This is a genomic window from Pseudarthrobacter sp. NPDC092419 (assembly GCF_044755045.1).
In the GTDB taxonomy this organism is placed as follows: domain Bacteria; phylum Actinomycetota; class Actinomycetes; order Actinomycetales; family Micrococcaceae; genus Arthrobacter.
This window is the reverse complement of the sequence record NZ_JBIVQF010000003.1, coordinates 1-57,056: the sequence shown is the minus strand read 5'-3', so window position 1 is coordinate 57,056 and position 57,056 is coordinate 1. Positions and strand designations below refer to the sequence as shown.

At 66.2% G+C, this 57,056-nt stretch carries 50 protein-coding genes and 1 tRNA gene (1 of these 51 running past the window's edge); 16 read left to right on the top strand and 35 right to left on the bottom strand.

Translation table 11 applies throughout. The features are described from left to right. The 15 genes from ftsZ to dinB form a co-directional block, all read right to left on the bottom strand. A protein-coding gene (ftsZ, locus tag ACIQC0_RS06050) for a cell division protein FtsZ (protein WP_377217041.1) crosses the window boundary here: on the bottom strand, positions 1–1,199 show its 5' portion. It extends 40 nt beyond the left edge of the window; only the first 1,199 of its 1,239 coding nucleotides appear in the window; the start codon lies at positions 1,197–1,199; the stop codon falls past the left edge of the window. Between the two features lie 184 nt (positions 1,200–1,383). Then, the gene (locus ACIQC0_RS06045; RefSeq protein ID WP_377217040.1) at positions 1,384–2,283 is read right to left on the bottom strand and encodes a cell division protein FtsQ/DivIB; all 900 of its coding nucleotides are present in this window, start codon (positions 2,281–2,283) and stop codon (positions 1,384–1,386) included. Continuing rightward, positions 2,273–3,655 (bottom strand): UDP-N-acetylmuramate--L-alanine ligase, encoded by a 1,383-nt coding sequence (murC, locus tag ACIQC0_RS06040; protein WP_400533342.1) that lies wholly within the window; start codon positions 3,653–3,655, stop codon positions 2,273–2,275. The genes ACIQC0_RS06045 and murC overlap by 11 nt, the downstream gene beginning before the upstream one ends. Beyond that, positions 3,652–4,752 carry an undecaprenyldiphospho-muramoylpentapeptide beta-N-acetylglucosaminyltransferase gene (gene murG / locus ACIQC0_RS06035; protein WP_377217038.1) on the bottom strand — a complete coding sequence of 367 codons (1,101 nt, stop codon included), beginning with the start codon at positions 4,750–4,752 and terminating at the stop codon, positions 3,652–3,654. Before murG ends, murC begins: the two co-directional genes overlap by 4 nt. 6 nt (positions 4,753–4,758) lie before the next feature. Continuing rightward, positions 4,759–6,045 (bottom strand): putative lipid II flippase FtsW, encoded by a 1,287-nt coding sequence (ftsW, locus tag ACIQC0_RS06030; RefSeq protein WP_377217037.1) that lies wholly within the window; start codon positions 6,043–6,045, stop codon positions 4,759–4,761. Positions 6,046–6,047: 2 nt separating this feature from the next. Further along, positions 6,048–7,568 carry a UDP-N-acetylmuramoyl-L-alanine--D-glutamate ligase gene (murD, locus tag ACIQC0_RS06025; RefSeq protein ID WP_377217036.1) on the bottom strand — a complete coding sequence of 507 codons (1,521 nt, stop codon included), beginning with the start codon at positions 7,566–7,568 and terminating at the stop codon, positions 6,048–6,050. Continuing rightward, positions 7,550–8,659, bottom strand: a complete 1,110-nt coding sequence (gene mraY / locus ACIQC0_RS06020) for a phospho-N-acetylmuramoyl-pentapeptide-transferase (protein ID WP_377217035.1) — start codon at positions 8,657–8,659, stop codon at positions 7,550–7,552. Before mraY ends, murD begins: the two co-directional genes overlap by 19 nt. After that, positions 8,656–10,119, bottom strand: a complete 1,464-nt coding sequence (gene murF / locus ACIQC0_RS06015; protein ID WP_377217034.1) for a UDP-N-acetylmuramoyl-tripeptide--D-alanyl-D-alanine ligase — start codon at positions 10,117–10,119, stop codon at positions 8,656–8,658. The genes mraY and murF overlap by 4 nt, the downstream gene beginning before the upstream one ends. A 6-nt stretch (positions 10,120–10,125) precedes the next feature. Then, a complete protein-coding gene (locus ACIQC0_RS06010) occupies positions 10,126–11,757 on the bottom strand; it encodes a UDP-N-acetylmuramoyl-L-alanyl-D-glutamate--2,6-diaminopimelate ligase (protein ID WP_377217033.1) in 1,632 nt (543 codons plus the stop codon). Positions 11,758–11,839: 82 nt separating this feature from the next. Further along, positions 11,840–13,642, bottom strand: a complete 1,803-nt coding sequence (locus ACIQC0_RS06005) for a peptidoglycan D,D-transpeptidase FtsI family protein (RefSeq protein ID WP_400533338.1) — start codon at positions 13,640–13,642, stop codon at positions 11,840–11,842. 42 nt (positions 13,643–13,684) lie between these two features. Beyond that, positions 13,685–14,338: a hypothetical protein gene (locus tag ACIQC0_RS06000; RefSeq protein ID WP_377217031.1), complete on the bottom strand. Its 654-nt coding sequence runs from the start codon at positions 14,336–14,338 to the stop codon at positions 13,685–13,687. Further along, a complete protein-coding gene (rsmH, locus tag ACIQC0_RS05995) occupies positions 14,335–15,324 on the bottom strand; it encodes a 16S rRNA (cytosine(1402)-N(4))-methyltransferase RsmH (RefSeq protein WP_377217065.1) in 990 nt (329 codons plus the stop codon). Before rsmH ends, ACIQC0_RS06000 begins: the two co-directional genes overlap by 4 nt. A gap of 163 nt (positions 15,325–15,487) precedes the next feature. Beyond that, a complete protein-coding gene (gene mraZ, locus ACIQC0_RS05990; protein ID WP_009358613.1) occupies positions 15,488–15,916 on the bottom strand; it encodes a division/cell wall cluster transcriptional repressor MraZ in 429 nt (142 codons plus the stop codon). Positions 15,917–16,295: 379 nt separating this feature from the next. Next, a complete protein-coding gene (locus tag ACIQC0_RS05985; RefSeq protein ID WP_377217030.1) occupies positions 16,296–16,670 on the bottom strand; it encodes a DUF3040 domain-containing protein in 375 nt (124 codons plus the stop codon). 267 nt (positions 16,671–16,937) lie between these two features. Then, entirely contained in the window at positions 16,938–18,116 is a 1,179-nt protein-coding gene (dinB, locus tag ACIQC0_RS05980) for a DNA polymerase IV (RefSeq protein ID WP_377217064.1), read from the bottom strand. A 140-nt stretch (positions 18,117–18,256) separates the two neighbouring features. Here dinB and ACIQC0_RS05975 point away from each other — a divergent pair, with 140 nt between their 5' ends. Next, positions 18,257–18,778: a hypothetical protein gene (locus ACIQC0_RS05975; protein WP_377217029.1), complete on the top strand. Its 522-nt coding sequence runs from the start codon at positions 18,257–18,259 to the stop codon at positions 18,776–18,778. Continuing rightward, positions 18,775–19,869 carry a polyprenyl synthetase family protein gene (locus ACIQC0_RS05970; protein ID WP_377217028.1) on the top strand — a complete coding sequence of 365 codons (1,095 nt, stop codon included), beginning with the start codon at positions 18,775–18,777 and terminating at the stop codon, positions 19,867–19,869. The genes ACIQC0_RS05975 and ACIQC0_RS05970 overlap by 4 nt, the downstream gene beginning before the upstream one ends. Before the next feature lie 76 nt (positions 19,870–19,945). Here ACIQC0_RS05970 and ACIQC0_RS05965 read toward each other — a convergent pair whose 3' ends face one another. Then, on the bottom strand, positions 19,946–20,299 hold the full coding sequence (locus tag ACIQC0_RS05965; protein ID WP_400533334.1) for an Rv2175c family DNA-binding protein: 354 nt from the start codon (positions 20,297–20,299) through the stop codon (positions 19,946–19,948). 244 nt (positions 20,300–20,543) lie between these two features. On the opposite strand from ACIQC0_RS05965, the gene ACIQC0_RS05960 reads away from it, so the two are divergent. Both ACIQC0_RS05960 and pknB read left to right on the top strand, forming a co-directional pair. Beyond that, the gene (locus tag ACIQC0_RS05960) at positions 20,544–21,914 is read left to right on the top strand and encodes a LysM peptidoglycan-binding domain-containing protein (RefSeq protein WP_377217026.1); all 1,371 of its coding nucleotides are present in this window, start codon (positions 20,544–20,546) and stop codon (positions 21,912–21,914) included. Between the two features lie 92 nt (positions 21,915–22,006). Then, on the top strand, positions 22,007–23,995 hold the full coding sequence (gene pknB / locus ACIQC0_RS05955; protein WP_377217025.1) for a Stk1 family PASTA domain-containing Ser/Thr kinase: 1,989 nt from the start codon (positions 22,007–22,009) through the stop codon (positions 23,993–23,995). A gap of 45 nt (positions 23,996–24,040) precedes the next feature. Here pknB and ACIQC0_RS05950 read toward each other — a convergent pair whose 3' ends face one another. Beyond that, positions 24,041–25,435, bottom strand: coding sequence for a class II 3-deoxy-7-phosphoheptulonate synthase (locus ACIQC0_RS05950; RefSeq protein WP_377217024.1), 1,395 nt, complete (start codon positions 25,433–25,435; stop codon positions 24,041–24,043). Positions 25,436–25,497: 62 nt separating this feature from the next. Further along, entirely contained in the window at positions 25,498–26,226 is a 729-nt protein-coding gene (locus ACIQC0_RS05945) for a lysophospholipid acyltransferase family protein (RefSeq protein WP_377217023.1), read from the bottom strand. 112 nt (positions 26,227–26,338) lie between these two features. Here ACIQC0_RS05945 and ACIQC0_RS05940 point away from each other — a divergent pair, with 112 nt between their 5' ends. Genes ACIQC0_RS05940 through ACIQC0_RS05930 form a run of 3 tightly spaced genes read left to right on the top strand, consistent with a single transcriptional unit; the run spans position 26,339 to position 28,387 of the window. Next, entirely contained in the window at positions 26,339–27,127 is a 789-nt protein-coding gene (locus ACIQC0_RS05940) for an alpha/beta hydrolase (RefSeq protein ID WP_400533331.1), read from the top strand. Next, on the top strand, positions 27,124–27,912 hold the full coding sequence (locus ACIQC0_RS05935) for an alpha/beta hydrolase (RefSeq protein WP_377217021.1): 789 nt from the start codon (positions 27,124–27,126) through the stop codon (positions 27,910–27,912). The genes ACIQC0_RS05940 and ACIQC0_RS05935 overlap by 4 nt, the downstream gene beginning before the upstream one ends. Continuing rightward, positions 27,899–28,387 carry a hypothetical protein gene (locus ACIQC0_RS05930; protein ID WP_377217020.1) on the top strand — a complete coding sequence of 163 codons (489 nt, stop codon included), beginning with the start codon at positions 27,899–27,901 and terminating at the stop codon, positions 28,385–28,387. Before ACIQC0_RS05935 ends, ACIQC0_RS05930 begins: the two co-directional genes overlap by 14 nt. Positions 28,388–28,399: 12 nt before the next feature. Here ACIQC0_RS05930 and ACIQC0_RS05925 read toward each other — a convergent pair whose 3' ends face one another. Continuing rightward, complete coding sequence (locus tag ACIQC0_RS05925) at positions 28,400–29,473, bottom strand: ROK family glucokinase (protein WP_400533328.1); 1,074 nt, start codon at positions 29,471–29,473, stop codon at positions 28,400–28,402. A gap of 178 nt (positions 29,474–29,651) precedes the next feature. Between ACIQC0_RS05925 and ACIQC0_RS05920 the strand changes: the two genes are divergently transcribed. Further along, entirely contained in the window at positions 29,652–31,469 is a 1,818-nt protein-coding gene (locus ACIQC0_RS05920; protein ID WP_400533326.1) for an AMP-dependent synthetase/ligase, read from the top strand. Positions 31,470–31,547: 78 nt separating this feature from the next. Here the strand turns inward: ACIQC0_RS05920 and ACIQC0_RS05915 are convergent, their stop codons facing one another. After that, the gene (locus ACIQC0_RS05915) at positions 31,548–34,943 is read right to left on the bottom strand and encodes a pyruvate carboxylase (RefSeq protein WP_377217017.1); all 3,396 of its coding nucleotides are present in this window, start codon (positions 34,941–34,943) and stop codon (positions 31,548–31,550) included. 315 nt (positions 34,944–35,258) lie between these two features. On the opposite strand from ACIQC0_RS05915, the gene ACIQC0_RS05910 reads away from it, so the two are divergent. Next, positions 35,259–36,068, top strand: a complete 810-nt coding sequence (locus ACIQC0_RS05910) for a ParA family protein (RefSeq protein WP_377217016.1) — start codon at positions 35,259–35,261, stop codon at positions 36,066–36,068. 95 nt (positions 36,069–36,163) lie between these two features. On the opposite strand, the gene ACIQC0_RS05905 is transcribed toward ACIQC0_RS05910, so the two are convergent. From ACIQC0_RS05905 to gcvH, 5 genes are all read right to left on the bottom strand, one after another. Continuing rightward, complete coding sequence (locus ACIQC0_RS05905; protein ID WP_400533323.1) at positions 36,164–36,757, bottom strand: MerR family transcriptional regulator; 594 nt, start codon at positions 36,755–36,757, stop codon at positions 36,164–36,166. Between the two features lie 235 nt (positions 36,758–36,992). Beyond that, positions 36,993–37,496, bottom strand: coding sequence for a bifunctional nuclease family protein (locus ACIQC0_RS05900; protein WP_377217014.1), 504 nt, complete (start codon positions 37,494–37,496; stop codon positions 36,993–36,995). Next, positions 37,496–38,212 carry a MerR family transcriptional regulator gene (locus tag ACIQC0_RS05895; RefSeq protein WP_400533320.1) on the bottom strand — a complete coding sequence of 239 codons (717 nt, stop codon included), beginning with the start codon at positions 38,210–38,212 and terminating at the stop codon, positions 37,496–37,498. Before ACIQC0_RS05895 ends, ACIQC0_RS05900 begins: the two co-directional genes overlap by 1 nt. Before the next feature lie 23 nt (positions 38,213–38,235). After that, positions 38,236–38,709 carry an FHA domain-containing protein gene (locus ACIQC0_RS05890; RefSeq protein ID WP_377217012.1) on the bottom strand — a complete coding sequence of 158 codons (474 nt, stop codon included), beginning with the start codon at positions 38,707–38,709 and terminating at the stop codon, positions 38,236–38,238. 152 nt (positions 38,710–38,861) lie between these two features. Continuing rightward, positions 38,862–39,248, bottom strand: coding sequence for a glycine cleavage system protein GcvH (gcvH, locus tag ACIQC0_RS05885; RefSeq protein ID WP_377217011.1), 387 nt, complete (start codon positions 39,246–39,248; stop codon positions 38,862–38,864). Positions 39,249–39,417: 169 nt separating this feature from the next. On the opposite strand from gcvH, the gene ACIQC0_RS05880 reads away from it, so the two are divergent. Then, positions 39,418–40,287, top strand: a complete 870-nt coding sequence (locus ACIQC0_RS05880) for an Fpg/Nei family DNA glycosylase (RefSeq protein WP_377217010.1) — start codon at positions 39,418–39,420, stop codon at positions 40,285–40,287. Between the two features lie 83 nt (positions 40,288–40,370). Here the strand turns inward: ACIQC0_RS05880 and ACIQC0_RS05875 are convergent. The 10 genes from ACIQC0_RS05875 to ACIQC0_RS05830 all read right to left on the bottom strand — a co-directional run bounded on the left by ACIQC0_RS05875 (position 40,371) and on the right by ACIQC0_RS05830 (position 49,959). After that, positions 40,371–40,444 (bottom strand) — tRNA-Pro (locus ACIQC0_RS05875). A gap of 146 nt (positions 40,445–40,590) precedes the next feature. After that, a complete protein-coding gene (der, locus tag ACIQC0_RS05870; protein ID WP_377217009.1) occupies positions 40,591–42,141 on the bottom strand; it encodes a ribosome biogenesis GTPase Der in 1,551 nt (516 codons plus the stop codon). Between the two features lie 10 nt (positions 42,142–42,151). Continuing rightward, positions 42,152–42,832 (bottom strand): lysophospholipid acyltransferase family protein, encoded by a 681-nt coding sequence (locus tag ACIQC0_RS05865; protein ID WP_400533902.1) that lies wholly within the window; start codon positions 42,830–42,832, stop codon positions 42,152–42,154. 31 nt (positions 42,833–42,863) lie between these two features. Further along, complete coding sequence (gene cmk, locus ACIQC0_RS05860) at positions 42,864–43,577, bottom strand: (d)CMP kinase (protein ID WP_377217008.1); 714 nt, start codon at positions 43,575–43,577, stop codon at positions 42,864–42,866. Next, positions 43,577–44,686, bottom strand: a complete 1,110-nt coding sequence (locus ACIQC0_RS05855) for a prephenate dehydrogenase (RefSeq protein ID WP_400533317.1) — start codon at positions 44,684–44,686, stop codon at positions 43,577–43,579. Before ACIQC0_RS05855 ends, cmk begins: the two co-directional genes overlap by 1 nt. A 3-nt stretch (positions 44,687–44,689) precedes the next feature. Continuing rightward, positions 44,690–45,874, bottom strand: a complete 1,185-nt coding sequence (locus ACIQC0_RS05850; RefSeq protein ID WP_377217006.1) for a pseudouridine synthase — start codon at positions 45,872–45,874, stop codon at positions 44,690–44,692. A 110-nt stretch (positions 45,875–45,984) separates the two neighbouring features. After that, on the bottom strand, positions 45,985–46,644 hold the full coding sequence (locus ACIQC0_RS05845; RefSeq protein WP_377217005.1) for an SMC-Scp complex subunit ScpB: 660 nt from the start codon (positions 46,642–46,644) through the stop codon (positions 45,985–45,987). Continuing rightward, positions 46,641–47,465, bottom strand: coding sequence for a segregation and condensation protein A (locus ACIQC0_RS05840; protein WP_400533314.1), 825 nt, complete (start codon positions 47,463–47,465; stop codon positions 46,641–46,643). Before ACIQC0_RS05840 ends, ACIQC0_RS05845 begins: the two co-directional genes overlap by 4 nt. Before the next feature lie 7 nt (positions 47,466–47,472). Beyond that, positions 47,473–48,372 (bottom strand): ParA family protein, encoded by a 900-nt coding sequence (locus ACIQC0_RS05835; RefSeq protein ID WP_400533312.1) that lies wholly within the window; start codon positions 48,370–48,372, stop codon positions 47,473–47,475. 240 nt (positions 48,373–48,612) lie between these two features. Continuing rightward, the gene (locus ACIQC0_RS05830) at positions 48,613–49,959 is read right to left on the bottom strand and encodes a cation:dicarboxylate symporter family transporter (protein WP_377217002.1); all 1,347 of its coding nucleotides are present in this window, start codon (positions 49,957–49,959) and stop codon (positions 48,613–48,615) included. Positions 49,960–50,111: 152 nt separating this feature from the next. On the opposite strand from ACIQC0_RS05830, the gene ACIQC0_RS05825 reads away from it, so the two are divergent. The 6 genes from ACIQC0_RS05825 to ACIQC0_RS05800 all read left to right on the top strand — a co-directional run bounded on the left by ACIQC0_RS05825 (position 50,112) and on the right by ACIQC0_RS05800 (position 56,912). Next, positions 50,112–51,737: an ATP-binding protein gene (locus ACIQC0_RS05825; protein ID WP_400533310.1), complete on the top strand. Its 1,626-nt coding sequence runs from the start codon at positions 50,112–50,114 to the stop codon at positions 51,735–51,737. After that, positions 51,734–52,450 (top strand): response regulator, encoded by a 717-nt coding sequence (locus ACIQC0_RS05820; RefSeq protein ID WP_400533308.1) that lies wholly within the window; start codon positions 51,734–51,736, stop codon positions 52,448–52,450. The genes ACIQC0_RS05825 and ACIQC0_RS05820 overlap by 4 nt, the downstream gene beginning before the upstream one ends. Before the next feature lie 186 nt (positions 52,451–52,636). Further along, complete coding sequence (locus ACIQC0_RS05815) at positions 52,637–53,275, top strand: GntR family transcriptional regulator (RefSeq protein WP_377216999.1); 639 nt, start codon at positions 52,637–52,639, stop codon at positions 53,273–53,275. Between the two features lie 10 nt (positions 53,276–53,285). Beyond that, entirely contained in the window at positions 53,286–54,806 is a 1,521-nt protein-coding gene (locus tag ACIQC0_RS05810; protein WP_400533306.1) for an MmgE/PrpD family protein, read from the top strand. Continuing rightward, entirely contained in the window at positions 54,807–55,709 is a 903-nt protein-coding gene (prpB, locus tag ACIQC0_RS05805; protein WP_400533304.1) for a methylisocitrate lyase, read from the top strand. A gap of 63 nt (positions 55,710–55,772) precedes the next feature. After that, on the top strand, positions 55,773–56,912 hold the full coding sequence (locus tag ACIQC0_RS05800) for a bifunctional 2-methylcitrate synthase/citrate synthase (protein WP_400533302.1): 1,140 nt from the start codon (positions 55,773–55,775) through the stop codon (positions 56,910–56,912). Positions 56,913–57,056 lie beyond the last annotated feature (144 nt).

The following is a 57,056-nucleotide window of genomic DNA, read 5'->3' as shown; positions in this document are numbered from 1 at the left end:
TTACCGGTCAGGTCCGGCTCCACAACGGAGGGAAGGTCTACGTCGAAACCTGAGTCAGCGGGGATCGAAGCCGGGTGCTGCTGCCCCCAGTTGCTCAGCCCGGCTGCACCAACAGTGGCGGGCACGGGCCGGGCATTGACCTGCTGGCTCCCACCGGCAGGCGGCTGGGCGGGTGCGGACGCCGGCGCGGCGGAAGGGGCCGCCGGGGCTGCGGCGGCCGGCTGGGACTGGTCCATCGACGGCGAGGTGGCCTTGACGTCGTCGAACCCCGCAGCGATGACCGTAACGCGCGCTTCGTCGCCCAGCGCGTCATCGATCACAGCACCGAAAATGATGTTCGCCTCGGGATGGGCCACTTCCTGCACCAGGCGCGCGGCTTCGTTGATTTCGAACAGTCCGAGGTCGGACCCGCCCTGGATGGAGAGCAGGACGCCATGGGCGCCGTCAATCGAGGCTTCCAGCAGCGGGGAGGCGATGGCAAGTTCCGCGGCCTTGACGGCACGGTCTTCGCCCCTGGCCGAACCGATACCCATGAGGGCCGACCCCGCACCCTGCATGACGGACTTCACGTCCGCGAAGTCGAGGTTGATCAGGCCGGGGGTGGTGATGAGATCCGTGATGCCCTGCACGCCGGAGAGAAGGACCTGGTCCGCGGAGCGGAAGGCGTCCAGGACCGAGACGTTGCGGTCGCTGATGGACAGCAGCCGGTCGTTCGGGATGACGATCAGGGTGTCGACTTCGTCGCGCAGCGCGTCGATGCCGGCCTCGGCCGATCCGGCACGGCGGCGGCCTTCGAACGTGAAGGGCCGGGTGACGACGCCGATGGTGAGCGCCCCAAGGGACCGGGCGATGCGTGCCACCACAGGGGCCCCGCCTGTGCCGGTGCCGCCGCCTTCACCCGCAGTCACGAAGACCATGTCGGCGCCGCGGAGGACCTCTTCGATTTCGTCTGCGTGGTCCTCGGCGGCTTGCTTGCCAACCTCGGGGTTGGCGCCGGCACCAAGGCCACGGGTCAGTTCACGCCCGACATCGAGCTTAACGTCAGCATCGCTCATCAGCAGGGCCTGGGCATCGGTATTGATGGCGATGAATTCAACGCCTCGGAGACCAACCTCGATCATGCGGTTGACTGCGTTCACGCCACCGCCGCCGATGCCGACGACTTTGATGACGGCCAAGTAATTCTGCGGAGCTGCCACGTTACGTGTCCCTTGTTCGTGTTTATTGCGAAAACTGATGGAGAGCTTGAAGCTTATAACCTTAACCTTCAAGTTGAAGGTTAGAGTTATGTCAAGTAACTCATGTCTGTGACGGTATTTCCTCTGGTACCCACATTCAATAACCGGGTCCGCGTGTCGGATTAATACCGCGAAAGAATGCCGCTCACCGGGTTACCGGATGGCGCGGGACGCTGACGTCATATACCCGGACCGGGTTCTTGGGATCCGCCGGCGCCTTCAGCAGTGCGGCCAGCACCTTTGCTTTGAGTTCCCTGTCCGAGGCGTTACCCCAGATGATGGTCTGGCCGTCCACCAGCTTGAGCTGCACTGCATCCACGGACTGGGCCGAGGCGTTGGACAGCCTGGCAAGCACGTCGGCGGGCAGGGCGCCCAGCACTGCTGCCGTGGCGCGGAAGAGGTCCTTGCCGATGGTTCCGGCACCGCCGTCGATCACGGGAAGTTTGACCGTTGCGGGATCGGCAGTGACGGCCAGGCGCACCCCTTCAACGTCCACCAACTGGTACTGCTTTCCCTGCTTTACCAGTGCCACGGGTACGCGTTCGCGCACCATCACGGCCAGGCCCGACGGCGGCCTGGCCTGTACGGACACAGACCTCACCTGGACCAGCGGCCCGAGCAGGGTGGCTACATCCTCATCCGAGATCTGCGGAAGCGGCTTCCCTTTGAGCGGTTCAAGCGCCGCCTCGACCTGGGCCGGCGTCAGGAGCCGGGTTCCGCTGACTGAAACGCTGTTCATGGCCAGCCATGGCGAATAGACAGCGGCAGCGAGCAGCGCAGCCACAGCAGCCACCACCGATCCCATGGCCACCAGCACGTTCCGCCGGATCCGCCTGGACCTGGGCTCGGGGAACGCCACCACGTTCGGTGCCTCGGAGGCGGCCAACTCCGTGTGCCCCTTCCTGCGGAACGCGGGCAGCCGGCGCGGCGCCGCAGGCGCGGGAGCCTCCGGTTCCGGGGCCTCGCGCGAGGCGGAAATGACGTCGTCGCCCGTGCCTGGACGGCTTCCCGCGGGTGTATAGGTGGGGCGCCGGTTACCTGCCATGCAGGGCCTCGACTATCCGCGGTCCAAAGGAGGTAACGTCGCCGGCTCCGGCGGTAAGGACGACGTCGCCGTCTCCGGCAGCCGCCACCATTTCGGCCACGGCGTCGTCCCCCGCCACAAGGCGCCCGCCGTGGTGCAGGTGGTCAGCGATGAGTTTGCTGGTAACCCCGGGAATCGGGTCCTCCCGCGCCGGGTAGATGTCCAGCACCAGTGCCGTGTCCGCGAGGTTAAGGGCGTCGGCGAAGTCGTGGGCAAATTCCCGCGTCCGCGAGAACAGGTGGGGCTGGAACAGGACGTGGACCTTGTGTCCGGCGGCCACGGTGCGGGCGGCAGACAGGGCCGCGCGGACTTCCGTGGGGTGGTGGGCGTAGTCGTCAAAGACCCGCACGCCGCGTGCCGCGCCCTTGAACTCGAACCGGCGGGAGGCACCGGAAAAATGTCCCAGGGCGGCGGCGGCTGCGGCAGGCTCCACACCGAGTTCAAGCGCGACGGCGAACGCCGCCGCGGCGTTCAGCGCGTTGTGCCGCCCGGGCACCTGGAGGGCAAGGCTGAAGCTCCCCTCCGGTGTGGAGACGGCGACGTCGCCGGGGCCGCCGTCGTGCAGCCGCAAGTCATTCCCCTCCCCCGTCCCGTACAGGACCACCCGGGTGTTGCCCCGCCCACGGGTGCGTTCAGCGAGGGCCAGTGCACCGGGGTCGTCAGCGCACGCAACGAGCACGCCGTCCGCGGGCAGCAGCGCGGTGAACCGGTCGAAGGATTCATAGACGGCCTCGGCAGTGCCGTAGTGGTCGAGGTGGTCCGGCTCCACGTTGGTGACCACCGCTATCCGCGGCCGGTAGTTGAGGAACGAGCCGTCCGATTCGTCCGCCTCGGCCACAAAGACGGGAGAACTGCCGTGGGCGGCATTAACGCCGAGCGCCGGGACGTTGGCGCCAATTGCGAAGGACGGATCCAGCCCCGCGCCCTTCAGCAGGACGGCCACCATGGCGGTGGTGGTGGACTTGCCGTGCGTGCCGGCCACCGTAACCACGGTGTCCTCCCCCATCGTCGCGGCCAGCGCCTCGGAGCGGTGCAGGATCGGCAGCCCTGCGGCGCGGGCTGCCGCAAGTTCGGGGTTGTCCGGACGGATGGCGGAGCCGGCCACGACTGTCTGGGCGTCCCCGAGGTTGCCGGGCCCGTATCCGACGGCGATCCGCGCGCCGGCGGCCGCCAGTTCGGCCATCACCGGAAGGTCCTTGGCGTCGGAGCCGCTGACCGGGACACCGCGCGCCACCATGATCCGTGCCACGGCGGACATACCCACGCCGCCGATGCCGATGAAGTGGACCTTGCCGAGGCTGCTGAGGCCTGCGGGGGTTTCGTAGTGGTTCATGCGCCTACCGCTTCCAGGACAAGACCAGCCATCTGCTGGTCGGCGTTCCGGATGCCAAGCCGGTATGAGTTTGCCGCCATGGCGGCCAGGCGTGTTTCGTCGGTGACCAGCGGGATCAGCTGGTCCGCCACCCACCCTGCGGTGAAGTCGCGGTCCGCCACCAGCAGCGCACCGCCGGCCGCCACGAGGCCGGCGGCGTTCAGCGCCTGCTCGCCGTTGCCAATGGGCAGTGGCACCAGGACGGCGGGGACGCCGACGGCGGCAGCCTCGGACACGGTCGCCGCACCGGCGCGCGCCAGCAGGACGTCCGCGGCGGCATAAACGGTTTCCATGCCATCGACGTACTCCACCTGGCGGTAGCCTTCGGCAGCCAGGGGCTCTCCTGATGCGTCGGTGACTGCCTTGCCGCGGCCGGTGATGTGCAGTGTCTGGATGCCTGCGCCTGCAAGCAGCTGCACGGAGGCCGCGACGGTCCGGTTGATGCTCAGAGCCCCCGAGGACCCGCCGGTCACGATCAGCGTGGGCCGGTTTTCCTCCAGCCCCAGTGACCGGCGTGCCCCTGCACGTGCCGCGGCCCGGTCCAGCTGCGATATCCCCGGGCGCATGGGCATGCCCACGTGCCGGGCGTGCCGGAGCGGCGTTCCCGCGAACGCGACGGCGACGCGGTCGGTAAACATTGCGCCGACCCTGTTGGCCAGTCCCGGCCGCGCGTTGGCCTCATGGACAACAATGGGGATCCGGCGCTTGCGGGCAGCAAGGTACATGGGAGTGCAGACGTAGCCGCCCACGCCCACCAGGACGTCCGCTGCCGCGCCGTCGAGAATCGCGCCGGCCTGCTTGACAGCTCCGGCCAGGCGTCCCGGAAGGCGAAGCAGGTCCAAGGATGGCTTGCGGGGTAACGGCACCCTGTCAATGGTGGCCAGCTCCACACCGGCGGCAGGGACCAGCCGGGTTTCCATCCCGGCGGACGTGCCGACTGCCAGGATGGATGCTTCCGGGGCGGCTTCGCGGACCGCGGCGGCAATGGCCAGCAGCGGGCTGATATGCCCGGCGGTGCCGCCTCCAGCGAGGACAATGGACGGATTCTGGGAGATCATTTTGGGTCAGGCACGCTTTCTGGCAGTTTTCTTCTTGCGGCCGGCGGCCCCCGCGGGCGCGGCCTTGAATTTCAGGATCCGTTGGGGCCGGATGGCCGGCGCCATTTGTTCCCTGGCCAGGGAGAGCACCACGCCGATGGCGCATAGTGACATCAGCAGCGCGGACCCCCCGTAGGAAATGAACGGCAGGGGGACGCCGATGACGGGCATCAGGCCGGTGACCACGGACATGTTCACCGTTGCCTGGCCGAGCAGCCACACCATGATGGTTCCGGCCAGCACCCGATGGAACATATCCTCCTGCGCCACGACCACGCGGTAGATCGCAGCTCCCAGGATGGCAAAGAGAATGAGTACGACGACGGAACCCACCAGGCCGAGTTCCTCGCCGATGATGGCGAATATGAAGTCGTTGTGGGCTTCCGGGATCCAGTTGTATTTAAGCCGGCTTTGCCCCAGTCCCACGCCGAACCAGCCACCGGAGGCCAGCCCGTAGAGGCCGTTGGTTGCCTGGTAGTTCACGTCCATGCCGCCTGCGCAGCTTTCGCCGCTCCACCATGAGGTGATGCGGCACATCCGGTTGGGGCTGGCCATGGCCATGGCCGCGGTTCCCGCCGCGGCAACCAGCCCGGCAATGCCAAAAAAATAGAGCGGAACACCGGCAAAGAACAGTGCGGCGGCTGCGAGCATCATGATGATCATTGCGGTGCCCAGGTCGTTTCCCCAGAGCACCAGGCCGATGATGATGGCCGCCATCGGCACCACTGGCACTGCGATGTGCTGCCACTGCCGCAACAGCCTGCCCTTCCGGGCCAGGACGGTAGCCATCCACAGTGCCAGGGCAAGCTTGGAGGCCTCGGACGGCTGGAACGTGAAGCCGCCGAGGTTGATCCAGTTCCGGTTGCCGTTGACATCGTCGCCCACCAGCTGGACGAGCACCAGGAGCACCAGCGCCACGCCGATTCCCAGCCAGGCAAGCCGTTTGAGCCACACCACATTCACGCGGGAAAGCACGAACATGAGGAAGATCCCCAGGGCGGCGAAGATGCCCTGCTTCATGGCGTCACCGTACGGAGACTTGCCAGCGGCGATCGACTCCACGCTCGAGGCCGAGAGGACCATCATGATCCCGATGGCAGTCAGCGCCAAGGTGGACCCGAGGATGAGGTAGTAGGTGGATCCGTTCCGTGATGTGCCTGTTCCTTCAAGGGCGGACCAGAATTTCCGGTAGGCGGAGCGGAGTCGGGTGCCGCCCGCACTGACAGGCGGTCGGCGCGTTGCCGTGTTGGCCATCTCTACTCCTCGGCGGTCTCGTCCTGCCCTTCCACCAGCCCGCGGACGGCCTCGATGAAAGCGTCGCCGCGGTGTGCGTAGGACGTGAACTGATCCATGGATGCGGCTGCGGGTGCCATGAGCACGGTGTCGCCCGAAACGGCCACGCCGGCCGCAGCCGCCACCGCCTGCGCCATGACATCTCCAGTCTGGTCCTGTTCCGGCCTGATGACCGGGACGTCGGGAGCGTGTCGCGCCAGGGCTCCGGCAAGCTCCGAAGTGTCCTTGCCGATCACTACCACGGCCTTCAGCCGGTGTGCGTGGCCGCTGACCAGGTCGTCGTAGGAAACGCCCTTGGAGAGGCCGCCGGCGATCCAGACCACGTTGGTGAAGGCTGCCAGCGATGCCGCGGCGGCGTGCGGGTTCGTCGCCTTGGAGTCATTGATCCACAGCACTCCTTTCCAGCGGGCCACGGGCTGGATGCGGTGGTCGCCCGGCAGGTAGTCCTTGATGCCCTGCTTTACCGCCGCGGCTTCAACACCGTAGGCCCTGGCCAGGCCGGCCGCGGCGAGGGCGTTGGCCACCATGTGCCGCGGAGCGATGGGGCCGAGGTCTGACATCGCGGCGAGTTCGGCCGCGCTGTCCCGCCGTTCTTCTATGAAGGCCCGGTCCACCAGGAGCCCTTCCACCACGCCGAGCATGCTGACGGCCGGCGTCAGCGTGGTAAAGCCAACAGCCCGGCAGCCTTCCACCACGTCGGCGTTTTCCACCATGCGTTCGGTTTCGATCTGTTCGGCGTTGTAGATGCACGCCTTTTGGGTGCGTTCGTAGACCTTGGCTTTGTCTGCAACGTAGGAGTCATAAGAGCCGTGCCAGTCCACATGGTCCTCGGCGACATTCAGGCACACACTGGCGACGGGTGAGAGGGATGAGGACCAGTGCAGCTGGAAGCTGGACAGCTCCACGGCCAGGACGTCGTACTCCACGGGATCACGGAGCGCGTCCAGGATGGGCGTTCCCACGTTTCCTACGGCAATGGCCTTGAGACCGGCGGCGCGGAGGATCGATTCGGTCAGGCCGACCGTGGTGGTCTTGCCGTTGGTGCCCGTGATGGCCAGCCAGTCGGCCGTCTTGCGGCCGGCCCGTTCGCGGACGCGCCAGGCGAGTTCCACGTCGCCCCACACAGGAATGTGTGCTCGTGCTGCGGCCGCCAGGAGGGCCTGGTCAGGACGCCATCCGGGGGATGTGACGATGAGTTCGGGAATTTCACCGTCAATGAGGGGGACGGCCGTCACCGCCTGCTGGCCCAGGAGGACGTCAGCTGCACCGACGATCCGCAGTGTGTCCGCGTGTGCGCGCGCCGTTTCGGTTTCGGCAGCGTCCACCACCACCACTCTAGCGCCCAGTTCAATGAGAGTGTCCGCGGCGGCGAAACCGGACAGTCCGATGCCAGTGACCACGACGCGCAGTCCCGACCAGTCGGAGTCCCAGCTGACAAGGTTTTCCAAGCGGGGCGATGTAACGGTCACAGCAGCACAACCCATTCAGCGTAGAAAATTCCGAGGCCCACGGCGACAAAGAGTCCGCACAGGATCCAGAACCGGACCACCACAGTCACCTCTGCCCAGCCCTTGAGCTCGAAGTGGTGCTGCAGCGGCGCCATCTTGAACACGCGCTTGCCCCCGGACAGTTTGAAGTAACCCACCTGGATGATCACCGACAGCGTGATCAGGACGAACAGGCCGCCGATGATGCCGAGCAGGAGTTCCGTGCGGGACAGGATGGCAAAACCGGCAATGGCACCACCAATGGCCAGGGAGCCGGTGTCCCCCATGAAGATCTTCGCAGGTGAAGTGTTCCACCACAGGAAGCCCACCAGCGCAGCGCTCAGGATGGCCGCGAGAAGCGCCAGGTCGAGGGGGTCGCGGACTGAGTAGCAGCCGCTGCCCGCCTCCCGCGGGGAGCCGCAGGCCTGGTTGCTTTGCCAGATGCCCATGAGCGTATAGGCGCCGAACACCATGACTGCTGCTCCGGCCGCAAGGCCGTCCAGTCCGTCGGTGAGGTTGACGCCGTTGGTGGCGGCGGTGACGATCAGGTTGGACCACAGGACGAACAGAATAGCGCCGAGCACAGTGCCGCCAAAGGCGAGATCGAGCCACGGCAAGTCGCGCACAAGGGAGATCCTGGTGGAGGCCGGGGTGATGCCCCGGTGGTCCGGGAAGTTCAGGGCCAGCACGGCGAAGGCGATGCCAACGGCGGCCTGCAGGATCAATTTGGCCTTGGCATTGAGCCCCAGGCTTCGCTGCCGTGAAATCTTGATGAAGTCGTCGAGGAAGCCCACCAGGCCCATACCCACCATCAGGAAGAGCAGGATCAGCGCGGACGCGGACGGCCCCGGCGAATTGGGGTTCACCATCATCATGATGAGGTGGGTCAGCCCATAGCTCAGCAGGACCGCCCCTACCACCACCGTGCCGCCCATGGTGGGTGTGCCGCGCTTGGTGTGGTGCGAGGTTGGTCCGTCGTCACGGATGAACTGGCCGTAGCCCCGGCGCACCAGGAGCCGGATGAAGAGGGGCGTGCCCACCAGTGCGAACAAGAGGGCCAGGCCGGCACCGATCAACAGTGCAATCACGGCAGAGTGCTCCCTTCTTCGGCGCTATGCGGGGTTTGTGGCAATGCTATCCGATCGCCCAGGTGCCTCAGCCCGACGCTGTTGGAGGACTTGAAAAGGACGAGGTCTCCGGGCAGAAGTTCGGCGTCGAGCAGGTCAAACGCCTCGTCCGCCGTTTCCACAAAGACACATTCGTCACCCCACGAGCCTTCCTGCACGGCTGACACATAGAGCGACCGGGCTTCCCGTCCCACGACCACCAGCCGTGAAATGTTGAGGCGGACCACCTGCGTACCAACGGCTGTGTGCTCCCGGATCGAGTCGTCCCCGAGTTCCAGCATGGCTCCCAGGACAGCCCAGGTCCGGCGGCCGCGGCCCATGTCAGCAAGCGTGCGCAGGGCAGCCCGCATGGATTCTGGGTTGGCGTTATAAGCGTCGTTGATGATGGTGACGCCGTCTGCACGCTCCGTCCGTTCCATCCGCCAGCGGCTGGCGGCACCCTGGTTGGCCAGGGAAGAGGCAATGGCGTCACCGGGGATTCCCACGGACCATGCCGCGGCCGCGGCCGCAAGCAGGTTGCCGATGTTGTGGCCACCGATGAGGCGGCTGCTGACATGACGGGACGGACTGCCGTCCGGCAGGACGAGGTCGAATTCGGGGCAGCCTTCAGCATTGGTGTCGACATTCAGCGCCTGGACCGCGGCGTCATCCCGTCCTTCGGCGGAGAATCCGACCACGGATGCAACGGTCCGTCCCCTCATGGCGGCGACCCGTGCATCGTCGAGGTTGATGATCGCGGTGCCGGTTTCGGCAAGGGCTTCAACCATCTCGCCCTTGGCAACGGCAATATTGTCCACGCCGCCGAACTCTCCGGCGTGGGCTGTCCCCACAGCGAGCACAATGCCGACGTCCGGTTCCACCATCTTCGCCAGGTACCGGATATGCCCGATGCCGGTGGCACCCATCTCAATGACGAGATAGCGCGTCTCCGCGTCGGCCCGAAACACCGTGAGTGGTACGCCGATCTCGCCGTTGTAGGACCCCTGCGGGGCAACGGTCGGCCCCTGGGCGCCAAGGAGTCCGGCCAGGAGGTCCTTGGTGGTGGTCTTACCGGCGGAGCCAGTAATGCCGATGACAGTCAGTTCCAGTCCCGCAGCGGCGCGAACGGCGCGGATCCGGCGTACTGCCTCGGCAGCCAGCGCTCCCATGGCCAGCACCGCATCAGGGACGACGACGGCCGGGTACGGTGTGCCGTCGGCTCGGCTCACGGGGCGCTCCACGATGGCCAGGACGGCACCCGCCTCGAACGCCGCGGGAAGGAAGTCGTGCCCGTCGGCGTTCTCGCCGGGCTTGGCCACGTAGAGCGAACCGGGCGTGGCCTCGCGCGAATCCGTGACCACCGACAGGGGCGTCACTCCAGGATCGGCGTCCAGGCGCCCACTAGTGATGTCGGCGATCTCCGCCGCGGTAAATGCAATCATGTCGGTCTAGGACTCTATCCGCTCGTCCGGGAGAACGTTGAATCCCCGGGCTGTCAAGGCACTGCGCAGTTCCACCCTGTCGTCAAGGGCGATGTTCACGCCCTTGACCTCCTGCCACACCTCATGTCCTCGGCCGGCCACGAGGATGGTGTCCTGGGGCCGGGCCAATGCTGCGGCCCTGCGGATCGCCTCATCGCGCGGAAAGACTTCCAGTAGCTCCACCGCAAGGGTTTCCGCTTCCATAGCTTCCCTCGCCCCGCCCAGGACATCGGCCCTGATGGCGGCGGCGTCCTCGTCGTGCGGGTCGTCGTCAGTGACGATCACGGTATCAGCGAGGCGGACGGCCGTGGCTCCCATGGCGGGACGCTTGCCCTGGTCCCGCTGTCCGGTGGCCCCGAAAACAAGGATGGTGCGTGCGCTTTCCGCTGCCGGCCGGACAGCTTCCAGGGCGCGGGCCAGCGCGTCCGTGTTGTGGGCAAAATCAACCACTGCAGCGGGTTCCCGACAGATCAGCTCCATCCGGCCCGGCACGGCCACGGCAAAGGGGTCCGCCCGGTCCAGGGCTTCCTGGAGGGATGCCGGGTCCACGCCCGAAGCAATGACCATTACGGCAGCCAGAGCGGCGTTGGCCACATTAAAGGCTCCCGGCAGGCCCGTGCGCACAGAGAGCATCGCGCCTTTGGGCCCGGCGAGGGTGAACCGGGTTCCCATACCGTCCAGGGCGGTTGCCGTCACGGTCCAGTCCGCCGCGGGCCCAGGGGCCGTTGCCAGCGTGGTGACCGGCACCGTCGCAGAACCGGCAAGCCGCAGGCCCCATTCGTCGTCGACCGTCACCACCGCGCGGCGTGCGCGCGCCTGCGTGAAGAGCTGCGCTTTGGTGGCGAAGTAATCCTCCATGGTGCCGTGGAGGTCCAGGTGGTCCTGGGTGAGGTTGGTAAAGCCCGCCACGTCAAACACCACGCCGTCCACCCGCTGGAACTCGATCGCGTGGGACGAAACCTCCATCGCTGCTGCATTCAGGCCCCGCTCCCCCATGAGCGCCAGGAGCCCGTGGACGTCCGGCGATTCCGGCGTGGTAAGGAGGCTCGGAACGGGATCGCCACCGGCGAGGATTTCAATGGTGCCGATCAGGCCCGTACGGTTTCCCAGCGCACGCAGGAGCGAGGTCAGGAAGTAGGTAGTCGTAGTCTTGCCGTTGGTTCCAGTCACTCCGAACAGCCGCAGCCCGCTTCCCGGCGCAGGCTGGCTCCGGTAGATCATCGCTGCCAGCGCTCCCACCGCGTTGCGCGGGTTGCCCGTAATCAGCACCGGGACGGGGATGTCCGAAGACAAAGCCAGCATGCGGGCTCCAACTTCATCGGTCAGCACCGCAACGGCGCCGGACTCGACGGCGTCCGCCACGAAGTCCGCCCCGTGGCGGGAGGCCCCCGGAAGAGCAGCGTAGAGATCACCGGGCTCCACGGTGCGGGAGTTCAGCGAGATGCCGCTGACCAGAATGTCGGCCGACGCGCCGGGAACAGGGATTCCCAGGGATTCCGCAATGGCCTCAAGCCGGAACGGTTCAACCACCGACGGGCGGAACCGGACCGTGCCGGCGTCCGCGGCTGCAGTGTTGTCGGGCAAATCGATCTCAGACAAGGGGTCTCCGATGGTGCTAGTGAATCGTGCCCGGCGAACCGGGCAGTGCCAGCGGGGCTGGCGTGGCCTGCTGCGGCCAGGTTTACTTCGCGAACTGGGGCAGCCTTGCCGGCTGGCCGGTGGACGGCTGGACGTTGTAGGTACGCAACGCCTGGCTCATGACCGACCGGAAGACCGGCCCCTGCGTAATTCCGTAAATGCTGCCCTTGGGCCGCTGGAGTACAACCTCAACAATAAACCGCGGATCGTCCATCGGTGCCATGCCCACGATGGATGCTGTGTATCCGCAGAAGCCCGCGGTTCCGTTGTCGCAGGGCGATTCCGAGGTGCCCGTCTTGGCGCCCACCCGGTAACCGTCAATGGCAGCATCCTTGATCTGCCCCTCCGTTACGGCGCTCTCAAGAATGTCCTGGACCTGCTCGGCGGTCTTCTCTGACACGATCCGGCGGGCTTCGGCCTCTGGGGCCTTCTCTTCGGTGCCGTCCGGCGCTATATAGCTGTCGATCAGGCGGGGCTGGAGCATGACGCCGTCGTTGGCGATGGACTGGAAGGCGCGCACCGTCTGGAGCGTGGACTGGGAAACGCCCTGTCCGAAAAGCACGGTGTATTCCTGCCGACCATCCCACTGTTGGTACGGGGTGAGGATCCCGCTTGCCGTGGCAGGCAGGCCGATATCGGGCGCGTCGCCGATGCCGAACTTCTTCAGCCAGTCATACCGCTGCTTCTTATTCAGCCGTTGGCCGGCCATGACGGTGCCCGTGTTCATCGAGTACCCCAGGATTCCGGCCAGCGTCCGCTTCTCCGTGCCGTGGGTAAACGAATCGTTGAACGTCTGCCCGTTAAGCGTGTACGACGGCGGGAGGGTGAACTCGGACAGCGGTGAGGCCTTGCCCTCCTCAATGAGTGCCGCTGCGGTCATGACCTTTTCAACAGATCCCGGTTCGTAGGCCGCCGTTACGGCCCGCACCCCCCGGTCCTGCGGTGCCACGAGTCCGGGGTTGTTCGGATCCGGCGCATTGGTGTCCGCCATGGCGACCAGGTTTCCGGTCTTAACGTCCATGACGATAATCACCCCCCACTCAGCACCCAGTTTCTCCGACTGGCTCTGGATGGCCTGCTGGGCGAAATACTGGAGGTCGGAATTGATGGTGAGCTTCACGTCCTTGCCGTCTTCCGGCGGCGTCAGCTCATCCACGCCTACCGGAATGCGGAGTCCATCCGCCCCGATTTCGAAGCGCCGTTCGCCGTCCCTGCCCCGTAGCAGCCCGTCCTGCGTCTGCTCGATCCCGGCCTGGCCGGTGTTGCCGTCCTCCAGGAAGCCAATAATGCCCCCGGCGATGGAGCCGTTGGGGTAGACGCGTTTGCTCACGCCCTGCGTGACGATGCCGGGTATCTGCAGCTTGGCGATCCGGTCTTCGACATCGGGCTTGACGTTCTTGGCCACCACGTAATAGGGCTGCTCCCCGGTGAGCGCATCCCGGATGGTTTCCCGGTCCATGCCTAACACGTTCGCCAGATCGGCATGTCCCTGGTCGCGGCTGACGTCCACCAGTTGGTCCTGCCCGTCCACGGTCTCAAGCCGCTTGAAGGTGTCCGTCTTGGTATTGACGCGCTGGTCCACCACCACGTTGTACCGGATCACGCTGTTGGCCAGCACCGTTCCGCGGCTGTCCAGGATACTGCCCCGCTCAGCCGGCAGGGCCGTCTGCATCATGCGTTTGTTGAGCGCCGCCTCAGCCATGCCGCCGACGTCGAGGCCCTGGACGAGGAAGAGCTTGCCGCCCACCACCAGCAGCAGGGTGAGCATGATGCCGAGGCCCAAGCGGAGCCGTTTGGTGGCGTCAGGTTCTTTCGCGTTCCGCGGCTTGCCGGTCTTCTGCGCCACCGTGATATTCCTTGCTGCTCGGTTGTCCTGCTTCAGTCCGTACTACTGCTCCGGGGTCCTCTGCTCCGGAACGGGAACAGATCCACCGTGGAGCTCCACCGCCGGCTTTTTCGGCGCGGCGGCAACCTTTTTCCTGGCCGGCGCTGCGGTAGTGGCTTTCGCGGCTTTCCGTCCTGCCAGGGGTTCGCCCTTGGTTGCCGGCGGCACCACGATCAGCTGGCCGGGGACGGCCGGTGCGGGAATAACCGAGCCAACTGCCCCGCCTTCGACAGCCGGGACCGCCTTGCCTGTCACGGAGAGGTTGGACAGGTCAATCTGGCCTTTAACGGTTGAGGCAACCATGCCAAGTTCCGTGGCCTTGGCGGCCAGGTTCTGCGGCGCTTCGAAATTCTGCACCTGCTGCGTCAGGTCCTGGTTTTGCTTGGTAAGGGTACTCTGCCGCGCTTTAAGGGTGACGAGTTCGTACTGGGCCGTTGACACCGAGATGTTCAGGACCAGCACGGTCACCAGAGCCACAGCCAGCATGGCGAAACACAGGACAACGAAGGGAGCGCGGCGCTTCCTGGGGGCAGTGCGGACCACAGACAGCGGGGTGCGCGCCTTCCTTGCCGCTCCCGGCGCGCCGGCGGGAACGTTGACGTCAGTGGCCGAGGTGCCCGGGACGACCGGAAACGTCTTGGCGGCTGCTGTGCTCATTCGGCTCTCCTGGCTCTGATTCGTTCCACAGCGCGCAGCCTGGCTGACGCAGCGCGGGGGTTTTCGGCAATTTCGACGGCGGTTGGCACCTCGGTGCCTTTAGTGAGGGTCTTCAATTCCGGCTTGTGTTCTTCAAGCTCCACGGGGAACCCGAGCGGCGCGGATGACTTGGAGCGGGCCTGGAAAACGCCCTTCACGATCTTGTCTTCGAGGGAGTGGTATGACATGACGACGATCCGCCCACCCAGCCCAATGGCGTCCACGGCCGCCGGAACGGCACGCTCCAGCACGTCGAGCTCCTCGTTGACTTCGATGCGAAGGGCCTGGAAAGTCCGTTTGGCCGGATGGCCACCGGACTTGGCGGCACCGGCCGGGACCACTGCACGGATTTGCTCCACCAGTTCACCTGTGGTGGTGAATGGCTTGGTGGCCCGGGCAGTGACGATCCGGTTGGCGATGCGGCCGGCGAACTTCTCCTCGCCCCATTTCCGGATGATCCGGACCAGCTCTTCTTCGGTATAGCCGTTGACAACGTCTGCTGCGGTCTGGCCGCGGCTGGTGTCCATCCGCATGTCCAGCGGAGCGTCGAAGGAGTAGGCGAAGCCGCGTGCCCTTTCGTCCAGCTGGAGGGAAGAAACACCCAGGTCCATCAGGATGCCGTGCACCTCGGAGACTCCCAGGTCTTCGAGGACATCGGGGATTTCTTCGTAGACGGCGTGAACCAGGTCGGTACGGGCGGCGAATGGAGCAAGCCGTTCCCCGGCCAGGGCCAACGCTTCTTCGTCCCGGTCGATACCGATCAGGTGCAGGTCCGGGAACCGCTGCAGCATGGCCTCCGAATGGCCACCCATACCCAAGGTGGCGTCGATGGCAATCGGAGTTTCGCCCCGGCGCCTCGCCGCCTCAAATCCGGGCGCCAACAAATTGATGCACCGGTCACGGAGGACCGGCACATGGCGTTCAGACGTGGGCTTGCGCTCCTCCATGCCGTGGTCCTTTCCGCCGTTGCTGGTGCCTGTCCTGTTCTTGGACCAGATCCCCATCCGCGCCTACCGGGCCCGCCTGGCTCCGGGGAAGTGAGCCAGGTTGGCCGGCCGGTGGGCCGGCTGGAGATCTCATCCAAGAAACTGCCGCTGTCCCGTCCGCCATTCAGAGAATGCCGGGGATGGGATCGTCCGTCTCGGAGAAGGCTGTTTCCTTCTCCGCCAGATACTCGTTCCAAGCCTGGGCGTCCCAGATCTCCGCCCGGGAACCTGCGCCAATGACGGCCAGCTCCCTGCCGAGACCTGCATACTCCCGGAGCGCCGGTGGTATGGTCACGCGCCCCTGCTTGTCAGGTACCTCGTCCGAGGCTCCAGAGAGAAAGACGCGGATGTAGTCACGTGCCTGTTTGGAGGAGATTGGTGCCTCCCGCATTTGCTCGTGGACCCGCGCAAATTCCTTCTCGCTGAAGACGTAGATGCAACGTTCCTGGCCCCTCGTGAGCACCAGCCCGCTGGCAAGTTCCTCCCGGAACTTCGCGGGGAGGATGATCCGCCCCTTTTCATCCAGACGCGGCGAGTGGGTCCCCAGAAACACTGGCCCACCGCCCGTCTGCTGTCAGGAACTGCACATCCCCTGTGTTGCAACCACCCTCTTATGTCCTCCACATTACTCCACTTTCCACCACAGTCAACGCAAACGCGCCTTCGGGATGGTGATTTTCACCAAAGTCGGGCGCAGAATTGCGCGGTTTTTCGCCGGTGGTGGAAAGTGGAGGGAAAAGCCCGAAGGCCGGGCGGCTGGGTACACCGGCAGCCCGGAATAGCGAAGCCACACCTTGTAGGCCCAGGGGCAAACCCGGGCCCCGAGGAGCAGCCGCACCGGGCGCAAAAAAAAAGACCCGCCGAAGCGGGTCCTTCAGTGTTGCCCTGCTCCCCGAAGCTGCTTCGGGGAGCGGAGTGGAGGAAGAACAGGTTTAGGGTTCTCCGCGGCGGCGTTCGTCCCACCGCTCTTCAAGATTGCTCATAAACGATCCACGCTGTTTACCGGGCTTTCCTTTTCGGGATTTTCCGGACTTGGCCGCGGCCGCACTGCTTCGCATTGTGGCAAAATACACGCCGCCGCCCATGACGATAAAGCCCAGGACGCCTACGAATATGTTTTGGAACGTCACCCCAACCAGGAGCAGGAACACGCCGGCCAGGGCGCACAGGACGCCAATCACTACATGCCTGGTGGACCACGAGCGCCCTGGGTCGGAACCCATCGAATTCGCAAACTTCGGGTCGTCCTCGTGAAGCTGCTTTTCCAGCTGCTCCAACAGCTTCTGTTCGTGCTCCGACAGCGGCATCACGACCTCCTTTGGTAGGCCAACGTCCGGGCTGGTCCCAGCCACGACTTCTGCACCATTAACGGCTGTGATACCTAAGAGGTTCCCGCAGTGCCGGTTCTGGCAAAAACGGAAACCAGGCACGCAGCCGCGGGAGCGGGAGCATGTCCAAGAGGGTCCGGCAGTAAGTCCATTCGCTCATAAACTATGTACCTCTAAGGATAGTTTGTCGCGGGCCGTTCTGAAAGACGCCAATGGCTTTGGCAATAGCCGCCGGCGACCCGGAATTCAGCCACCTGCCGGGCTGCCGTCGCCGCCGCGGCCCGGCTCCATCAGCCGTGCAGGAAGTACCGATTTGCTGCCGAATTTCCGTGTCACCTGGTCAAGCGCCTTCTCCGCCGCCCGCCAGTTTTCGTCGCGTCGGTCGAAACTCAGCTGCAGCGACGTGGTGGCCGACTCCTCGAGCTGTTCCGCCCGGACTCCCACCAACCGCACGGTCTGGCTCCGCTCCCCCACTGAGCCAAGGAGCTGCACGGCCACAGCATAGATCAACTGCGCGCTGTCGACGGGGGTCTGGACGGTCCTGCTGCGGGTGATGGTGGAAAAGTCTGCGAACCGCAGCTTCAGGGCAATCGTCCGGGCCACCATCCCCGCCGCACGAAGGCGGCCGGCGGTCCGGTGCGACAACCGGAGCAATTCGCGATGCAGGAGGGCGTCATCGGCAGTGTCCACCGAAAAGGTTTCCTCCGCTCCAATGCTTTTCTCCGTCCGGACGGGAGTCACTGCCCGGGGATCGATGCCCCAGGACAGGTTATGTACATGCTCGCCGGCAGCGCCCAGGATTTTCCTAAGGGTGGACACCGGAGTAGCAGCAACATCAGCCACCGTGCGGATACCCATCCGGGCGAGCACTTCGCCTGTCCTGGCCCCGACACCCCATAGCGCCCCGACGGGGAGGCTGTGGAGATAGGGCACCGTTTCGTCCGGCGTGATCATCAGCAGGCCGTCCGGCTTGCAGCGGGTGGAAGCGATCTTGGCCACGAATTTACTTTCTGCGATCCCCACGGATGCCGTGATATCCAGTTCCGAAGCCACGCGCCGCCGGATCAACTCCCCTATCGCCTGCGGCGGCCCCAGCCGGCGAAGAGCTCCGCTGACATCAAGGAAGGCCTCGTCCACGCTCAGCGGTTCGACCAATTCGGTTACTGATTCGAAAATCTTCATGAGCTGCCGGGAGACGTCGTAATAGAGGGAGTGGCGCGGTTCGATAACCACCGCCTGCGGGCAGAGCCTGTAGGCGACGGCCATGGGCATGGCCGATTTGACCCCGAATGCCCTGGCCTCATACGACGCAGAAAGCACGACCGAGCGGTCCGCAGGAAAGCCGACAATGACCGGCCTACCCCGGAGCTCGGGGCGGGTGCGGAGCTCCACGGAGACGAAAAAGGCGTCCATGTCCACGTGCATGATGCACTTGGGCCGGCGGCGGGATGGCCGTGCCGGCACCGGCTGGTTTATTCCTTCTGGCCCCACGGCTGCAATCCTATCGGCAGCTACTGACTAAACTGGAGGCTGAATCCGGCATCAACCCCAGGAGGAATGTCCCTGTGACGGTCTTTGGAAATCCCAGGCAGGCTGGCCTGGCGGCCCTCGCAGCGGCGGCTGTCGTCGCCCTGGCGGCATGCAGCAACCCTGCCCCTTCCGCCTCGCCGGAATCCACGTCGCCGGCAGCCGCCACCGCTTCCGCGGCCCCGGCCGGCCCTAGCCCGTCTGCTTCACCGGGGACGACCGCCACCGTGGGCGGTCTTGTGCCGGGGTTTCCGCAAAAGCTGTTGCCCCTGATGCCGGGCGCCACGGTGGTTTCCAGCAGCTTCGACAAGACCACCTCGCCGGCGACGGCCGCCCTGGTCGCCACTACCAACGCCACACCGGCCGCGGTCCTGGCCTTCTACACCAAGTCCCTCACCGGACAGGGGTTCAAGGCTGTTCCCGGAGACGCCGTCGGAAGCGTTGCGTCCAAGGACTTCGTACGGGGGGACAGCGAAACAGTCAATGTCTCCGTCGTCACGTCCGGTGGCGTGGCCACATTCACCATAGGCGCCAACGTGGCAGCGAAGTCTGCCAAGTGACGGCGGCGGAGCAGTTAAGGAATGAACAGGCCGGCTTCGTCGCGGCCGTCGCCGGGGAGCTGAACGGGTTCCTCGCCCAGAGGCAGGCCGTCATGGCGTCCATCTCGCCCGACATCGAACCGATCATGGGGTCCATTGCCAACCTCGTAACCGGCGGGAAACGCCTCCGGGCCCTCATGTGCTACTGGGGCTGGCGCGGTGCAGGCGGGGAATCCGGCGCCCCGGAAGTGATCACCGCCGGAGCCGCGCTGGAGCTGTTCCAGGCTGCAGCGCTCATCCACGATGACATCATCGACCGGTCTGACACGCGCCGCGGCGGGCCCAGTGTCCACCGCCGGTTCACGCAACTCCATGAGGCGCAGGGGTGGGCACTCGACAGCGAACGTTTCGGCCATGCCGCCGCCATCCTGGCCGGAGACCTCTGCCTGTCCTTCAGCGAGGAAGCGTTTACCGACATCGGCGAGCGGGCTGCTGCCGGCGGCCCCGCCCGCCTCATTTTCAATCTGATGCGTGCCGAAGTGATGGCAGGGCAGTACCTGGACATCCTTGAGGAAGTGGCCGGTCCGGTACGCGACCGCGCCGGCGCCGTGGACCGGGCGCATTCCATCATCAGGTTCAAGAGCGCCAAGTATTCCACTGAGCATCCACTTGCCTTGGGCGGGGCACTCGCAGGGGCGCCTGACGACCTGCTGCGGGGTTATTCGGCCTTCGCGCTGCCGCTGGGCGAGGCGTTCCAGCTGCGGGATGACGTCCTGGGCGTTTTCGGCGATCCGATGACCACCGGCAAGCCGGCCGGCGATGACCTCCGTGAAGGAAAGCGCACGGTTCTCGTGGCACTTGCCCTGGACCATGCGTCACCCGCGGAGTCCGCCTTCATCGATGCCAGGCTGGGCAGTCCGGACCTATCGGCCGGGGACATCGTCGAAATTCGGCGGATCATCGAGGATTCAGGAGCGCTTCAGGCCACGGAGGTACTCATCTCCGAATTCGGCGCACGCGCCTTCGACGCTTTGGAAGCGTTGCCGCTGGAGGATCTTCCGAAGACGGCCCTGCACCGGCTCGCGGAGGCAGCAGTCAGCCGGGCCGCCTGACGGCGGCAGGCACAAAGAGCGGAATGGCCAGGCCTCTTTCGGGTTCCGGCCTTTCCGCTCCTCTGCATTTATGGCCTTACCAGGCCAAAGTCTGCGCCCTGCGGCGGATCTCAGTCTTCCGCCCTTCACGAAGGGCGTCGATGGGCCGTCCCCGCAGGGATGGATCCTCCGTGAACAACCAAACAATCAGGTCCTCGTCAGAATAGCCCGCATCGGCAAGGACAATAATGGTGCCTTTAAGGCTGTCGACCACGTGGCCGTCCTGGATGAATTCCGCCGGGACGCACCGGATTTTGCGTTCGCCCACGCGGACGGCGGCCAGCGCTCTTTCGTCGATCAGGCTATGCACCCGGGTAATGGAAACATCCAGCAGCCGGGCGACATCGGGCAGGGGCAGCCATTCGCCCACAAGGTTCTCAACATTGCTCACTGACCAAGGTTGCCACGCCGCCCGGCCTGCCGCCTAGTCGACGGTGTCTGGAGGACGGTGCCGCCGTTTGATGGACACTCCGCACAATTCCTATTGCCGTCAATGCGGGAATTCTTGTGCTATTTGCAAATTCATGAGAGATTCACAATGATCACAGTCATAACACTATTCACTTAAGTCACACTAGTATCGGACAAGCACCCCGATGCCGGACCGCTCCGCAGTTGAGAAGAGGATTCCTTCCATGACGACGTCCCACTCGCCTAAGCAGTACCCCAGGCCGAGTCTGCCGATGATCGCCGCAACCACGGCGGCGCTGCCGGCAGTCGTGTTGTCTTCCCTGGCCCTCGCCGAGCCTGCCGCGGCGGAGAAGCCCACCCGGGCCGTACCCGCGACCCTAACGGCAGCCATGAAGGCACAGGCAGCACAGGCAGCTGCGCCGGTCATTCCCGCCGCCGCGGTGTCCGCCGCCATCCCCTCTGCGCTGCAGCCCGCACGGCCTTCAGCGCCCGCTAGCTACACCATCGCCCGCGGAGACACCGTCAGCGCTGTCGCCAGGCGGTTCGGGCTGAACACAGGTGAGATCCTCAGGCTGAACGGCTTAAAGGCCAGTACGATCATCTACCCCGGGCAGAAGATCAAGTTGTCCGGAAAGGCAGCTGCCGCCCCGGCGCCACGCAAGGCGGCCGCAGCTCCGGCGGCCCGCCCTTCGGTCGCAGCGCCCGGGGCCAAGTACACCGTCAGGGCCGGCGATACCCTGGGTGCCATCGCTGCCCGGCATGGCGTGAGGCTTACCGACGTGTTCGCCTGGAACAACCTGTCGGCCCGTTCGATCATTTACCCGGGCCAGAAGATCAAGATCGGTACCGGCAAAGCTGCGCCTGCCCGGGCATCCGCTCCTGCCCCGGCACCCGTGAAAGCAGCAAGGCCTAAAGCCTCCGCCGGCTCCTACACGGTCAGGGCCGGCGACACACTCTCCGCCATCGCATCGCGGCACGGGGTCAAACTCTCCGCCCTGCTCTCTGCGAACCGCCTGAGCATGAGCTCCATTATCTACCCGGGCAACAAGCTGGCCATCCCGGGTGCCGCAACCACATCCCCGCTTCAGCCGGCAGCTGCAACCAAGCCCCTGGTCCCGAGTACTTTCCTCGGGTTCACCTATCCCCCGGCCGTCGTGAGCTCGGCCAATGCCAACAAGGCCCTGCTCAACGCGTCTCCGGTGCCCACGAGGGATCAGATGCGGGCCATCGTGGCAGACACCGCCCGCAGGATGGGCGTCGAGCCGTCCCTCGCGCTGGCGTTCGCCTACCAGGAGTCGGGGTTCAACCAGCGCGCGGTCTCGCCTGCCAACGCCATCGGCACCATGCAGGTGATCCCGAGCTCGGGCGAATGGGCCTCCGACCTTGTGGGCCGGAAGCTGAACCTGCTCAACCCGCAGGACAATGTGACGGCTGGCGTTGCCATCATTCGACAGCTCCTTGCCACCAGCAAGACCAAGGACCTGGCCATCGCCGGCTACTACCAGGGGCAGTATTCGGTCAGCAAATACGGAATGTACAGGGACACGAAGGCATACGTCGCCGCCATCAAGGCGCATCAGAAAAACTTCAGCTGACCACCACCGCTTCTGTGCGGGCGGCTGCGACACACGCCGACGGGTCCGGACCGGTAACGGTCCGGGCCCGTTTCATTGCCGATTAGGATCGTATGGTGACCGAACCTGCCGCAGACCCCTTCGTAGGAACGCTCGTGGACCACCGCTACGCTGTCCGCTCGCGGGTGGCCGGAGGCGGCATGTCAACGGTCTACCTTGCGACGGACCGACGGCTGGACCGGGATGTCGCCCTGAAGGTCCTGCATCCCCAACTGGCCGCGGACGATTCGTTCCTGGACCGGCTGGCCCGGGAGGCCAAGGCGGCTGCCCGGCTTTCGCACCCCCACGTGGTGGGTGTCCTGGATCAGGGCATCGACGGCCGGACGGCATACCTGGTCATGGAGTACATCCCGGGCCACACGCTGCGCGATGTCATCAACGAGAAGGGCGCCCTGCCGCCGCGTCTTGCGCTGGCGCTCATTGATCCGGTGGTGGAGGGACTCGCTGCTGCGCACGAGGCCGGATTCATCCACCGGGACGTTAAACCCGAAAACGTGCTCATCGCAGACGACGGCCGGATCAAGGTAGGAGACTTCGGCCTGGCCCGCGCCGTCACGGCGTCCACGAGCACCGGCACTCTGATCGGCACCGTCGCCTATGTTTCCCCCGAACTCGTATTGGGCAATCCGGCCGATGCCCGCAGCGACGTCTACTCCGTGGGCATCATGCTCTATGAAATGCTCACGGGCCGCCAGCCGTTCGAAGGCGAAGTGCCCATCCAGGTGGCGTACCAGCACGTCAACGGAACGGTGGCGCCACCCTCGGATGTGGTCCCCGGTTTGGCCGCCGAGGTTGACGAGCTGGTGCAATGGTGCACGGCCAACGACCCCGAGCACCGGCCCGTCGATGCAACCGCCCTGCTGCAGGAACTGCGCCACATCAGAACGAACCTCAGCGACGCTGAACTGGACCTCCACCCGCCCGCCGCACACCACCGAGACGCGCCGCCAGCCCCCGCGGCGGCAGGCAGCGCCCCCACCGAAATCATCTCCCGGGCGGCCAACCCCACTGCCGCGATGCCGTTCGGCCGGCGCCCGGATGCCCACGTTCCCGCCACGCCGGGCAAGCGCGCCCTGAAGAAGGCGGCACGCGAAGAGGAGCAGGCCCGCGCCCGGGCCGCCGCCACCCCCGCCCGGAGCCTGCGCGAGGGTAACCCGCGGCGGCGTGGGGCCCTGTGGGTGGTACTGCTGGTCCTCCTCGCCCTGCTCGCCACCGGGGCGGGGTGGTTCTTCGGCATGGGGCCAGGCTCGGCGGCGACGGTTCCTGCCGTCGCCAACAAGACCGTAGCGCAGGCCCAGCAGGTGTTGGAACAGGCGGGATTCCGTTCCAGCACGAGTGATGTTTTCGACGACGACGTCCCCGCGGGCCTGGTGGTGGGCAGCGACCCCGATGCCGGCCAGGAGGTCCGTAAGCTGCAGCCGGTGTCCTTGTTTGTTTCGAAGGGACCTCAGCTGTTCCCACTGCCGAAACTGGCAGGCCAAACCCTGGCTGAAGCCCGGGCCGCAGTGAAGCGCGCTGAAATGGCGATGGGCCCCGTCACCGAACGCTTCGACGAGAACGTCGCAGCCGGCGTCGTCCTTTCCCAAAATCCGGCGGCAGGAACTGACGTCCGCCGAGGTACTCCCGTTGCCCTCGTGGTCTCCAAGGGACCGAGGCCCATCCCTGTCCCCTCAGTGGTGGGCCGGGACCGGAGCGACGCGGTGAAGGCGATCGAGGATGCGGGACTGTCTGCGGAAGTTGCCGCCCAGGAGGTCTTCGACCGCAAGGTACCCAAGGGGGCGGTGGTGAGCCAGTCGCCCTCCAACGGAACGCTGACGCGCGGCGGGACGGTTACCCTGACACTTTCCAAGGGCCCCCGGATGGTTGACGTCCCCAGTTACATCGGCAAGCAGGCTGCGGACGCGCGCAAGGCCCTGGAAGCGCTCGGATTCGAGGTCCGGGTGAACAACATCCTGGGCGGTTTCTTCGGGACGGTCCGCGACCAGGACCCGGTGGATACCTCGGTCCCTGAAGGCTCGGTCATCACCCTGACGGTGGTGTAGGCGGAACGCTCCGCCCGCACCACCGCCACTGCGGGGATCCGCGGATCAGCGCCGGGCGAGTGCGCCTGCCACGAGGAAGGCCATCTCCAGCGACTGCATGTGGTTCAGCCGGGGGTCGCAGACGGATTCGTACCGGTCAAGGAAGGCTTCCTGGTCGATGGGGTCTGCGCCGCCCAGGCACTCGGCCACATCGTCACCGGTCATTTCGACATGCAGGCCGCCCGGGACCGTGCCCAGCGCGTGGTGCACTTCGAAGAACCCGCGCACCTCGTCGATGACGTCGTCGAAATTGCGGGTCTTGTAGCCGTTCGGAGAGGTAACGGTGTTGCCGTGCATGGGGTCGGTGACCCACAGCACCTGGGCACCGGAGGCGGTGACCTTTTCGACGACGGCGGGCAGCTTCTCGCGGATGTTCCCCGCCCCCATGCGGGTGATGAAGGTCAGGCGGCCGGGCTCGCGCTCAGGGTCCAGCTTGTCGATGAGGCGCAGGGCATCGTCGCCGGTGGTGGTGGGGCCAAGCTTCACGCCGATCGGGTTCCGGACGCGCGAGAGGAAGTCCACGTGGGCGTGGTCCAGTTCGCGGGTGCGCTCCCCGATCCACAGGAAGTGTGCCGAGGTGTCGTACGGGAACCCGGTGCGGGAATCGATCCTGGTGAGTGCACGCTCATAGTCCAGCAGTAGCGCCTCGTGGCTGGCAAAGAATTCCACCCGCTTAAGGGCTTCGAAGTCGGCGCCGCAGGAGTCCATGAATTTGATGGCACGATCAATGTCCCGTGCCAGGGATTCGTAACGGGCGTGTGCGGGATTTTCCGTGAATCCCTTGTTCCACTGGTGCACCGAACGCAGGTCCGCGAAGCCGCCCTGCGTGAAGGCACGGATCAGGTTCAGGGTGGAAGCGGACGTGTGGTATGCGCGCAGCATGCGCGCCGCGTCGTGGCCGCGCGATTCCGGGGTGAACTCGTAACCGTTGACGATGTCGCCGCGGTAGGCCGGCAGCGTGACACCGTTGCGCGTTTCATCGTTCGAGGAGCGGGGCTTGGCGAACTGGCCGGCCATACGCCCCATCTTGATGACCGGCATCGCGGCACCGTACGTCAGCACAACGGCCATCTGGAGGATGGTCCGGACACGGGCGCTGATCTTGTCAGCGGTGGCGGCTTCGAAGGTTTCCGCACAGTCACCGCCCTGGAGCAGGAAGGCCTTGCCCTGCGCGGCGGCCGCGAGCCGTTCCCGGAGGACGTCCACTTCACCGGCGAAGACCAGGGGCGGGAGAACGGAAAGTTCCTTCACGGAGGCGTCAAAAACGGCCTTGTCCTGCCAGGTGGGCTGCTGGGAGATGGGCAGGTTCCGCCAGTCGTCGAGGCCTGGATAGTCGGCCGCTCCGCTCTGGGCGGTGCTGGACAGGGAAAAGGCGGGTTTTGCAGATAGCTCAGTCACCATCTAAGACTAGCGCCCGTGTTCCGGTCCCCGACACTGTCCTGTCACGCTGTGGACCCTGCGCGTCACACGCCCCCGGACGCTGCCGCGCCGGGCTCTTTGCGTTCTGCCGACTCCGCGGCCAGCCGGAGCTTGACCGCGGCAGCGTATTCGTCGACGTACTCCTGCCCGGAAAGGCGCATCAGCTCGAACATGATCTGGTCTGTGACCTGGCGCTGCACCAACCGGTCCTCCGCCTGGCCCCGGTATTGGCTGAAGTCCAGCGGTTCGCCAAAGATCATGCCGATCCGCCGGATGTTGGGCAGGCGCTTTCCGATGGGCTGTACCTTATCCGTTCCGATCATCGCCACCGGAATCACCGGGACTCCCGCCTGAAGTGCCAGCCTGGCAACGCCCACCTTGCCCCGGTAGAGCCGTCCGTCCGGGCTTCGGGTACCTTCCGGGTAGATTCCCAGCAGGCCGCCGTGGGTGAGCACTTCCATCCCTGCGTTCAACGAAACCGCGGACGCCGCGCCGCCGGAGCGGTCCATGGGCAGCTGGTTGGTGAGCCGGAAGAACAGCGCGGTAAGCCGGCCTTTGATGCCGGTGCCGGTGAAGTATTCGGACTTTGCGAGGAATACCACGGGACGGCGGACCATTAGCGGCATGAAGATGGAGTCGGAGAATGACAGGTGGTTCGAGGCGATAATGGCTGCGCCGTGGGCCGGAATGTTATCCAGGCCCTTCACCCAAGGGCGGAACAACAGCTTGATCACCGGACCCAGGAAGATCCTTTTCATGACCCAATAAAACACGTGGCGAACCTCTCCGGACGGCAGCTTTCAAGGCCTTCTGCTCAGGCCTGGGGGCAGCTCAATGCAACCCTACTCTAGTGAGAATTGTCCGGAAGAGTGACACGATGGACGCATGACCGAAAGCAGCGTTCCGCCCCGACCTGCGGCTTTCAGCTATCCCGGGCACGGTATCAACGCCCGCACCGGAATAGCCATCTGCCATGGCTTCACCGGGAGCCCGCTCAGCGTCCTGCCGTGGGCGGAGCACCTGGCCGCCCAGGGGTATGCGGTGTCCGTTCCGCTTCTCCCCGGCCATGGCACGGACTGGCAGCAGCTGGCACGGACCGGATGGCGCGACTGGTACCGCAGTTACGAAGCCGCCTTCCTGGACCTTCGGAGCCGGACCGACTCCTGTTTCACTGCCGGCCTTTCCATGGGCGGAGCGGTGGCGCTCCTGACCGCCTCTCGGCACCAGGTGTCCGGAGTATCCGTGGTAAACCCCGCTTTGAGCTTCTACGACCGCCGCATACGGGTGATCGGTGTCCTGAAGTATTTCCAGCGGACCACGCTTCCCATTGAGGAAGAGCAGCCGACGGCGGCCGCCACCTACGATGGCGACTATTCCCGCACGCCCCTGGCAGCAGTACATGAGCTCAAGAAGCTTTTCGGCGCGGCCGCCCGGGGTCTTGGCCGGATAGACACCCCGGTCCAGGTCTTCAAGTCGCGGACCGACGCCGTGGTCCCGCCAACCTCCCTGGCCCTCCTGCAGCGGCGCCTGGGCGCGCACATCACCGAAGTGGTGGATCTTGCCGGCAGCGGTCATGTGGCTACGCTGGACGTTGATGCGCCCCTGGTCTTCGCGGGATCAAGCGCGTTCTTCCACGCCTACGCACGCCACACCAACGCCCTGGAGACTCCATGACGTCCGTTCCGGACCACAGCCCGTTCCGCAGTCCTGCCGGCCTCCGCGGCCCCCGGACCGGCGTGGTCCTCTCCCATGGCTTTACGGGCAGCCCGCACGGACTCCGGGCCTGGGCCGAGGCGCTGGCAGAGGCCGGCTTCGCCGTGCGCATGCCGCTGCTGCCCGGGCACGGCACCACCTGGCAGGACCTGTCCCGGACCCGCTGGCAGCAGTGGCATGATGCTTTGGACCAGGCCTGGCATGAGCTGGATGCCGAATGCGAGCAGGTGTTTGCCGCAGGCCTGAGCATGGGCGGGGCACTCGCCCTGCGGGTTGCCGCCACCCGCCCCGTAGCCGGAGTAATCCTGGTGAACCCGGCACTGGTGGTGGACGATGTCCGCGCCCCGCTGGCCGGCATCCTTAAACTGGTTATGAAGAGCACTCCGGCCATCGCCAATGACATCCTGAAGCCCGGCATGGATGAGGCTGCCTACGCCCGGACTCCCGTGGCTGCCGCGCATGAAATGAACAAGATGTTCAAGGACACCGTCCGGCGGCTCCCCCGGATCGGCGCGCCCGTCCAGGTGTACCGGTCAACCCGCGACCACGTGGTCTCGGATGCCAGCATCCGGGTGCTGCGCCGCGGCCTCACGCATGCACCGCTGGAGCTGGTGCCGCTGGAAAACAGCTACCACGTCGCCACGCTGGACCACGATGCCGAAAAGATCTTCCAAGGCTCGGTGGACTTCATCCGGCGCCTGCAGCCCCAAACTCCCCGAGAGGAAGCCCGCCATGAACAGGCCTGACCCGGAGTCGCCGGACCAGGGCGCCAACCAGGACGAGGACGCCGTTTGGCTCGACCTCGTGGCACGCCTGGAAGGGGGCCGGCAGGACTCCGGCACGCCGTCCCCGGCAGAGTCCCGCGCCGGGGACGCCACGCCCCGTGCCACGTTCCGCGACTTCGACCCCCTCGGACTCGCAGGCCCGCCTGAGCCGGATCCCGGCGCGCCGGGTCCGCGTGACTATGCGGTGGACGACGACGAAGGCCGGTTCATCCCCGAAGAGCCACCCAGCCTGGCCGGCACAGAGCCGCTCACCATGCTTGCCTGGCTCGCCGCGGTGGGCGGTCCGGTGGCTTTGCTCTTCGCGGTCATGTTCTGGCGCTCCGCACCCCTGCCCGCCATCCTTGGCATCGTGGCGGCTTTCGTCCTGGGCACGGTGTACCTGATCATGCAGCTTCCGCAGGAAAAAGACGAGGACGACGACGGCGCCCGGGTTTAGCCCAACCAGGCCTCAGCGAATACGGGAGAGGTCCGCCGCCCCGATGAGCCCGGCGTTGGGTCCCAGTGCGGCCAACTCGATGTCCGCCGCCGGCCGGAACCCGCGCCCGGTCAGGTTCCTGGCAAAGGCCTTGCGCGCCGGTTCCACCAAGAGGTCCCCGGCTGAACACAGGCCGCCGCCAATTACGAACAGTCCCGGATCCAGGGCCGCCGCGAGGTTCGCCAGCCCCAGCCCCAGCCATTCGCCCACTTCGTCGAGCAGTTCGCGCGATGCGCCGTCCCCGCGCAGAGCCAACTCCGTGACGGTGGCTCCGGTGATAGTCTCGGCCCGACCTGCCACTGCGGCCAGGAGATCCTGTGCTACCGGGGAGTTGGCCGCAGCCAGTACCCTGGCCTCCCGTCCCAGCGCGTTTCCCGAGGCGTACTGTTCCCAGCAGCCCCGGTTGCCGCACTCGCAGCGGTGTCCCCCGGGCATGATGACCTGGTGGCCAAACTCACCCGCAACGCCATAACGCCCACGCTCGAGGCGCCCGTCCATGACCATGGCGCCGCCGATGCCCGTGCCCAGAGTGATGCACACCAGGCGGCTCTCGCCCCGGCCAGCGCCGAAACGCCATTCCGCCCATGCCGCGGCATCGGCATCATTGACAAGAAAAACCGGGCGGCGCAGCAGCTGTTGGAGGTTGTCGCGGAGGGGCTCGTTGCGCCAGGCGAGGTGCGGACTGAACAGCACCGTGCCGCCGTCGAGATCCATCCAGCCAGCCGCGCCTATGCCCACGGAACGGATCCGGCGGCCGCGGCCCAGCTCTTCCACCAGCTCCACGATCACCCTTTCCACCGCCCGCGGATCGCTGCCGGGGGTGCTGCGCCGCGCTTCGCTCAGGATCCTGCCGTCCGGGTCCACCACACCTGCGGCCACCTTGGTACCGCCGATGTCGATCCCGATCGCCAGTCCGCGGCGGGCAGGACGCAGCCGGCCCTGAAAGCCTCCGCTGCGCAGCCGGGGAGGGCGGGAAGCACGCAGCTTCCGCCAGGGCGTGCTGGTGTTCAGGAGACCGGTGGACGCACCGGCAGGCGCAGCGTACATAGTGCCCCATTCTAGGACCGGCGGTCCTTCCGGATGTGACTGGTGTTGATCGTGTCAAATGGACGGGGATTGACGACTAAGTTACTCGCCAGTAACTTTAGGTACTGCACAGCCCGCAGGAGCCGTACTAGTCTTTAGGCATGCCCCTGCTTGGGCCACGGATATCAAAGGAGCTATAGTGCGCGAATTCAGTGTTCCGCCCCTGGTTGTTGTTCCCCCGGAAACCAACATCACCGACCTGGTTCTGCGACAGGCGGGCAAGGCCAGCAACCCGGCGCTGTTCTCGCGGCTCGATCCGGCCGGCGCCTGGCAGGACATCTCCGCCACCGACTTCCTGGCCGACGTCAGCGCCCTGGCCAAAGGCCTGATCGCCAGCGGAGTGGGCGCCGGCGACCGGGTGGGCATCATGTCGCGCACCCGGTATGAATGGGCGCTCGTGGACTTCTCCATCTGGTTCGCCGGTGCAGTGTCCGTGCCCATCTATGAAACCTCGTCCCCATCCCAGGTCGCCTGGAACCTTGGCGACTCCGGAGCCGTCGCGGCTTTCGGCGAGGCAGCACACCATGAGGACATCATCCGGCAGGCAGTAGCCAACGAGGGCCTCACGGACCTCCGACACGTCTGGCAACTGGAGGGGGCCGGCCTGGATTCCCTGCGGGAGGCAGGCCGAGGCGTGACCGATGAGGAGCTCGAGGCCCGCCGCTCGGCCGCAGGCCTGCAGGATCTGGCCACTATTATCTACACCTCCGGAACCACCGGCCGGCCCAAGGGCTGCGAACTGACCCATGGCAACTTCGTGGAATTGTCGGAGAACGCCCTTGGCATCATCGGGGACATCGTCCACGAAGGCGCCAAGACCATCATGTTCCTGCCTCTGGCCCACGTCTTCGCACGTTTTATCTCGGTACTGGCCATGGCAGCAGGAACCACGGTGGCGCACACGCCGGACATCAAGAACCTCCTGGGCGACCTGCAGAGCTATAGCCCCACTTTCATCCTCGCCGTGCCCCGCGTGTTCGAAAAGGTCTACAACTCAGCGCTGACCAAGGCCGAGGACGGCGGCAAGGGCGCCATCTTCCACAAGGCCGCTGACACCGCGATTGCCTTCTCCAAAGCACGGCAGGACGGACACGTGGGACTGGGCCTGAAACTCAAGCACGCCCTCTTCGACAAGCTGGTCTACGGCAAGCTGCGGGCAGCGATGGGCGGCAACGTCTCGCATGCGGTCTCCGGCGGCGGTCCGCTCGGCGAACGCCTGGGCCACTTCTTCCAGGGCATCGGGCTGCAGGTGCTGGAAGGCTACGGCCTGACGGAAACCACCGCGCCGGTCTCGGTTAATACGCCTGCCAGGATCAAGATCGGTTCGGTCGGCAAGCCGCTGCCCGGCAACGCCGTCCGGATCGCCGGGGACGGCGAAATCCTCGCCAGGGGCGTCAGCGTGATGCGCGGCTATTACAAGCGCCCGGACCTCACCGACGAAACGTTCGACGACGGCTGGTTCCGTACCGGGGACATCGGCAGGCTCGATGACGACGGGTTCGTCTGGATCACCGGCCGCAAGAAGGAAATTATCGTGACGGCCGGCGGCAAAAACGTCATTCCGGCGCTGCTCGAGGACCAGATCCGGGCCGACGCCCTGGTGTCGCAGGTACTGGTGGTCGGCGATAACCGCCCGTTCATCGGCGCCCTGGTCACCTTGGATCCGGAGGCCCTGCCGGGCTGGCTGCAGCGCCACAGCCTGCCCGGTGACATGACGCTGGAGCAGGCGGCCCAGAACCCGGTGGTCAAGGCGGCTGTCCAGGACATCATCACCGCAGCCAACGCCTCCGTGTCCCAGGCTGAAGCCATCAAGTCCTTCCGGATCGTGCCCGCGGACTTCACGGAAGCGTCTGGCCACCTCACCCCGTCCATGAAGGTCAAGCGAGCACAAGTGATGAAGGACTTTGAGGGCGTCATCGAGGAGATGTACAGCGCCAAGCGCCCTGACACCAACTAGAAACAGGAACGCGGGGTCGCTCTCCGCCGGATAACGCACTGTTATTCGGCGGAGAGCGACCCCGCTTCGCTTTAAGGGTTACTCGATGACCAGGAGCAGGTCCCCGCCCTGCACCTGCTCCACCGCAGAAATGGCGAGGCGTGCCACCTTGCCGCCCACCGGCGTCGTGATGGATGCTTCCATCTTCATCGCCTCGATGGTGGCGATGGTGTCTCCGGCGTTGACGGTGTCGCCCACCTTGACGGTGACCGTAACGGCGCCCGCGAAGGGGGCCGCAACGTGGCCCGGCTGGGCGGGATCGGCCTTCTCGGCGGCCTTGACGTTGCTGACCACCGACCGGTCACGGACCACCACGGGGCGTGACTGGCCGTTCAGGGTGCACATGACGGTGCGCATGCCCTTCTCATCCGGCTCGGAGACCGCTTCCAGGGACGCGATCAGGCGGACGCCCCGCTCCAGCTGGATCTCGTGCTCCTGACCCCGCTGGAGGCCGTACAGGTAATCACGGGTGTCCAGCACCGAGATGTTGCCGTACGTTTCCACGCTCTTGAGGTAGTCCTTGGTGGGACCGTCGAAGAGCAGCCGGTTCAGCGTCTGCTGGCGGGTCTTCGAATCGGCCTTCAGCGCGGCGCTGTCCTCGGAGCTGAGCTCCACGTCGCGGACCTTCACGCTCCGGCCCTGCAGGGCCTTGGTGCGGAAGGGTTCCGGCCAGCCGCCGGGAGGGTCGCCCAGCTCGCCGGAGAGGAACCCGATCACCGAGTCGGGGATGTCGTAGTTCTGCGGGTTGGCTTCGAAGTCCGCGGGATCCGCGTTCAGGCCCACCAGGTGCAGGGCGAGGTCACCCACCACCTTGGACGACGGCGTGACCTTCACCAGGTGGCCCAGGATACGGTCCGCGGCGGTGTACATGTCCTCGATGGCTTCGAAGCGCTCCCCCAGTCCCAGCGCCATGGCCTGCTGCCGCAGGTTGGACAGCTGGCCACCCGGGATTTCGTGCTTGTACACGCGGCCGGTGGGTCCGGGCAGCCCGGACTCGAACGGCGCGTACACGCGGCGCACGGCTTCCCAATACGGTTCCAGGGAGCTGACAGCGTCCAGGCTCAGGCCGGTGTCCCGCGGGGTGTGGGCCAGGGCAGCAACCAATGCGGAGGCCGACGGCTGGCTGGTGGTACCGGCCAGAGATGCGGAAGCAACATCCACCGCATCCACGCCGGCATCCACGGCAGCGAGCAGGGTGGCCAGCTGGCCGCCCGCGGTGTCGTGCGTGTGCAGGTGGACGGGGAGATCGAAGCGTTCACGCAGTGCGGACACCAGCCTGGCTGCGGCAGCAGGCCGAAGCAGCCCGGCCATGTCCTTGATGGCAAGGATGTGGGCGCCGGCGTCGACAATCCGCTGGGCCAGCTCCAAGTAGTAGTCCAGCGTGTACAGCTTCTCAGCCGGGTCCAGCATGTCGCCGGTGTAGCACAGCGCCACCTCAGCGAGGGCGGTACCCGTGGCACGGACAGCGCGGATGGCGGGGGCCATCTGGTTGACGTCGTTGAGCGCGTCGAAGATCCGGAAGATGTCGATGCCGGTGGCGGCGGCCTCGTTCACGAAGGCTTCCGTAACCTCTTCGGGGTAGGGCGTGTAGCCCACGGTATTGCGGCCTCGCAGCAGCATCTGCAGGCAGACGTTGGGCATGGCCTGACGCAGGGCCGCGAGGCGGTCCCACGGATCCTCGCCCAGGAAGCGCAGTGCAACGTCGTAGGTGGCGCCGCCCCAGGCCTCCACGGACAGCAGCTCCGGCATCAGGGCGCTGACGGCGGGACCTGCAGCCACGAGGTCGCGGGTCCGCACCCGGGTGGCCAGGAGCGACTGGTGCGCGTCGCGGAAGGTGGTGTCCGTGACGGCGACGGCGGTCTGCTCCCGCAGCGCCCGGGCAAATCCTTCGGGGCCAAGCTCCAGGAGCCGCTGCCGGGAACCTGCGGCCGCGGGCCGGTCCTTGACGTTGGGCAGTTTGTCCGCGGGGTTCGACTGGACCGTCAGTTCGCCGTTGGGCTTGTTAACGGTGACATCGGCCAGCCAGGTGAGAAGCTTGGTGCCGCGGTCCGCCGACACCCTGGCCTTGAGCAGCTGGGGACGCTCGTCGATGAAGTTGGTGGCGACGTCTCCGGCGATGAAGTCGGGGTCGTCGAGCACCGCCTGCAGGAATGAGATGTTAGTGGACACGCCGCGGATGCGGAACTCGGCGAGGGCACGCCGGGCACGTGCCACGGCGGCGGGATAGTCCCGGCCGCGGCAGGTCAGCTTGACCAGCATGGAGTCGAAGTGGGGGCTGATTTCGGCACCCGAGTACACGGTGCCGCCGTCGAGCCGGACGCCCGCGCCACCGGCAGAGCGGTAGCCGGTGATCTTCCCGACGTCGGGCCGGAAGCCGTTGGCGGGATCCTCGGTGGTGATGCGGCTCTGCAGGGCCGCGCCGCGCAGCTTTACGGTCTCCTGGGAGAGTCCGAGGTCCGCGAGGGTCTCGCCGGAGGCAATGCGCATCTGGGCCTGCACCAGGTCCACGTCCGTGACTTCTTCGGTGACGGTGTGCTCCACCTGGATGCGCGGGTTCATTTCGATGAAGACGTGCTGGCCCGCGCGCTCACCCACGGTGTCCACGAGGAACTCGACCGTGCCGGCGTTCACGTAGTTCAATGCCTTCGCGAACTTGACCGCGTCCCGGTACAGGGCCTGCCGGATACCCTCATCCAGGTTGGGTGCGGGGGCTATTTCGATGACCTTCTGGTGGCGGCGCTGGATGGAGCAGTCGCGCTCAAAGAGGTGCATGACGTTGCCCTCTGCATCCGCCAGGATCTGTACCTCGATGTGGCGGGGGCGCAGGACGGCCTGCTCCAGGAACATGGTGGGATCACCAAAGGCAGCGTCCGCCTCACGCATGGCGGACTGGAGTGCCTCCGGGAGTGCTTCACGGGTGTCAACCCGGCGCATGCCGCGGCCGCCGCCGCCGGCCACGGCCTTGGCGAAGACGGGGAATCCGATCTCGTCCGCGGCAGCCACGAGTTCGTCGAGGTCCTTGGACGGAGCGCTGGACTTGAGGACGGGTACCCCGGCGTCCCGTGCTGCCTTCAGTGCCGCAACTTTGTTGCCGGCGAGTTCAAGCACCTCTGCAGGCGGCCCCACGAACGTGATGCCCGCTTCCTTGGCCGCTCGTGCCAGGTCGGGGTTTTCCGAGAGGAAGCCGTACCCGGGGTAGATTGCATCAGCCCCGGATTCCTTGGCCACCCGGATGACCTCGGCCACATCCAGGTAAGCCCGGACGGGGTGGCCTTCCTCACCGATGAGGTACGCCTCATCCGCCTTCTGCCGGTGAATGGAGTTCCTGTCCTCTTGGGGGAACACGGCAACGGTCTTTGCGCCCAGCTCGTAGCCGGCGCGGAAGGCCCTGATCGCGATTTCGCCGCGGTTGGCCACCAGAACTTTGGAAAACATACTTCTCCTGCATCATTGCGGGGTGGAACGGGTGGTCACAGTGTCTAGGACCTCCAAGGGCAAACACAAATCTTTGTGTCAACCATCACAAATTTCCCCGTCATCTCCAGAACAGCGGCAGCCCGGACCGCAGACGGGCGCCCGCTGGAGCAGCACCTGCACGCGTCCCCGGTGCCATGCCGGAGCCCGCCCAAGGCGGGTTTCCCCGGCGCATCAACATATGATGGGTGGGGCGGCAGCGCCGTCCGGCTTCGGCACCGCCGGAGCAAACACTACCCCGAACACGGCATCCGGCGTTAGGTTTTGGTCTCTCAAGTGCAAGTAGTCAGCATCAGCAGCCTCAAGGGTGGAGTCGGCAAGACTTCCGTCACCACAGGACTGGCGTCTGCGGCGCTGGCCGCGGGAATCAGCACGCTGGTGGTGGACCTGGATCCGCACGCGGACGCCACCACCGCGCTCGGCGTCCAGCCCGGTGGCCAGCTGGATATCGGCCGCATGCTCAAGAACCCCCGCAAGGCGAAGCTCGCAGACAACGTGGTGGGCAGTAGCTGGACTTCCCACCGGAACGGACACGGACCCGCCGTCCTCGATGTCGCCGTCGGCTCCGCTTTCACCGGGATCTACGACCGGCCGGACCTGGGCCGGCGCGACCTCCGCCGGCTTTCTGCGGTGCTCGCCGGCGCAGGGAGCTACGACCTGGTCCTCGTTGACTGCCCGCCTTCCCTCAACGGGCTCACCCGCATGGCCTGGTCGGCCAGCGATAAAGTTGCCCTGGTGGCCGAGCCCGGCCTGTTTTCCGTGGCGGGAACCGAGCGGACCATGCGTGCCATCCAACTGTTCCGCCAGGAGTTCGCCCCCAACCTGTCCCCCGCCGGCATCGTCGCCAACAGGGTGAGGACCGGGTCATCCGAACACACATACCGGCTCGCGGAAATGGAGGCAATGTTCGGGGACCTGCTCCTGGACCCCCGAATCCCGGAGCAGGCCAACTGGCAGCAGATCCAGGGCGCCGCCCATCCTGTCCACCACTGGCCGGGCGAGTCGGCCAAGACGGCGGCGGCGCTTTTCGACCAGTTGCTGGCAAACGTCATGGCTGCCGGCGGCCTCCGCCCCCGGACCCGGTAGCCAGGCGCGCCGGCCGGAGCGCCTGGCTGCCCCAACGGGCGAAGGCCGCCCTCCTGATGGAGGGCGGCCTTCGCCGTTTCAGTCCTGGTTCGGGCCTAGCTGATTTTGCGAGCCGCCCGGCGCTTGCTGAGTTCATCGTCGGGGAAGGATTGCTGGGCTGCATGCTCGCTGGGCAGGGAGGCGAGGCTGCCTTCCACCTCACGCCACACCCGGCCGACAGCAATCCCGAACACGCCCTGGCCACCCTGGACCAGATCGATAACTTCGTCTGCGGAGGTGCATTCGTACACGCTGGCACCATCGCTCATCAGGGTGATCTGCGCGAGGTCCTCTACGCCGCGCTCCCGGAGGTGTTCCACCGCGGAGCGGATCTGCTGGAGCGAAACCCCGGTGTCCAGGAGCCGCTTGACCACTTTGAGGACCAGGATGTCGCGGAAACCGTAGAGCCGCTGCGAACCCGAACCGGCTGCGCCGCGGACCGCGGGCTCGACCAGTCCGGTGCGGGCCCAGTAATCGAGTTGGCGGTACGTAATGCCAGCCGCCTTGCAGGCAGTGGGGCCCCGGTAGCCGGCGTCCTCGTCCAAGACGGGAAGGTCTTCCGTGAACAGTAGGCCCTGGGCACCACTCGCGGGCACAGCAACACCGCCTGTGGGCTGCTTCAGCCCGCCTGCTTCGCCTTTGGGACTCACGGGGATCCTCCTTGTCCTAAGCTCCCGGGGATCAATTGCAACAGCCTGTCCGGCCCGAAGACCATGCGTGTAATTTTCGCGGGGCGCACTTTCCAGTGTGACTTGCGCGGCTGCCGTAAGCAATGGGAACTTGATACTTCGACGTTAGGGCCGGCCGGGCTCCAGGTCAAAGACCTTGGCGGCTTCGTTGTGGCGTGTCGAAACTTTCAGGCTGAACTTTAACCTTAACGTGACCTTAGCCGTCGAAATCTTCCGGCTCAACGTCGTCCAGGAACTCGCGGAACCGCCGCAGTTCCCGTTCTTCATCCACGGTGGGGCTGGGCTGGGCATCCTCGCCCTCATCGTGCTCCGTGATCCTCACACCGGCCTCTTCCATCACCGAGTCCGCACACCAGATCCGGCACTTTGCCCGGAGCGCCACGGCCAGGGCGTCGGACGCACGGGAGCTGACCGTGGTGCCGTTCTCAAACTGCAGCTGCCCGTAAAAGATGTTGTCCTCCACGGCCACGATGTTGACGCTGACCACCGAATGGCCGAGCGACTCCACTACATCCACCAGGAGGTCGTGGGTCATGGGCCGCGGCGGGACCACGCCCTGCTGTGCCAGTGCGATGGCGCTGGCCTCGGGCGTGCCGATCCAGATGGGAACATGCCGTTCGCCGTGCAGCTCCCGGAGGAGGACCAGCGGCTGGTTGGACGGCAGTTCGATCCGGACGCCAACAATCTCGACTTCAATCATCAGATGTCCATGCGTGAGATGTGGTCCTGCACCAGGGCGCGGTGCAGGGTGAGGCAAAGGTCGCTGATTTCGCGGGCGGCCTCGGCAGCCCGCGCCTGGGAGGCGGAGTCCTTCCGGGACGCCAAGGGCGCCACGGCGCGTTCCACCAGGCCGAACTCCCGCTCCGCGGCAGCCTGGAAGGGCCGCAGGTGGCGGGGTTCGAGGCCGTGGCTCTCCAGCTGCACGCAGGCGCGGGCAACCTGGAGGGCGTGCTCGTCGAATTTGCCGTTAGTGTGGCTGATGAGGCCAAAGCTAAGCAGCGACTGCAGCAGCGGAACGCTGGCGCCGGACTCAGCGCGCAACTGCTCTTCGGAGAGTTTCCGGCCGCGGTTCTGCAGTTCTGCGGCGAGCTCGTCAGAGACGATCCGCGGGGAAACCACGACACCGGGCGGCAGGTTTTCGGGGCGGTCTCCCCTGTCGATGGCATCAAGGTAGTCCTTGATGACTTTCAGCGGGAGATACTGGTCGCGCTGCAGGGCCAGGACGAAACGCAACCGTTCGACGTCGCTCTCGGCGTACTGGCGGTACCCGGCCGGGGTGCGCCGCGGGTTGATCAATCCCTTTTCCTCAAGGAACCGGATCTTGGACGCGGTCATGCCGGGAAAGTCTCCGCTGAGCTGGGCGAGGACTTCCCCGATGTTCAGGACCTGGGGTGCCCGGCGGTCCGGTTGTGCCATTGCCACAGGCAGCGGTCCCCGGATCAGCTGCGGCCCGCGCCGGCAGGGCTGAGGTAGAAGGTGAGGCGGAACTTGCCGATCTGCACCTCGCTGCCGGACTTCAGCTCCACGGAGTCCACGCGGTCGTGGTTGACGTAGGTCCCATTGAGGCTGTTCATGTCCACTACCTCGAACCCGCGGGCAGTGCGGCGGAACTCGACGTGGCGCCGCGAGACGGTGACATCGTCGAGGAAGATGTCCGCGTCCGGGTGGCGGCCGGCCGTAGTGACGTCCGAGTCCAGCAGGAAGCGAGCTCCGGCGTTGGGACCGCTGTGCGCCACCAGCAGTGCGGAGCCGGCAGGGAGCGCCTCAACGGAACTGCGTTCCTCGACGGACAGCTTGGGAGCAATGGTGGGTTCTTCCCGAACCGGGGTGAGGTGGATGGAAGTGGTCTCCGACGCCCCGGCCGCACCCGTGCCGTGTTCCCCGTCGGCAGGGTTGTGTGTGTGGCCAGCCATGGATTCCTCCTCTTCCCGCCGCGGCACCGGGCCACGGCAACAATTACACTCCGGGCCTGCGCCGCAGGCCCGCTTCCGGCACCCGGCCGCGGCGGTGACGTGCGAAAACGTACTGCCGGGGCCGTGGGCCGGACCGGAATTACCGGTTAGCTTTAGCCTACCTGCTGTTCGTACTCGGATGCACTGAGCAGCGAGTCCACAGCGTCCGGCTCGGCCAGTTTGATCTCGATGAGCCAGCCGTCGCCGTACGGGTCCGAGTTGATGAGGGCAGAATCGGTGTCCAGCGACTCGTTGCGTGCCACCACTTCGCCGCTCACCGGGGCATAGATGTCACTGACGCTCTTGGTGGACTCGACCTCGCCGACAACGTCATTGGCCGTGACCGTTGTCCCGACTTCCGGCATCTGGGCGTAGACCACGTCGCCCAGGGCATCCTGCGCGAAGTCGGTAATACCCACACGGACCACACCGTCGGCATTGGGAGCAGTGACCCACTCGTGTTCGGCGGTGTAGGACAGGTCTTCGGGAATGTTGCTCATCAGGGGCCTTTCATCGGGGTCGAACACCAATGTCAACGGGGCCACGAAAACTGGCCGCCGCTGAAAGTATAGGCACAACTGCCGGGACGCCTGCCCGCGTTTCTGCCAAGATGGGAGCCATGAGCTTACGCACCGTTGCAGGCCTTCCCGGCCCGGCCAGGTAACGCCCATGCCGGAACTTCCCGAGGTGGCCGGGCTGGCGCGCTACCTGGACGAACAGTTGCGGGGAACCGTCCTGGCAAAACTACAGGTTGTTTCCTTTGCTGTGCTCAAGACCGTCGATCCGCCCTACAGCGACCTGGAGGGCCGGGCGGTGACCGGTGTCCGGCGCTTCGGCAAGTTCATCTGTATAGATGCCGGCGGGGTTTCGCTGGTCTTCCATCTGGCCCGCGCAGGCTGGCTCCGTTTCACCGACTCCCCCACGGACCGGCCCCTCCGGATGGGCAAGGGCAACATCGCCGCCCGGCTGGCCTTCACGGGCCCGGACGGGCGGCGCGGTTTCGACCTTACCGAAGCCGGCACCAAGAAAAGCCTCGCCCTGTATGTGGTGCGTGACCCGCAGGACGTGCCCGGCATCGCTGCGCTGGGCCCGGATCCGTTCACGGAAGCGTTCGACGCCGCCATGCTGGCTGAGATCCTTGGCGGCAGTCCGCAGCAAATCAAGGGCCTCCTGCGCAGCCAGAGCGTCATCGCCGGGATCGGGAACGCCTACAGCGACGAGATCCTGCATGCGGCCCGGATCTCACCGTTTGCGCCGGCAAAGTCGCTGGACCGCGCCACCGTCCAGGTCCTCTACGATGCCATCCACAGCGTGCTGGGCGACGCCCTGGCAGAGACAGCGGGGAAACCGCCGCAGGACCTGAAGGACGTTAAGCGCAGCCATCTGCGCGTGCACGGACGCACCGGCGAGCCCTGTCCGGTGTGCGGGGATACCGTCCGCGAGGTGTCGTTCGCCGATTCGGCCTTGCAGTACTGCCCCACCTGCCAAACCCACGGCAAGATCCTGGCAGACCGCAGAACGTCGAAATTCCTCAAATAGGCCACCGCCGCAAACAGCGCCACCGGGAGGGCACGAAAAAGCGGAAGCGCCGGAGTTGATCTCCGGCGCTTCCGCTTTTTCGGTCGGGCTGACAGGATTTGAACCTGCGACCCCTTGACCCCCAGTCAAGTGCGCTACCAAGCTGCGCTACAGCCCGTTAGTTCCGCCGTTCTCCGCTGCGCGTGAACCCGGATTTCTCCATGGTTTCCACCAGCAGTCCGGCCGAACCACCTAGAAGAGCTTACACGATTCCAGAGGGTGCTCGTGACACTTTCCGGGAATCAGGGGCGCGGTGTGTCGCAATTAACGCTTCTTGCCGCGCTTTTCCCGAACACGCATGCTGACCTCGATGGGCGTGCCCTGGAAGCCGAATGTTTCGCGCAGCCGTCGGGTGATGAAACGGCGGTAGCCGGGGTCCAGGAACCCGGTGGTGAACAGCACGAACTTCGGAGGCCGGCTGGACGCCTGGGTGCCGAACAGGATGCGGGGCTGCTTGCCGCCGCGGACCGGGTGCGGATGGGCTGCGACGAGTTCGCCGAGGAAGGCGTTGAGGCGTCCGGTGGGGATGCGCTTGTCCCAGTTCTCCAGGGCCAGGTCCAGTGCGGGAACCAGGCGGTCCTTGTGCCAGCCGGTCTTGGCCGAGATGTTTACCCGGGGGGCCCATTCCACGTGGGCCAGGTCCTGTTCGATTTCACGCTCCAGGTAGCGGCGTCGCTCGTCGTCCAGCAGGTCCCACTTGTTGAACGCCAGCACCAGGGCGCGGCCGGATTCAATAGCCAGCTGGAGGATGCGCACATCCTGTTCGCTGAGGACCTCGTCCACTGCGAGGAGTACGACGGCGACTTCCGCCTTTTCGAGCGCGGCCTGCGTCCGCAGGGAGGCATAAAAGTCTGCGCCCTGGGCCATGTGCTGCCGCCGGCGGATACCTGCGGTATCCACGAAGCGCCAGGTGCGGCCGCCGAGCTCGATGAATTCGTCAACGGGGTCGCGGGTGGTTCCTGCTGTGTTGTCCACCACCACCCGCTCGGATCCTGCCAGCTTGTTCAGCAGCGAGGATTTGCCCACGTTGGGGCGGCCGATCAGGGCGATGCGGCGCGGGCCGCCGGAACGCTCCACTCCCTCGATGGTGGAGAACTCCGGCAGCACGTCCATGACGTGGTCCAGGAGGTCCGCCACGCCACGGCCGTGCAGGGCCGAGACCGGGTAGGGCTCACCGAAGCCCAGCCCCCAGAGTGTGGCCGAGTCCGCTTCCTGGGCGAAGTCGTCCACCTTGTTGGCGACCATAATGACCGGCTTCTTGCTGCGGCGCAGCATCTTCATGACGCCTTCATCCGTCGCGGTGGCGCCCACGGCGGAGTCCACCACGAAGAGCACGGCGTCTGCGAGTTCCACGGCCATCTCGGCCTGTTCGGCCACGCGCGCGTGGATGCCGCGGGCGTCGTGCTCCCAGCCGCCGGTGTCCACCAGCGTGAAGTTACGCCCGTTCCAGTTCGCCGAATACATGACGCGGTCACGGGTGACGCCGGGGGTGTCCTCCACCACGGCCTCGCGGCGGCCCAGGATGCGGTTGACCAGCGTGGACTTACCCACGTTTGGCCGGCCGATGATGGCGAGGACTGGGTCAAGCTTGACCGGGCCGTCGAAGTCCTCGTCGCCGTACTCCCCGCTCAGCAGCGCGGCGTCTTCCTCGTCAAGGTCGTAGTCCTCCAGGCCCGCCCGGAGCGAGGCCGCGCGGAGCTCCGCCTCGTCGTCGTCGATTGCCGCCAGCCGTTCGGCCACCTGGTCCGTGCCCGCGGGCGTGTATTCGTCTTCCCCGGCGCCGTAGTGGCCGGGAGTCTGCGTGGTATCGCTCATTGCACTGTCCTTAGTGGTCATCTGCCGGCGTCCCGGCTACTGCTGCTACATCTTGCGGATCATTGGATACGGGCAACCGCTGCCCGCTGAGTTCAATGGCGTCCTGGACATGCCCGGCCAGTGCAGCGCGGATCTCCTGCGCCGCCCTGTCCATTGAAGCACGGCCGCTTTCGCCTGCATGGGCGGCGAGGGTCAGCGCCCTGCCGAAGTTCACGTGGAGCCGGCGGCCCGGACGCGGCACGCTGTCCAGGTGTTCGCTGCCCTGGCGGGTACCAAGGATTGCGACGGGAACCACGGGCGCGCCCGTCTGGAGGGCAAGCCACGCCACCCCGCCGTTGATTCCGGAGGCGTCACCGCTCCCCCGGGTCCCTTCGGGAAGAATGCCCACGCACCGGCCGGCGTCGAGCACGTTCCTGCAGCGCTGCAGCGCTGCCCGGCCGCCCCGGCGGTCCACCGGAAGCTGGCCGGCTGCGGTGAGCACGCCGCCCAGGAAGCCGCGGAACATCTCCTGTTTGACCAGGATATGCATAGGCCGCGGCGCGGCTCCGAACATGACAGGACCGTCCAGGAAGCTGATGTGGTTTCCGGCGAAGATCACCGGACCGCCCGTGGGCACGTTGGACCTGCCGGCGACGGTGGTCCGGTACACCAGGTTGTCCAGGATCCAGCCCACCGGCCGGCTCCATGCCATGGTCCACGTTCCGGGGAGGCCGGCCGCGCGGTCAGTCACGGTTGAGGACCTTGGTGACGATCACCAGGGCCGCGTCCACGGTCTGGTCGAAGTCGAGGTCCGAGGAGTCGAGGGTCACCACACCGTCCGCGGCCTGGGTGAAGTTCACCACCGTTGAATCCTTAGCGTCCCGGTGGGTGACCTGCGCCGCGAGTTCCGCCGCGTTCTGCGTTCCGCCCAACTGGATGCCGCGCCGGCGCAGGCGGGCTTCCTCGCTTGCGGTCAGCAGCATGCGCACCTCTGCGCCGGGCGCGACGACGGTGGTGATGTCCCTGCCTTCAACCACCATGCGGCGGTGGTGCTTTTCGATCTGTTCCCGCTGGCGCCGGATCAGCTCAGTCCGGGCGCCGAGGGTCGTGGCCACCGCACTGACAGCGGCCGAGATGGCCGGTTCCCTGATGGCGTCGGTGACATCCACGCCGCCCACGCGGACGTATTCCTCCTGGGGAGTCGTGCTCTGGTCCAGCACGAAGTCCCGCGAGGCCTGTTCCACGGCGGCGCCGTCTTCGAGGTCGATACCGTTGGAAAGGCAGTACCAGGTCAGGGCGCGGTACATGGCGCCGGTGTCCAGGTAGGCGAGGCGCAGCCTCCGGGCCACTTCCTTGCTCACGCTGGACTTGCCGGAGCCGGAAGGACCGTCAATGGCGACCACCAGGGGCCGGCCAATGCGCAAAGCGGGCATGGTGTCGAGAACTTCCTGTGTCATTACTGCAGTACCCGCCATCCGCGGTCGTTGAGGGCTTCGATCAGGTGGTCGTGCTTGTTCGGCAGGACGGAAATCTCCACCATGCCGACGTTCTGGCCGGACGAGTGGTCCAGCCGGAGGTCCTCGAGATTCACGCCGATTTCACCGATCTCCGTGAGGAGGCGCGCGATCTGGCCGGGCTTGTCGTCCACCAGGACCGTGAGCCACGCATACGCCTGCGGGGGCCCGCCGTGCTTGCCCGGGATCCGGGCCTGGCCGGCATTGCCTTCGCTGATCAGCTGGGCAAGGTCCAGGCGGGCTCCGGGAGCGGTGGGGTCCTCGAGGGTGTTGATCAGGCGGTTGAGGTCCTCGCGCACGCCGTAAAGGATCTCGACGATCTTTCCGGCGTTGCCCCCGAGAATCTGGACCCACAGCGTGGGGTCGCTGGCAGCGATCCGGGTCACGTCCCGCAGGCCGTTGCCGGCGAGGGACAGCGCGTGCAGGGGGGTCCCCTGCAACCGGCTGGCCAGGAGCGAGGACATGACCTGCGGCAGGTGGGATACCAGGGCCACGGCTTCGTCGTGCTCCTCAGGGGAGAACTGGGAGACGACGGCGCCGAGGTCCATCGCGAGCGACCGTGCGGTCTGCAGCGCCTCGGGAGAGGTTTCCGGACCGGGGCACAGCACCCACGGCATGGAGGTGAACAGTTCCCCGCGGGCAGCGACCGGGCCGGATTTCTCGCGGCCGGCCATGGGGTGGGTCCCCACGTACCGGGTCAGGTCAGCCTCCATGCCCTGCAGGTCCGCCAGGATCTCCGCCTTGACGCTGGCGATGTCCACCACCACCGCGGCGGGATAGTCCGCCAGGGCGCCGGCGACCACGTCAGCAGTGACATCCGGCGGGGCCGCCACGACGACCAATTGCGGCATGGCGTCGCCTATTTCGGCCAGCGGCCGGCCTGCGCCGATGTCCACCGCCACCGCCTGGTTGGTGGGCGACGGGTCTGACAGGAAGACCGGGATTGCCCGGCCACGCAGGCCCAGCCCGATGCTGGTTCCGAGCAGGCCCGTACCAAGGACCACAACCGGACCGTCCAGGTGGCCGCGGCCGGCGCTGTGGAAGGCGGCCATGCCTCAGAGACCTACTGCTGCCAGCAGGTGGCCGACTTCCTGCTTGCCCAGGTTGCGGATGCTGCCCTGGCGCTGGTCGCCCAGCCCAATGGGCCCCACCTTGACGCGGACCAGGCGCTGGACGGGGAAGCCGACGGCGTCGAACATGCGCCGGACGATGCGGTTCTTTCCGGAATGCAGCACCACCTCGATGAGCACGTGCCCGGGAGTGGAGTCCACCAGCCGGAATGAGTCGACGGCGGCCACGCCGTCTTCAAGCTCGACGCCGGCCTTCAGCTGTGCGCCGACGCCGTGCGGGAAGGGTCCGCGGACCTGGACCAGGTACGTCTTGGGCACCTCATACGAAGGATGCGTCAGGCGGTTGGCGAGTTCGCCGTCGTTCGTCAGGAGCAGGAGACCTTCGGTGGCGACGTCAAGGCGCCCAACGTGGAAGAGCCGCTCGCCCTTGTTCTTGTTGTTCTTCAGGAAGTCGCTGATGCACGGGCGGCCGTCCGGGTCCTCCATGGTGGACACCACGCCCTTCGGCTTGTTGAAGACCATGTACACCAGGTTCTCGTCGAGCTGGATGCGCAGGCCGTCAACGTGGATGACCGCCGTCTTGGGATCGATGCGCACGCCGAGCTCGGTGACAACCTGGCCATCGACCTCAACGCGGCCCTCAGCGATCATCTCCTCGCAGACGCGACGGGAAGCAACGCCGGCGGAGGCCATGACCTTCTGCAGGCGCACGCCGTCGGCGTCATGCAGTTCGGACTGGGGAACGTCGCCGCGGGGGCCCTTCCTGCGCGAAGGCCGGCGGACGGGACCCAGGTTCTGGCCGAAACGCTCGCTGCCGAACGCCTTGGAGGCAGCGGCGCCGGGGGCTCCGGTGCGAGGCTTGGCCTTTGGGGCGCCGGGCGTGCCGGGGGCCTTTTTCGAGCCCGGCTTACGGGTGGCAGGCTTGCGCGACGCCGGCTTGGCAGCACGGGCGCCGGCCCCACGGTCCTGCTGGTCCCCGGCGAGGTCCGGGTCCACGAAGCGTTCTTCGCGTGGCTTCTGGGCCCGCTGCGGCCGGCCGCTGCCGAACCCTGAACCCCGGTTGGCGCCGCCGAAGCTGCCGCCCTTGGAACCGCTGCGCTGTGGTGAGCGTTCGGAGTTATTGCGCCCCGAACCGTTACGTGGTGAACCCTGGCGTCCCGCCTGTGTCATGACCCGTCCTTCAATGTTTTGGCCGGCAAAGATGTCCACAGACAACCCTAGCCAGCACTGCAGAAATAATCTGCCCTGATAAAAATCTTTCGCAGCCGGGGTCTCCCCGGCTACATGCGTTCGTCGTCATAGAACTCGGCGATCCCGTCCAGCCCCGGGAGATGGGGGGAGAGCTGCGGCAGTTCCGCCACAGAACCGATCCCCATCCGTTCGAGGAAATAGGAGGTGGTGCGGTAGAGGATGGCACCGGACTCCGGATCTGTCCCTGCGTCCTCGATCAGCCCGCGCTGGGCAAGTGTCCTGACGACAGAGTCCACGTTGACTCCGCGAATTGCAGACACCCTGGCCCGCGATACGGGCTGGCGGTACGCAATGACCGCGAGTGTTTCCAAGGCAGCCTGCGTTAGCCTGGCAGTCTGCCCCTCCAACACGTACTTACCCACGATGTCGGCGAACTCCGTCCGGGAGTAGATCCGCCAGCCGCCAGCGATATTCCGCAATTCAAAACCCCGGGGGCTGGAGCCGAAACCAGCGGTGCTGGCGTTCTCCATGTCCGGGGCGTTAACAGTATACCCGTTATACTCGCGCTCCAGTTCTGCCAGCAGGCCGCGGACAGTGTCCACGGTCAGGCCCAGTCCCGCGGCCAGCTCCTCCTCCGTGGCCGGCTGGTCCACCACCATGAGGACGGCTTCCAATGCAGCCCTGGCTCCGCCCGGCAGGCCGGCCAGGTCCTGGTGTTCCTGGTGTTCGCGCTGGTCCGTGCCGCTCATGGCTGCTCCTCGTACTCTTCGCTGACGTTTTCCGCCGTCCAGTCCCGGTCCCCCGCCGCCCAGTGCACGGTGAGGTCCGCCAGCGGGGACAGCTGGTCGAAGGACACCGCGGTATCGCGGAACAGCTCCAGCAGTGCCAGGAAGCGGGCCACCACCACCAGCGTGGATTCGGCGTCCGCTATCAGGCAACGGAACGGCTGCGGCGATTCACGCTGCAGGCGCAGGCCCAGCAGCGCGGCCTGCTCGCGCACGCTGACTGCGCTGCCGTGAAGGTGGGCGATGCCCACTTCGGTGGGCGCAGCGGGTTTAGGCCGGAGTGCGCTTTCGGCCAGCCGGGCGAACTGTTCCGGCGTGTGCTTCCAGACAAGCTCCGGCAGCATGGCGGCAAAGTGTTCCTCGAGTGCCACCTGCCGGGGAAAGCGGCGCGCCTCCCGGTGGAGGGTGTCATCCAGGATGGCGGCCACCTGCTTGAAGGCTTTGTACTGCAGCAGCCTGGCGAACAGGAGGTCCCGGGCCTCAAGCAGTGCGATGTCCTCGTCATCAACCGCTTCGCCGGACGGCAGCAGCCGCGCGGCCTTCAGGTCCAGCAGCGTGGCGGCGATGACCAGGAATTCGCTGGCTTCATCCAGCGCCCATTCCTCCCCGAGCTCCTGGAGCTTACGGATGTACTTGATGAACTCGTCGGTAACGGTGGCGATGGCCACCTCGGTGATGTCCAGCTGGTGCTTGGCGATCAGGCCCAGGAGGAGGTCGAACGGGCCGGTGAAGTTGGCCAGTCGTACCTCAAAACCCGGCTTGGTATCTGCTTTGGCCTCTGCCACGGGATTGCTAGGGCGCGCCGCCGCGCGAAATCAGTTCCTTGGCCAGGCGGCGGTAGGCGTCCGCGCCCACATGGTTGCCGGCATAGCTGGTGATGGGCTCCGCAGCCACGGTGGCGTCCGCGAACTTGATGGAGCGCTTGATGACGGTTTCGAACACCTTGTCGCCGAATGCCTCCACGAGCCGGGTGATCACCTCACGGCTGTGCAGGGTGCGGGCGTCGTACATGGTGGCCAGTACGCCATCCACCTGCAGGCCGGGGTTCAGCCGGTCCTGGACTTTGTCGATGGTTTCCACGAGCAGGGCGACTGCACGCAGGGCGAAGAACTCACAGATCAGGGGAATGATGACGCCATGTGCGGCGGTCAGGGCGTTGACGGTCAGCAGGCCAAGGGACGGCTGGCAGTCGATGAGCACGACGTCATAGTCTTCCTCAACTTTCTTGAGTGCCCGGTCCAGGACCTGTTCCCGGGCAACTTCGTTGACCAACTGGACTTCGGCCGCGGAAAGATCGATGTTGGCCGGCAGCAGGTGGACGTTCTCGACGCCGGTCTGGTGGATGGCCTGGCGGATGTCCACCTTGCGGTCCATCAGGACGTTGTAGACAGTGAGGTCCAGTTCGTGGGGATTCACGCCGAGGCCTGCGGACAGCGCACCCTGCGGATCGAAATCGACCAAGAGGACGCGGCGGCCGTATTCCGCCAACGCAGCGGCGAGGTTGATCGTCGAGGTGGTCTTGCCGACGCCGCCCTTCTGGTTGACCATGGCGATGACCCGGGCCGGACCGTGGGAGGACAGCGGCGCGGGTTCCGGGAACTCGCGGTATGGGCGCCCGGTGGGGCCCATCACCGCGTTGTCCAGGCCAAATTCCGTGCCCTCCAGAGTTGCTGAACCCTGTTCGCTGCTCACGTATCTATCCACACTTTCGATGACGGTGATTTCCTGCCGCTGATTGCCAGCGCCGTTCCTTCTTCTTCCCAAGGTTACAGCGACCGACACGGCATTCGAGGGAACTTGACTTTCGGTCCCTGTTGAGCCTTGACCCTCTAGCTGAGGTCGAAGGTTGGTTCGTTCCCGACATGCAGCAGCCCCCGCGGCCAAGGCTGCGGGGGCTGCTGCGTTTATCCGGACTGATGTCCGGCGTGGTGCCTAGACGGTTGCGGGAACACGCCGGGCTTCGGTTTCCTCGACGACCGGACCGCCGTGGCCGGCAATCATGGTCTGCTCGTCGAAGGGCAGCTCGCCGGAGAGCACCTGGTTGACCTGACCGCCGTCGATCTCCTTGACCCACGTGCCGATCAGGACGGTGGCGACGGCGTTGCCGGTGAAGTTGGTCAGGGCGCGGGCCTCGGACATGAACCGGTCGATGCCTACGATCATGCCCACGCCGCCCAGCAGCTCGGGCTTGTGGGCCTGGAGGCCAGCGGCGAGCGTGGCAAGGCCGGCACCGGTGACGCCGGCTGCACCCTTGGAGGCGATGATCATGAAGACCAGCAGGGAGATCTGCGCGCCGAGGTCCAGCGGGGTTCCCATGGCGTTGGCAACAAACAGGGAGGCCATGGTCAGGTAGATGGCCGTGCCGTCAAGGTTGAAAGAGTAGCCCGTGGGCACCGTGACGCCCACAACCGGCTTGGAGACACCGAGGTGTTCCATCTTGGCGATGAGGCGGGGCAGGGCAGCTTCGGAGGAGGACGTGGAGAAGATCAGCAGGTACTCCCGGCCCAGGTACTTCATCAGCTTGAAGATGTTGACGCCGGTAACCACCTTGAGCAGGCCTCCGAGGATGACCACGATGAACAGTGCGCAGGTGATGTAGAAGGCTGCCATCAGAGTGAACATGCTGACAATGGCCTGGAAACCGGTAGCTCCCACGACGGCGGCGATGGCACCGAAGGCACCCACGGGGGCAAGCCACATGATCATGATCAGGATGCGGAAGACCAGGACCTGGCCGTGGCCGATCGCCTTGAGGATGGGAGCGCCCTGCGGGCCCATCTTCTGGAGGGCGAACCCTACGAGGATGGCGGCAAAGAGGGTGGGCAGTACGGGGATGTCGCCCGGGATGATGCCAAGGAGGAAGGCGACGGTGCTGTCGACCTCTGCCTTCTTGCTGGGATCGTAGGGGGCGAGCTTCAAGCCCTCACCGGGGTGGATCAGGTTGCCCACCACCAGGCCGATGGCGAGCGCGAACGTCGACATCGCGACGAAGTAGCCCAGCGCCATGCCGCCTACCTTGCCGACCGTGGCAGCCTTCGCGATCGATCCGATGCCCAGGACGATGGTGCAGAAGATGACCGGGGCGATCATCATCTTGATGAGCTTGATGAACCCGTCCCCGAGCGGCTTGAGGGACTTGCCGACCTCCGGGAACATCAGGCCCACCAGGGCGCCGAGGATAACGGCGGCGATGACGGCGATGTACAGGTAATGCGACTTGTCGATGCCCTTGCGCCGCGTCGTCACGGCAGCGGGGGACTCTCCTCGTTGAGAAGCCATGGGTGTCTCTCCTTATGGATAATTTGGTAGACGCTTCGGCGCAGTTTCCGGGCTCGACGTCCTTGGGATGTGACACCCATCATTGGCCATCCCGTGATCCAGCTCACCGTTGCGTTCATATTGGTCGCAGCGGGCATCTTAAAGGAGGCGGGATGATCCACCACTGGAGCATTGCCCGGCGGCTGTTCGTGGCGAACCTGCTGACCGTGGTGGCATTTATCGCGATCGTGGGTTCAGCCGCCTACGTGGACGCCAGGGACCGCGCCTATGAAGAGGCCGGGGCGCGCATGACAGGCATTGCCGCGGCCGTGGCGGCTGCGCCGGTGGTCCTGGAGGCCGCCGCCTCCGCGGATCCCTCGGCCGTCCTGCAGCCCTACGCCGAGGAGGTCATGGCCTCCGCCCCTGCGGACTTCATTACGATCATGGCCCCGGACCGCACCCGCTGGACGCACCCCAGGACTCAGGAAATCGGCCAGCCCTATATCGGTTCCATCGATGCAGCGCTCCGCGGTGAGGTGTTCACCGAGGTCACCGCCGGAACACTCGGCCCCTCGGTCCGGACCATCGTTCCGGTGAAGGACGCGGAAGGGAGCGTGAAAGCTCTGGTGTCCGCCGGCGTCACCGTCCGGACCGTGGACGTGGCCTTCGCCGGCCGGCTGCCAGCGCTGGCCGCGATCGGAGGAGCCCTGCTGGTGGGCGGTTCGCTGGCGTCGTGGCTGCTGGGCCGGTACCTCCGCGGAGTTACGCGCGGCTGGGGCCCGGAGCAGTTGGCCCAGCTGTTCGCCTACTACGAGTCCGTGCTCCATTCAGTCCGCGAAGGGCTGGTGCTGATCGATACGAGGGGCCGCGTGGTGATGTACAACGATCAGGCCGCGCAGCTGCTGGGTCTTGATCCCCGCAGCGGCAGCAACGATCCCCGAAACGCCCCCGCGCTGGCGGACCTTCCGCTGGACGAAGACCTCCGTGCCCTCTTCGAGTCAGGCCGCACCGCGAGGGACGAAATGATGCTGGCCGGTCCCCGCATCCTGGTGGTCAGCCAGGCCCCGGCCAGGGCGCCGTCCTCCCCGGGTTTTCGTGGCCGCGCGCCCGTGTACGGAACTGTGGCCACCCTGCGGGACCGTACTGAGGTGGAGGCGCTCGGCAACGAGCTGGAGACGATGCGCACGCTCTCTGATGCGCTCCGCGCCCAGACCCACGAACACGCCAACCGCCTGCACACGGTGGTCTCGCTGCTGGAGCTGGGACGGACTGCGGAGGCGCTGGACTTTGCGACGAAGGACCTGGAACTGAGCCAGCAGCTGACCGATGACATGGTGCGTTCCGTGGACGAACCCGTCCTGGCGGCACTGGTGATGGGCAAGGCCGCCGAAGCGCATGAACGCGGCGTGCAGCTCGACGTGGCTGCGCTGGGCACCGGAGGCGCCGCCGGCATCGCAGTCCAGGACCTGGTGACGGTGTTGGGGAACCTGCTGGACAACGCCATCGACGCGGCCGCCGAAGGCGCACCGCCTCGGCATGTCATGCTGACAGTAGAGTCTGACGAGGAGGGCCTTGACATCACCGTCCATGATTCGGGCCCCGCCATCGATCCGGCCGCCGCAGAGAACATGTTCCGGCACGGCTACAGCACCAAGACCGGTACCCGTGGCATCGGGCTCGCCCTGGTCCGCCAGTCAGTCGGGCGCCTGGGCGGCACGCTGACGGTCAATGGCCGCCGCGGCGCCAAATTCGAAGTCTTCCTGCCCGCCGCCACACCCCTTGGGAAGGAACAACCGTGAGCACCATCCGTGTCCTCGTCGTTGAGGATGAAGCCGTGGCCGCGGCTGCCCACGCCGCCTACATCCAGCGAATTCCGGGCTTTGAGTTGGCAGGGACCGCGGCCGACGGCCAGTCCGCGCTGCGGCTGCTGGGCGAGCTTGCCGGTTCAGGAGCCCCTGTCGACTTGGTGCTGCTGGACATGAACCTGCCGGACCTGCACGGACTGGACATTGCCCGCAGGATGCGGGCCTCCGGCATCCTCGCGGACATCATTGCCATCACCGCGGTCCGGGAGTTGGCGATTGTCCGGAGCGCGGTGGCCATCGGCGTGGTCCAGTACCTGATCAAGCCTTTCACGTTCGCCACGTTTGCGGACAAGCTGGAGAGCTACCGCAGCTTCCGCCGGCAGCTTTCGGACCGCCAGTCCGGTTCCGGCAGGGCCGGCGCCTCCCAAAGCGAGGTGGACCAGGCCTTCGCGAGCCTGCGGGCGCCCTCTGAACTTCCGCTGCCGAAAGGCCTCTCGGCAGCCACCCTGGGATCGGTCCAGGACTTTCTCCGGAAACACCGGGACGCCGCCGTATCGGCAACGGAGGTCATGGACGCCCTGGGCATGTCCCGCGTGACAGCCCGGCGCTACCTGGAGTACCTGGCCGACGCCGGAACTGCCCTGCGTACAGCGCGGTACGGCACGCCGGGGCGGCCAGAGAACGAATACCGCTGGAACGGGAAGTGACTCACGGCCGCAGGATCTGGACCAGGTCGAGGATCACTCCGGCGTCATCGGTGGTGGAGGGCACAACGCGGCTAGGCTTTTGTATACAAGGGGGCCGGTAACACCGGACATTTATCCAAACTAATGCAATATCCGCGGGAGTATGTATACACTGAGCGGGTTGTGCAGAGAGGGAAGGAGACCGGGATGCGCGCCAGCGACAGGGCATACGCGGCACTGCGCGATGACATCATCGAATGGCGCCTCGGCCCGGGAACCGTCCTGGCGGAAGTGGAACAGTCCGAACGCCTCGGCGTCTCCCGCACGCCCCTCCGGGAGGCGCTCAGCCGCCTCACCGCGGAAGGATTGACGACGGCGGCAGGCGGCCGTGGCGTCGTCGTCACCGGAATTTCGCTGGAGGACATCGGGGAACTGTTCGAACTCCGCGAAACGCTCGAAGGAAAGGCTGCCGCACTGGCTGCCGAACGCGGCGATCCCGCCACCTTCGAAAAACTCAGGCAGGAGCTGGCCGTTGCCCCGCAGCTGATCGACGGCAGCGAATCCGGCAGGCAGGCCTATTACGCGCTGGTGGCCCGGCTGGATGCTGCCATCGACACCGCAATCTCCAACTCGTATTTGGCGCAGGCCATGCGGAGCCTCCGGGTCCATCTGGTCCGGGTCCGCCGGCTGGCCGCCGACGACGCGGAGCGGCTCACCGCCGCCGCTGCGGAGCACGCCGCGATCGCCGAAGCCATAGCGGCAGGCAACCCGCGGCTGGCCCAGGCGGCGACCACCGTCCACCTGCACCGCAGCCTCTCCCACGTCAAAGCCACCCATACCCCCTAGAAGGAGCACCATGGTCAAGGAACACCACGTCCGCGTGTACAAGAGCGAGGAAAACTTGCCCCGGGAGGAGCAGCTCGCCTACAAGATCGCCCAGGTGGCCACGGACCCGGTGGCAGTCACCGACGAGGTCACCGACATGGTCATCAACCGCATCATCGACAACGCCTCAGTTGCCATCGCCTCGCTGAACCGCGCCCCCATCATCGCCGCCCGCGCCCAGGCACTGACGCACGGCCCCAGCACCGGCGGCAAGGGCGCCAAGGTGTTCGGCATCGACGAGCGGGTATCCCCCGAATGGGCGGCCTGGGCCAACGGCGTGGCCGTGCGTGAACTGGACTACCACGACACCTTCCTGGCCGCGGACTACTCCCACCCGGGCGACAACATTCCGCCGATCCTTGCCGTGGCCCAGCACACGGGTGCCAGCGGCGCGGACCTGGTCCGCGGCATCGCCACCGGCTACGAAATCCAGGTGAACCTGGTCAAGGCCATCTGCCTGCACAAGCACAAGATCGACCACGTGGCCCACCTGGGCCCGTCCGCGGCCGCGGGCATCGGCACCCTGCTGGGCCTGGACGTGGAGACCATCTTCCAGTCCGTTGGTCAGGCTCTCCACACCACCACCGCCACCCGCCAGTCGCGGAAGGGTGAAATCTCCACGTGGAAGGCGCATGCCCCGGCCTTCGCCGGCAAGATGGCCGTCGAGGCCGCCGACCGTTCCATGCGCGGACAGACGTCCCCCGTGCCCATCTACGAAGGCGAGGACGGTGTTATCGCCTGGATGCTGGACGGCCCGGGTGCGTCCTACATGGTGCCGCTGCCCACCCCCGGCGAAGCCAAGCGCGCCATCCTGGACACCTACACCAAGGAGCACTCCGCGGAGTACCAGGCCCAGGCCTGGATCGACCTGGCCCGCAAGCTCAACCGTGAGCACCCCGAGGCCACGGACGCGGCCAACGTGGCATCGGTGCTGATCAAGACCAGCCACCACACCCACTACGTGATCGGCTCCGGCGCAAACGATCCGCAGAAGTACTCCCCCACTGCGTCGCGGGAGACCCTGGACCACTCCATCCCGTACATCTTCACCGTGGCACTGCAGGACGGCTCGTGGCACCACGTTGACTCCTACGCCCCCGAGCGCGCTGCCCGCCCGGACACCGTGGAGCTGTGGCACAAGGTCACTACCGAGGAAGACCCGGAATGGACCCGCCGCTACCACTCGCTGGATATCAGCGAGAAGGCCTTCGGCGGATCCGTGGAGATCACCCTCACCGACGGTACCGTCATCACGGACCAGATCGCCGTCGCCGATGCCCACCCGCTCGGGGCCAGGCCTTTCGCACGGGAACAGTACGTCAACAAGTTCCGCACCCTCGCCGCCGGACTCGTGGAGGAAGCCGAAATCGAAAGGTTCCTCGCCGCCGTCGAACGCCTCCCGGAACTGGCCGCCGGTGAACTGGACCAGCTGAACATCGCTGCCGCCCCCGGCGTCATCGACCTGGACGCGGCACCGAAGGGCCTGTTCTAGATGCTGTACTCCAAAGTGACGCCGGAGCAGAAGCGCATCCGGTTCCGCGAACTCCTCGCCGCCGGGACCACCGCACGGTTCCCCGGCGCGTTCAACCCGCTCTCCGCCCGCCTGATCGAGGAAAAAGTCTTTGACGGCGTCTACATTTCCGGCGCCGTGCTGGCCAACGACCTGGGCCTGCCGGACATCGGGCTCACCACCCTCACCGAGGTAGCCACCCGCGCCGGGCAGATCGCCCGGATGACGGACCTGCCCTCGATCGTGGACGCAGACACCGGTTTTGGCGAACCGATGAACGTGGCCCGGACCGTGCAGGAAATCGAGAACGCCGGCCTGGCCGGGCTGCACATCGAGGACCAGTTCAACCCCAAGCGCTGCGGCCACCTCGACGGGAAGAACGTGGTGGACCTGGACACCGCCACCAAGCGGATCCGCGCCGCGGCAGACGCCCGCCGCGACCCGAACTTCCTGATCATGGCCCGCACCGACATCCGCGCCGTGGACGGCCTGGCCGCCGCCCAGAACCGTGCCAAGGCGCTGGTGGAGGCCGGCGCGGACGCGATCTTCCCCGAAGCCATGGCCACCCTGGACGAATTCCAGGCCATCCGGGACGCCGTGGACGTGCCGATCCTGGCCAACATGACCGAGTTCGGCAAGAGCGACCTCTTCACCGTGGACCAGCTCCACGGCGTAGGCGTCAACATGGTCATCTACCCGGTGACGCTCCTCCGTAGTGCCATGGGCGCCGCGGAGCGTACGCTGGAAGCGATCAGGGCTGACGGCACCCAGCAGGCGCAGGTCGGGAACATGCTCACGCGTGCGCGGCTGTATGACCTCGTGGACTACGAGGCCTACAACCGCTTCGATACCGGGATCTTCAACTTCCAGGTACCCGGTAACTGAACCCGCAAACCCCGGCCCGGCACCGTCCGGGCCACCAGGCGACAGGAACAAAGGAGTTTCAGCATGGCTGAACAGGACATCAAGAAGGGCCTCGCCGGCGTCGTGGTGGATTACACCTCCGTGTCGAAGGTGAACCCCGAGACCAATTCCCTCCTCTACCGGGGCTACCCGGTCCAGGAGCTGGCAGCCCGCTGCAGCTTCGAGGAGGTTGCGTACCTGCTGTGGAACGGCGAACTGCCCACCGCCGAGCAGCTCGCAGAATTCACCGCCCGGGAGCGCGCCGGCCGCGCCCTGGATCCGGTGGTCAAGCAGGTCATCGATGCGCTGCCCACCACCTCCCACCCCATGGATGTGTGCCGTACGGCCGCGTCCGTGATGGGCGCCCGGCACCCTCTGGCAGAGGACTCCTCACGCGAGGCAAACATGGCCAAGGCCGTGGACCTCTTTGCCGCCATGCCCGCCGTGGTGGCGTACGACCAGCGCCGCCGGCACGGGCAGGAAGCCGTGGAGCCCCGGGAGGACCTGGGCTACTCGGCGAACTTCCTGTGGATGGCCTTCGGCGGGGAGCAGGTGCCCGAGGTGGTGGAGGCGTTCAACGTCTCGATGATCCTCTATGCCGAGCACTCCTTCAACGCCTCCACATTTACCGCCCGGGTTATCACCTCGACGTTGTCCGATCTGCACTCGGCCGTGACCGGTGCCATCGGAGCGCTCAAGGGTCCGCTGCACGGCGGCGCCAACGAGGCCGTGATGCACACTTTCGACGAGATCGGCATCCGCCAGGAGGAATCCTTGGAGGAAGCGGCCGCCCGGGCCAAGGCGTGGATGGAGGACGCCCTCGCGCAGAAGAAGAAGGTCATGGGCTTCGGGCACCGCGTCTACAAGCACGGCGACTCGCGGGTTCCCACCATGAAGGCCGCGCTGGACAAGATGATCGCCCACTACGGCCGCCCGGAACTGCTGGGGCTATACAACGGCCTGGAGCAGGCCATGGACGAGGCCAAGGCCATCAAGCCCAACCTCGACTACCCGGCCGGACCCACGTACCACCTGATGGGATTCGACACCCCCACATTCACGCCGTTGTTCGTGGCCAGCCGGATCACGGGCTGGACGGCCCACATCATGGAGCAGCTGGAGTCCAACTCGCTCATCCGCCCGTTGAGCGAATACAACGGAGCGGAAGAACGCCACGTGCCGTAGCACCGGCTTCGGGTTAGCCTTCGACGGCGGACCGGCCACCTTGGGTGGCCGGTCCGCCGCACTTGTCTACAGGTCCAGATCGAGGGATACCAACAAGCGCTTGAGCCCGGCGGATTCACCCGTCGCCAAGTATGCCATCGCTTA

Excerpts from the sequence above, each read along its gene's own strand:
- ACIQC0_RS06045 (WP_377217040.1), bottom strand. The coding sequence starts at position 2,283 with ATGGCAGGTAACCGGCGCCCCACCTATACACCCGCGGGAAGCCGTCCA.
- murC (WP_400533342.1), bottom strand. The coding sequence starts at position 3,655 with ATGAACCACTACGAAACCCCCGCAGGCCTCAGCAGCCTCGGCAAGGTC.
- murG (WP_377217038.1), bottom strand. The coding sequence starts at position 4,752 with ATGATCTCCCAGAATCCGTCCATTGTCCTCGCTGGAGGCGGCACCGCC.
- ftsW (WP_377217037.1), bottom strand. The coding sequence starts at position 6,045 with ATGGCCAACACGGCAACGCGCCGACCGCCTGTCAGTGCGGGCGGCACC.
- murD (WP_377217036.1), bottom strand. The coding sequence starts at position 7,568 with ATGGGTTGTGCTGCTGTGACCGTTACATCGCCCCGCTTGGAAAACCTT.
- murF (WP_377217034.1), bottom strand. The coding sequence starts at position 10,119 with ATGATTGCATTTACCGCGGCGGAGATCGCCGACATCACTAGTGGGCGC.
- ACIQC0_RS06000 (WP_377217031.1), bottom strand. The coding sequence starts at position 14,338 with ATGAGCACAGCAGCCGCCAAGACGTTTCCGGTCGTCCCGGGCACCTCG.
- rsmH (WP_377217065.1), bottom strand. The coding sequence starts at position 15,324 with ATGGAGGAGCGCAAGCCCACGTCTGAACGCCATGTGCCGGTCCTCCGT.
- ACIQC0_RS05985 (WP_377217030.1), bottom strand. The coding sequence starts at position 16,670 with ATGCCGCTGTCGGAGCACGAACAGAAGCTGTTGGAGCAGCTGGAAAAG.
- dinB (WP_377217064.1), bottom strand. The coding sequence starts at position 18,116 with ATGCACGTGGACATGGACGCCTTTTTCGTCTCCGTGGAGCTCCGCACC.
- ACIQC0_RS05960 (WP_377217026.1), top strand. The coding sequence starts at position 20,544 with ATGACGACGTCCCACTCGCCTAAGCAGTACCCCAGGCCGAGTCTGCCG.
- pknB (WP_377217025.1), top strand. The coding sequence starts at position 22,007 with ATGGTGACCGAACCTGCCGCAGACCCCTTCGTAGGAACGCTCGTGGAC.
- ACIQC0_RS05950 (WP_377217024.1), bottom strand. The coding sequence starts at position 25,435 with ATGGTGACTGAGCTATCTGCAAAACCCGCCTTTTCCCTGTCCAGCACC.
- ACIQC0_RS05940 (WP_400533331.1), top strand. The coding sequence starts at position 26,339 with ATGACCGAAAGCAGCGTTCCGCCCCGACCTGCGGCTTTCAGCTATCCC.
- ACIQC0_RS05935 (WP_377217021.1), top strand. The coding sequence starts at position 27,124 with ATGACGTCCGTTCCGGACCACAGCCCGTTCCGCAGTCCTGCCGGCCTC.
- ACIQC0_RS05930 (WP_377217020.1), top strand. The coding sequence starts at position 27,899 with ATGAACAGGCCTGACCCGGAGTCGCCGGACCAGGGCGCCAACCAGGAC.
- ACIQC0_RS05925 (WP_400533328.1), bottom strand. The coding sequence starts at position 29,473 with ATGTACGCTGCGCCTGCCGGTGCGTCCACCGGTCTCCTGAACACCAGC.
- ACIQC0_RS05915 (WP_377217017.1), bottom strand. The coding sequence starts at position 34,943 with ATGTTTTCCAAAGTTCTGGTGGCCAACCGCGGCGAAATCGCGATCAGG.
- ACIQC0_RS05900 (WP_377217014.1), bottom strand. The coding sequence starts at position 37,496 with ATGATTGAAGTCGAGATTGTTGGCGTCCGGATCGAACTGCCGTCCAAC.
- ACIQC0_RS05895 (WP_400533320.1), bottom strand. The coding sequence starts at position 38,212 with ATGGCACAACCGGACCGCCGGGCACCCCAGGTCCTGAACATCGGGGAA.
- ACIQC0_RS05890 (WP_377217012.1), bottom strand. The coding sequence starts at position 38,709 with ATGGCTGGCCACACACACAACCCTGCCGACGGGGAACACGGCACGGGT.
- gcvH (WP_377217011.1), bottom strand. The coding sequence starts at position 39,248 with ATGAGCAACATTCCCGAAGACCTGTCCTACACCGCCGAACACGAGTGG.
- ACIQC0_RS05880 (WP_377217010.1), top strand. The coding sequence starts at position 39,418 with ATGCCGGAACTTCCCGAGGTGGCCGGGCTGGCGCGCTACCTGGACGAA.
- der (WP_377217009.1), bottom strand. The coding sequence starts at position 42,141 with ATGAGCGATACCACGCAGACTCCCGGCCACTACGGCGCCGGGGAAGAC.
- ACIQC0_RS05865 (WP_400533902.1), bottom strand. The coding sequence starts at position 42,832 with ATGGCATGGAGCCGGCCGGTGGGCTGGATCCTGGACAACCTGGTGTAC.
- cmk (WP_377217008.1), bottom strand. The coding sequence starts at position 43,577 with ATGACACAGGAAGTTCTCGACACCATGCCCGCTTTGCGCATTGGCCGG.
- ACIQC0_RS05855 (WP_400533317.1), bottom strand. The coding sequence starts at position 44,686 with ATGGCCGCCTTCCACAGCGCCGGCCGCGGCCACCTGGACGGTCCGGTT.
- ACIQC0_RS05850 (WP_377217006.1), bottom strand. The coding sequence starts at position 45,874 with ATGACACAGGCGGGACGCCAGGGTTCACCACGTAACGGTTCGGGGCGC.
- ACIQC0_RS05845 (WP_377217005.1), bottom strand. The coding sequence starts at position 46,644 with ATGAGCGGCACGGACCAGCGCGAACACCAGGAACACCAGGACCTGGCC.
- ACIQC0_RS05830 (WP_377217002.1), bottom strand. The coding sequence starts at position 49,959 with ATGGCTTCTCAACGAGGAGAGTCCCCCGCTGCCGTGACGACGCGGCGC.
- ACIQC0_RS05825 (WP_400533310.1), top strand. The coding sequence starts at position 50,112 with ATGATCCACCACTGGAGCATTGCCCGGCGGCTGTTCGTGGCGAACCTG.
- ACIQC0_RS05815 (WP_377216999.1), top strand. The coding sequence starts at position 52,637 with ATGCGCGCCAGCGACAGGGCATACGCGGCACTGCGCGATGACATCATC.
- ACIQC0_RS05810 (WP_400533306.1), top strand. The coding sequence starts at position 53,286 with ATGGTCAAGGAACACCACGTCCGCGTGTACAAGAGCGAGGAAAACTTG.
- prpB (WP_400533304.1), top strand. The coding sequence starts at position 54,807 with ATGCTGTACTCCAAAGTGACGCCGGAGCAGAAGCGCATCCGGTTCCGC.
- ACIQC0_RS05800 (WP_400533302.1), top strand. The coding sequence starts at position 55,773 with ATGGCTGAACAGGACATCAAGAAGGGCCTCGCCGGCGTCGTGGTGGAT.